At 57.3% G+C, this 57671-nt stretch carries 41 protein-coding genes (1 of these 41 running past the window's edge); 16 read left to right on the forward strand and 25 right to left on the reverse strand.

Annotation, left to right across the window (positions count from 1 at the left end):
- Nucleotides 1–408 precede the first annotated feature (408 nt).
- On the reverse strand, nt 409–633 hold the full coding sequence (locus QSJ36_RS02725) for a hypothetical protein (RefSeq protein ID WP_285466671.1): 225 nt from the start codon (nt 631–633) through the stop codon (nt 409–411).
- Between the two features lie 25 nt (nt 634–658).
- Between QSJ36_RS02725 and QSJ36_RS02730 the strand changes: the two genes are divergently transcribed.
- Nucleotides 659–1411, forward strand: coding sequence for a PEP-CTERM sorting domain-containing protein (locus QSJ36_RS02730; protein WP_285466673.1), 753 nt, complete (start codon nt 659–661; stop codon nt 1409–1411).
- Between the two features lie 151 nt (nt 1412–1562).
- Here QSJ36_RS02730 and clpB read toward each other — a convergent pair whose 3' ends face one another.
- Complete coding sequence (clpB, locus tag QSJ36_RS02735) at nt 1563–4145, reverse strand: ATP-dependent chaperone ClpB (protein ID WP_215442956.1); 2583 nt, start codon at nt 4143–4145, stop codon at nt 1563–1565.
- Nucleotides 4146–4331: 186 nt separating this feature from the next.
- On the opposite strand from clpB, the gene QSJ36_RS02740 reads away from it, so the two are divergent.
- Nucleotides 4332–5936: a putative Ig domain-containing protein gene (locus QSJ36_RS02740; RefSeq protein WP_285466677.1), complete on the forward strand. Its 1605-nt coding sequence runs from the start codon at nt 4332–4334 to the stop codon at nt 5934–5936.
- A 149-nt stretch (nt 5937–6085) separates the two neighbouring features.
- Here the strand turns inward: QSJ36_RS02740 and kdpC are convergent, their stop codons facing one another.
- From kdpC to QSJ36_RS02770, 6 genes are all read right to left on the reverse strand, one after another.
- Complete coding sequence (gene kdpC / locus QSJ36_RS02745) at nt 6086–6652, reverse strand: potassium-transporting ATPase subunit KdpC (RefSeq protein WP_102721304.1); 567 nt, start codon at nt 6650–6652, stop codon at nt 6086–6088.
- A gap of 29 nt (nt 6653–6681) precedes the next feature.
- Nucleotides 6682–8793: a potassium-transporting ATPase subunit KdpB gene (gene kdpB, locus QSJ36_RS02750; protein WP_345783925.1), complete on the reverse strand. Its 2112-nt coding sequence runs from the start codon at nt 8791–8793 to the stop codon at nt 6682–6684.
- A 33-nt stretch (nt 8794–8826) separates the two neighbouring features.
- Nucleotides 8827–10527 carry a potassium-transporting ATPase subunit KdpA gene (kdpA, locus tag QSJ36_RS02755; protein WP_102728522.1) on the reverse strand — a complete coding sequence of 567 codons (1701 nt, stop codon included), beginning with the start codon at nt 10525–10527 and terminating at the stop codon, nt 8827–8829.
- 114 nt (nt 10528–10641) lie between these two features.
- Nucleotides 10642–11421 (reverse strand): TonB-dependent receptor, encoded by a 780-nt coding sequence (locus tag QSJ36_RS02760; protein WP_285466692.1) that lies wholly within the window; start codon nt 11419–11421, stop codon nt 10642–10644.
- Nucleotides 11422–11574: 153 nt separating this feature from the next.
- Nucleotides 11575–12273, reverse strand: a complete 699-nt coding sequence (locus QSJ36_RS02765; protein WP_285466694.1) for a response regulator — start codon at nt 12271–12273, stop codon at nt 11575–11577.
- Nucleotides 12274–12291: 18 nt separating this feature from the next.
- Nucleotides 12292–14970, reverse strand: a complete 2679-nt coding sequence (locus QSJ36_RS02770) for a sensor histidine kinase KdpD (RefSeq protein ID WP_285466696.1) — start codon at nt 14968–14970, stop codon at nt 12292–12294.
- Nucleotides 14971–15166: 196 nt separating this feature from the next.
- Here QSJ36_RS02770 and QSJ36_RS02775 point away from each other — a divergent pair, with 196 nt between their 5' ends.
- The 3 genes from QSJ36_RS02775 (at nt 15167) to QSJ36_RS02785 (ending at nt 20355) form a co-directional block, all read left to right on the forward strand.
- Nucleotides 15167–18304, forward strand: a complete 3138-nt coding sequence (locus QSJ36_RS02775) for an exo-alpha-sialidase (RefSeq protein WP_285466697.1) — start codon at nt 15167–15169, stop codon at nt 18302–18304.
- A 376-nt stretch (nt 18305–18680) separates the two neighbouring features.
- Nucleotides 18681–19664 (forward strand): hypothetical protein, encoded by a 984-nt coding sequence (locus tag QSJ36_RS02780; protein ID WP_285466699.1) that lies wholly within the window; start codon nt 18681–18683, stop codon nt 19662–19664.
- A 22-nt stretch (nt 19665–19686) separates the two neighbouring features.
- Complete coding sequence (locus QSJ36_RS02785) at nt 19687–20355, forward strand: hypothetical protein (RefSeq protein WP_285466701.1); 669 nt, start codon at nt 19687–19689, stop codon at nt 20353–20355.
- A 334-nt stretch (nt 20356–20689) separates the two neighbouring features.
- On the opposite strand, the gene QSJ36_RS02790 is transcribed toward QSJ36_RS02785, so the two are convergent.
- On the reverse strand, nt 20690–24484 hold the full coding sequence (locus tag QSJ36_RS02790; protein WP_285466704.1) for a glycoside hydrolase family 2 TIM barrel-domain containing protein: 3795 nt from the start codon (nt 24482–24484) through the stop codon (nt 20690–20692).
- 139 nt (nt 24485–24623) lie between these two features.
- Entirely contained in the window at nt 24624–25685 is a 1062-nt protein-coding gene (locus tag QSJ36_RS02795) for a lipid A deacylase LpxR family protein (RefSeq protein ID WP_285466706.1), read from the reverse strand.
- A 123-nt stretch (nt 25686–25808) separates the two neighbouring features.
- Between QSJ36_RS02795 and QSJ36_RS02800 the strand changes: the two genes are divergently transcribed.
- The 3 genes from QSJ36_RS02800 to QSJ36_RS02810 all read left to right on the forward strand — a co-directional run bounded on the left by QSJ36_RS02800 (nt 25809) and on the right by QSJ36_RS02810 (nt 27917).
- Nucleotides 25809–26624, forward strand: a complete 816-nt coding sequence (locus tag QSJ36_RS02800) for a TatD family hydrolase (RefSeq protein ID WP_285466707.1) — start codon at nt 25809–25811, stop codon at nt 26622–26624.
- A 69-nt stretch (nt 26625–26693) separates the two neighbouring features.
- The gene (locus QSJ36_RS02805; RefSeq protein WP_022397927.1) at nt 26694–27182 is read left to right on the forward strand and encodes a LysM peptidoglycan-binding domain-containing protein; all 489 of its coding nucleotides are present in this window, start codon (nt 26694–26696) and stop codon (nt 27180–27182) included.
- A 30-nt stretch (nt 27183–27212) separates the two neighbouring features.
- Nucleotides 27213–27917 carry a L,D-transpeptidase family protein gene (locus QSJ36_RS02810; protein ID WP_146018286.1) on the forward strand — a complete coding sequence of 235 codons (705 nt, stop codon included), beginning with the start codon at nt 27213–27215 and terminating at the stop codon, nt 27915–27917.
- Between the two features lie 36 nt (nt 27918–27953).
- Here the strand turns inward: QSJ36_RS02810 and QSJ36_RS02815 are convergent, their stop codons facing one another.
- The 8 genes from QSJ36_RS02815 to QSJ36_RS02850 all read right to left on the reverse strand — a co-directional run bounded on the left by QSJ36_RS02815 (nt 27954) and on the right by QSJ36_RS02850 (nt 38226).
- The gene (locus QSJ36_RS02815; RefSeq protein ID WP_240454367.1) at nt 27954–28088 is read right to left on the reverse strand and encodes a hypothetical protein; all 135 of its coding nucleotides are present in this window, start codon (nt 28086–28088) and stop codon (nt 27954–27956) included.
- Nucleotides 28089–28445: 357 nt separating this feature from the next.
- A complete protein-coding gene (locus QSJ36_RS02820; RefSeq protein ID WP_249298154.1) occupies nt 28446–28724 on the reverse strand; it encodes a hypothetical protein in 279 nt (92 codons plus the stop codon).
- 155 nt (nt 28725–28879) lie between these two features.
- Nucleotides 28880–29155, reverse strand: a complete 276-nt coding sequence (locus tag QSJ36_RS02825) for a hypothetical protein (protein ID WP_285466717.1) — start codon at nt 29153–29155, stop codon at nt 28880–28882.
- A 992-nt stretch (nt 29156–30147) separates the two neighbouring features.
- Nucleotides 30148–30612 (reverse strand): hypothetical protein, encoded by a 465-nt coding sequence (locus QSJ36_RS02830; RefSeq protein ID WP_146021134.1) that lies wholly within the window; start codon nt 30610–30612, stop codon nt 30148–30150.
- Nucleotides 30609–30869, reverse strand: a complete 261-nt coding sequence (locus tag QSJ36_RS02835; protein ID WP_285466718.1) for a hypothetical protein — start codon at nt 30867–30869, stop codon at nt 30609–30611. Before QSJ36_RS02835 ends, QSJ36_RS02830 begins: the two co-directional genes overlap by 4 nt.
- 152 nt (nt 30870–31021) lie before the next feature.
- Nucleotides 31022–31555, reverse strand: a complete 534-nt coding sequence (locus tag QSJ36_RS02840) for an RHS repeat-associated core domain-containing protein (RefSeq protein WP_285466719.1) — start codon at nt 31553–31555, stop codon at nt 31022–31024.
- Between the two features lie 142 nt (nt 31556–31697).
- Complete coding sequence (locus QSJ36_RS02845; RefSeq protein WP_285466720.1) at nt 31698–32417, reverse strand: hypothetical protein; 720 nt, start codon at nt 32415–32417, stop codon at nt 31698–31700.
- A 22-nt stretch (nt 32418–32439) separates the two neighbouring features.
- The gene (locus tag QSJ36_RS02850; protein ID WP_285466721.1) at nt 32440–38226 is read right to left on the reverse strand and encodes an RHS repeat-associated core domain-containing protein; all 5787 of its coding nucleotides are present in this window, start codon (nt 38224–38226) and stop codon (nt 32440–32442) included.
- 449 nt (nt 38227–38675) lie between these two features.
- Here QSJ36_RS02850 and QSJ36_RS02855 point away from each other — a divergent pair, with 449 nt between their 5' ends.
- The 3 genes from QSJ36_RS02855 to QSJ36_RS02865 all read left to right on the forward strand — a co-directional run bounded on the left by QSJ36_RS02855 (nt 38676) and on the right by QSJ36_RS02865 (nt 40276).
- Entirely contained in the window at nt 38676–38873 is a 198-nt protein-coding gene (locus QSJ36_RS02855; protein ID WP_285466722.1) for a hypothetical protein, read from the forward strand.
- 20 nt (nt 38874–38893) lie between these two features.
- Nucleotides 38894–39733, forward strand: coding sequence for a hypothetical protein (locus tag QSJ36_RS02860; protein ID WP_285466723.1), 840 nt, complete (start codon nt 38894–38896; stop codon nt 39731–39733).
- A 102-nt stretch (nt 39734–39835) separates the two neighbouring features.
- Nucleotides 39836–40276 carry a hypothetical protein gene (locus QSJ36_RS02865; protein ID WP_022396128.1) on the forward strand — a complete coding sequence of 147 codons (441 nt, stop codon included), beginning with the start codon at nt 39836–39838 and terminating at the stop codon, nt 40274–40276.
- Between the two features lie 304 nt (nt 40277–40580).
- Here the strand turns inward: QSJ36_RS02865 and dnaN are convergent, their stop codons facing one another.
- On the reverse strand, nt 40581–41681 hold the full coding sequence (gene dnaN, locus QSJ36_RS02870) for a DNA polymerase III subunit beta (protein WP_022396127.1): 1101 nt from the start codon (nt 41679–41681) through the stop codon (nt 40581–40583).
- 480 nt (nt 41682–42161) lie between these two features.
- Between dnaN and QSJ36_RS02875 the strand changes: the two genes are divergently transcribed.
- Nucleotides 42162–42875 carry a LamG-like jellyroll fold domain-containing protein gene (locus tag QSJ36_RS02875; protein WP_102727872.1) on the forward strand — a complete coding sequence of 238 codons (714 nt, stop codon included), beginning with the start codon at nt 42162–42164 and terminating at the stop codon, nt 42873–42875.
- Nucleotides 42876–42966: 91 nt separating this feature from the next.
- Here QSJ36_RS02875 and QSJ36_RS02880 read toward each other — a convergent pair whose 3' ends face one another.
- On the reverse strand, nt 42967–43872 hold the full coding sequence (locus QSJ36_RS02880) for a hypothetical protein (protein ID WP_285466727.1): 906 nt from the start codon (nt 43870–43872) through the stop codon (nt 42967–42969).
- Between the two features lie 330 nt (nt 43873–44202).
- Between QSJ36_RS02880 and ribD the strand changes: the two genes are divergently transcribed.
- A complete protein-coding gene (gene ribD / locus QSJ36_RS02885) occupies nt 44203–45258 on the forward strand; it encodes a bifunctional diaminohydroxyphosphoribosylaminopyrimidine deaminase/5-amino-6-(5-phosphoribosylamino)uracil reductase RibD (protein WP_102727874.1) in 1056 nt (351 codons plus the stop codon).
- Nucleotides 45259–45616: 358 nt separating this feature from the next.
- On the opposite strand, the gene mnmG is transcribed toward ribD, so the two are convergent.
- Nucleotides 45617–47503 carry a tRNA uridine-5-carboxymethylaminomethyl(34) synthesis enzyme MnmG gene (mnmG, locus tag QSJ36_RS02890; protein ID WP_285466731.1) on the reverse strand — a complete coding sequence of 629 codons (1887 nt, stop codon included), beginning with the start codon at nt 47501–47503 and terminating at the stop codon, nt 45617–45619.
- Entirely contained in the window at nt 47503–48609 is a 1107-nt protein-coding gene (gene holA / locus QSJ36_RS02895; RefSeq protein WP_285466732.1) for a DNA polymerase III subunit delta, read from the reverse strand. Before holA ends, mnmG begins: the two co-directional genes overlap by 1 nt.
- 250 nt (nt 48610–48859) lie before the next feature.
- Between holA and QSJ36_RS02900 the strand changes: the two genes are divergently transcribed.
- The 3 genes from QSJ36_RS02900 (at nt 48860) to hrpA (ending at nt 54689) form a co-directional block, all read left to right on the forward strand.
- Nucleotides 48860–50323: a trypsin-like peptidase domain-containing protein gene (locus tag QSJ36_RS02900; protein ID WP_180971559.1), complete on the forward strand. Its 1464-nt coding sequence runs from the start codon at nt 48860–48862 to the stop codon at nt 50321–50323.
- Between the two features lie 124 nt (nt 50324–50447).
- Nucleotides 50448–50930, forward strand: a complete 483-nt coding sequence (ilvN, locus tag QSJ36_RS02905) for an acetolactate synthase small subunit (RefSeq protein ID WP_022396120.1) — start codon at nt 50448–50450, stop codon at nt 50928–50930.
- Nucleotides 50931–50999: 69 nt separating this feature from the next.
- Nucleotides 51000–54689, forward strand: a complete 3690-nt coding sequence (hrpA, locus tag QSJ36_RS02910; protein ID WP_285466736.1) for an ATP-dependent RNA helicase HrpA — start codon at nt 51000–51002, stop codon at nt 54687–54689.
- A gap of 33 nt (nt 54690–54722) precedes the next feature.
- Here the strand turns inward: hrpA and QSJ36_RS02915 are convergent, their stop codons facing one another.
- The 3 genes from QSJ36_RS02915 to QSJ36_RS02925 form a co-directional block, all read right to left on the reverse strand.
- Entirely contained in the window at nt 54723–55427 is a 705-nt protein-coding gene (locus tag QSJ36_RS02915) for a TrkA family potassium uptake protein (RefSeq protein ID WP_022396118.1), read from the reverse strand.
- Between the two features lie 10 nt (nt 55428–55437).
- A complete protein-coding gene (locus QSJ36_RS02920) occupies nt 55438–57186 on the reverse strand; it encodes a potassium transporter TrkG (protein ID WP_102721693.1) in 1749 nt (582 codons plus the stop codon).
- Nucleotides 57187–57420: 234 nt separating this feature from the next.
- Nucleotides 57421–57671, reverse strand: the 3' end of a protein-coding gene (locus QSJ36_RS02925; RefSeq protein WP_285466740.1) for a sialate O-acetylesterase. It continues 2200 nt past the right edge of the window; 251 of the gene's 2451 nt are visible here — the last part of the coding sequence; its start codon lies off the right edge, out of view; the stop codon is at nt 57421–57423.

Here is a 57671-nt window from a genome sequence, read left to right on the forward strand (position 1 = left end):
CCCCAGCTTCATTCAGGCCCTCTTCCGAGTCCCTCCTGCCGCCGGGCTTTTCATCCCGTCGCCGTGTTGGCGTGCCGAGAAGTCTACCATTTTCACCTCCCTTGTCAATTTTTTTCGAGTCGTTTTTTGTGAGAGTCTTTCATCCATTTTGTCACGTCCATTCATAACTTCCAATTTATAAAATAGTTAGGCTTTTGTCATACTTCCCCTCCCTCGTGCCATTTTTTTGAACATTTTCTCCCGTGATGTTTCCGCAATAACTACAGTTCCTCTTTTTTGCCCCCTGCCAGGACGAAAAAAAGGGCTATTGAACGCAGGTGCTTCCTCCGCCCACCTCCATTGCATTCCTTCCCTTGAAAAGGAGGCTGAACCATTTTGTTTTCCCATGGACGGAAAGGATTTTTTCTGCTATCTATAGGAAGTTTTTATTATTTTGCCATCTATGAAAAGATCATTCTGGATTGGAATTATCTGCGCTGCCTGCTGCCTGGGAAACATTCCTTCCTCATCCGCTGTACAAACAGCCAGTATAGGCTCCACTTTTTCCTGCACCTTCCTGGATTCCGGGGACCAGGGATTTTTTGATTCATCAAGCACCCATACATGGAACCAAGGCCAGATAGACGCTGCCATACGGGCGTTGACCACATGGGATAGCTTGATCAATTCCACCCCGGGCAGAACACTTACTGTTGGCCTCACCTGGTACGACGAAGCCAATTCCTCCACTCTGGCCTCCGCCTATTCTCCTTACTTCTACTACCAGTCAAATGAACCGCAACAGGTTTCCACCCTGGTGGAGTCCGTCTGGCGCGATGGGAGCACGAGGACTGCCACGGGATACGATATTTACATCCAGTGCAATACCTCTCATTTGAATTCTCTTTATTACGAGACCGCCTTACCGGTGGAACATACGGGAAAATATGATTTTCAAAGCATCCTGACCCATGAGGTAGGGCATGCCGCAGGGTTTCTTTCCCTGGCGACACAAACCGGTACCTTCCAGGTCCAGTCCGGGAATGCTTCAGCAGCTTACAGCACCATGCTGTACACCAGGTATGATTCCCTGTTAACCAACCAGGAAGGCCAATCCATCGTGAATAAGGCCGGAAACGGGAATACGGCATTTACACTTGGAGAAACCCTGTCCCTGGGCGATACGGGGCTCACCGCCTATAACCCCGCCACCTGGCAGCAAGGGTCCAGCATGGCCCACATCGACAGCGCGAGCGATCCGGACGCCCTCATGCAGTATTCCATTTCGCCGGATACCTACCACCGTACCCTGACGGATGGAGAAATGGAATTGATGCGTTCCATGGGCTGGAAGATGGTTCCGGAGCCCGGCACCTCCACGCTTTCCCTGCTGGGGCTGGCCGTGCTCGCTTTACGAAGACGCCGCTGCTGACGGTTTCCTCTCCCGGATTTTCCTTTCACGCCGGCCAGACGGCAGTTTCCTTTAGCCGCCAGGGAGTGGATTGATAGCAGAAGGGCGTTCCTGCCAGGGAACGCCCTTCATGGTTTTTCCCGGCGGCACACCGGAAAAGCAGCCTTTTCAGTTATTTCTTTTCCTTGGTAAAGTCCAGCTTGCCGCCCTTTTCCCGCACCACGATTTCCGTCCCTTCCGGGAAGTCGCCCTCCAGGAGCTTGAGGCTGAGGGGGTCCAGCAGGTCATGCTGAATGGCCCGCTTGAGGGGACGCGCTCCATAGACGGGGTCAAAGCCATGGTCCGCCACCAGGGCCGTAGCCTCCGGAGTCATGCGCAGGAACAGGCCCTTGGCTTCCAGGCGCTTGCGGACGCGCTGGAGCTGGATGTCCACAATGCCTTTGAGTTCCTCCGCCGTCAGACGGTCAAAGATGATGATTTCATCAATGCGGTTCAGGAATTCCGGGCGGAAGTGGCCGCGCAGGGCTTCCATCGCCTTGGCTTCCCGCTGTTCCGCGTTGGATTCATTGAGGATGTACTGGCTGCCGATGTTGGAGGTCATGATGATGACGGTGTTCCGGAAGTCCACCGTACGCCCCTGGCCGTCCGTGATGCGGCCGTCATCCAATACCTGGAGCAACACGTTGAAGACGTCCGGATGGGCTTTTTCAATTTCATCAAAGAGGACCACGCAGTACGGACGGCGGCGCACGGCTTCAGAGAGCTGGCCGCCTTCTTCATAACCCACATATCCGGGAGGCGCCCCGATGAGGCGCGCCACGGAGTGCTTTTCCATGTATTCGGACATGTCAATGCGCACGATGGCGTTTTCATTGTCAAAGAGGAATTCCGCCAGCGCCTTGCTGAGCTCCGTCTTGCCCACGCCCGTGGGGCCCAGAAACAGGAAGGAGCCGATGGGCCTGTTTTCATCCTGCAATCCCGCGCGGGCGCGCCGCACGGCGTCGGACACGGCCTTGACGGCCTGCTTCTGCCCGATCACGCGGGCGCCCAGGCGTTCTTCCATATGCACCAGCTTGGCGCGCTCCCCTTCCTGCAGGCGCGCGGCGGGAATGCCGGTCCAGGTGGCCACCACCTTGGCGATGTCCCCTTCCGTGACTTCCTCCTTGAGCAGGCCTCCGTCCTCCTTCTGCATTTTGTTGAGCTTTTCCTTGCCTTCCGTCAGGGCGCGTTCCGCTTCCGGAAGTTCACCGTACGTGATTTCGGAAGCGCGGGTCAGATCCCCCATTCTCTTGGCCCTTTCGCTTTCCAGCTTGAGAGCCTCTATTTTTTCCTGTTCCCTGCGGACGGCGTCCAGAACGTCTTTTTCACTTTTCCACTTGGCAATCATGGAGCCGGATTTTTCCTTCAGGTCCGCCAGATCCTTGGTGATTTTTTCCAGACGCGCCTTGCTGTCGGCATCCTCTTCCTTCACCAGGGCCTGCCGTTCCATTTCAAGCTGCATGGCTTCGCGTTCGATCTGGTCGATTTCCGTGGGCATGGAATCCAGCTCAATCTTGAGCCGGGCCGCTGCTTCGTCCACCAGGTCCACCGCCTTGTCAGGCAGGAAACGGTCTGAGATATAACGGTCGGAAAGAGTGGCGGCAGCCACGATGGCGGCGTCCGTAATGCGCACGCCGTGGTGAACTTCATAACGTTCCTTCAGGCCGCGCAGAATGGCGATGGTGTCCTCCACGCTGGGTTCAGACACCATGACAGGCTGAAACCGTCGTTCCAGGGCCGCATCCTTTTCAATGTATTTGCGGTATTCGTCCAGCGTCGTCGCGCCGATGGTCCGCAGTTCGCCACGGGCCAGAGCGGGCTTAAGCAGGTTGGAGGCGTCCACCGCCCCTTCACTGGCGCCCGCGCCCACGATGGTGTGCAGTTCGTCAATGAACAGGATGATTTCACCGTTGGAGTCCGTCACTTCCTTGAGGAAGGATTTCAAGCGTTCTTCAAATTCGCCGCGGTATTTGGCCCCCGCGAGCATGGACCCGATGTTGAGGGACACAATGCGCTTGTTGCGCATGCTTTCCGGCACGTCACCGTTGACAATGCGCCGCGCCAGGCCTTCTGCAATGGCGGTCTTGCCCACGCCGGGCTCCCCGATGAGCACGGGGTTGTTCTTGGTCCGGCGGGAAAGGATCTGGAGGACGCGGCGGATTTCCGTATCACGGCCGATAACGGGGTCAATCTTGCCGGCGCGGGCGCGGGCCGTCAGGTCCGTGCCGTATTTTTCCAGCGTCTGGTATTTGCCTTCCGGGTTGTCGTCCGTCACGCGCTGGTTGCCGCGCACTTCCTTCATGGCGGCCAGATAGTTGTCCTTGGACAGTCCAAAGGTGTCCGTCAACTGGTGCACCTTGTTCTGCGTGTCCAGAGCCCCCAGCATGAAGTGCTCCACGCTGAGGTAGTCATCCTTGAGCTTTTTGCGTTCATCCTCGGCAGCGTGCATCACCGTAGCCAGGTCACGGCCCATCTGGGGCTGCGTGGTAGCACCGCTCTGGGTGGGTTCATGGGATACTTCCCTCTGGGCGGCCTGCAACAGCAGGCCCGGATCACAAGAGGCCTTCCGGAGAATAGGGGAAAGAATTCCGCCGTCCTGCTCCAGCAACGCCACCAGAACGTCCAGGGAGGAAATTTCCGGCTTTCCGAGCCGCCCTGCCGTCTGCTGCGCCTGCATCAGCGCTTCCTGAAATTTTGTTGTTAGATTGTTAAGCATGGTATGTTGGTAATTTAGACATAAGAATATCTCCAACCGTTGAATGGGAAAGCAGGATTTTTGCCGTTATCCAAATTTTTTTGACCCTCCGAATTCCTTGTAATATTGTAGTGCATCCGGCGTATTTTACAGAACCAGCATTTTACCGGCCTTTTCTTTTTTCCTGTCTCCAGTTTTTTTACCAAAATGATCCGTCTTTCTTTTCTTCCGTTCCTATGCTCCGCCCTGCTCCTGGTTCAAACGGGAGCCTCCGGCAAGGAGATGCCTTCCCCCTATCCCGCTCCGGAACCCGGCGTCCGCCTGACACCGCCGGAATCGCCGGCTCCCGTGCTGAACGAACCGCGGCTTTTCGGCGCACGTCCCGGCTCCCCCATCCAGTTCGCCATCTGCGCCAGCGGAGAACGCCCCATGAGCTTTGCCGCCGCCAAATTGCCCCCCGGCGTGAAGCTGGACAGGGAAACCGGCGTCATCACCGGTAAAATCAGCCGTCCGGGAACTTATGCTTTTCCCGTGCAGATAAGCAACAGCCACGGCAAAGCGAACGGGACCATCACTGTCCGCATCGGGCAGGAGATGTGCCTGACTCCCCCCATGGGCTGGAGCAGCTGGTATTCCTACAGCGGCGGCGTGAGCCAGGAAAATATCCTGAAAACCGCCCGGCTGCTCATCACTTCCGGGCTGGCCCAATACGGCTACCGCTATGTCAACATTGACGATTGCTGGCAAGGCGCCAGAGGCGGCAAGTACCGCGCCATCCAGCCCAACAAGCGTTTTCCGGATATGAAGTCCATGTGCCGTGAAATCCACAGCCTGGGACTGAAAGCGGGGATTTACTCAACCCCGTGGATGGGAACTTACGCCGGCTACATGGGAGGCACTTCCCCCAATCCGCAGGGAGATTATTCCTCCCTGGCCCTTCCTGAAAGCAAACGCCCGCAGCCCGATCAATTGTTCGGGAGCTGTCCGGGTTCCCAGCGGCTGGGAGCCGCCAAAACAGGCCCCGTATGGATGATTACCCAGGATGCCAGGCAGTGGGCGGAATGGGGGTTTGACTACGTCAAGATGGACTGGTACCTGATCGACGTGCCCAGCACGGAAAGAATCGCGGCGGATTTGAAAAAAAGCGGCAGGGATATTGTGCTGAGCGTTTCCAATTCCACCCCGTTTGAGATTGCCGGCCCCATCAGCAAAACGGCCAACGTCTGGCGCACGACGGGAGATATCGAAGACCACTGGGGCAGTTTGAAGAAGATCGCTTCCTCCCAGGAGAAATGGCAGCCCTATGCCGAACCGGGACACTGGAATGATCCGGACATGCTTCAAATCGGCCGCCTGGGCAAGGTCGGAAAGGCGAATACCACATTCTCCCCCACCCGGCTGACTCCGGACGAGCAGTATTTCCAGATGTCCTTCTGGGCCATAATATCCGCCCCCCTGATTATTTCATGCGATCTGGAGCATCTGGACGATTTCACGCGGGGCATCCTGTGCAACCGGGAAGTGATCGCCGTCAACCAGACGTTTCACGGCCCTTCGGAAAAAGTCCTGTCCCAAGATGATGGAGAAGTATGGATCAAACCGCTGGGGGAAGGCCGTACCGCCGTCGGCTTTTTCAATAAAAGCAATAAAGGCCAGATCATTCATGTCCCCCTTTCCCGCCTCAAGCTGAAGTCTCCGCAAAACGCGCGCGACCTGTGGAAGCAGGAAAACGCCGGAACGGCAAGCCGGGAAATGAAGGTGCGGCTCAATCCCCACGGAGCGGCCCTGTTTCTTCTGGAAGGCAAAAGATAGCCCCATGGTTCTGGAGGAGAGTTCCTCCCTTTCATTCATAAAATCCGCCCCGGCGACCGGAGAAAGATGCGGAACCAAGGCACCGGACAACTGCCGGACGATTTTTCCGCCAGGGTATTCCCCGGACCGGGACGGTCAACTATATACCACTAACTGGGGGGCAATGTATCCAGGGCGGCGTTCAGCGTCATCACGTTGATTACGTTTTCCCCCAGGATGCCGCCCGGAATGAGGTGTTCCGCCACCAATCGCCTTACTTTTTCCAGTGGCAGCTTGCGGGCCGCCGCCACGCGGGCCGCCTGGAATTCCGCCGCTTCCGGGGAAATGCAGGATTCCAGACCGCTTCCGGAAGCGAACAGGAGATCTGCCGGAACAGGCGTTTCCTGCGGCAGGTTGTGGGCTTTCAGCAGGGCCGCCTTGCGCTCCGCCACCGTCCTGACCAGTTCTCCGGAGGTCCAGGAGAGGTTGCTGGCACCGGAAGGCATGGTGGCGTAGTCCCCGGCGGAGGGCCTGGGCCAGAAGTACCTGGCGGAAGTGAAGGGCTGGGCGATGAGCTCCGAGGCGATGACTTCCCCCCGTTCATTCCGGATCAGGGAGCCGTGCGCCTGATGGGGGAACAGAATCAGGCTGACAAGCGTGACAGCCAGGGGATAAATGCCGCCGGTGACGACGGCCAGCGCCAGAAACAGGCGCAGATTGGGAAATGTCCATTTCATAATGATTCAGCAGGTTGATTTTTAATTGTTCAGACGAGGTGCAGGGCGGTGACGGCCATGTCAATGAGCTTGATGCCGATGAACGGCGCAATCAGGCCGCCTACCCCGTAAATGAGGATGTTGCGCTTCAGCAGGGAGGCTGCTCCCGCCGGTCGGTAGGAAACCCCCTTCAAGGCCAGTGGAATAAGCGCCACGATAATGAGGGCGTTGAAGATCACCGCGCTGAGGATGGCGCTCTGCGGGGAGTGCAGTCCCATCACGTTCAGGGCGGAAAGCGGCCCCCGGGCCATGCCGTCAGCCACAAAGAGGCCCGCAAACATGGCGGGGATGATGGCGAAGTACTTGGCCACGTCATTGGCGAAGGAGAAGGTGGTCAGCGCGCCGCGGGTGATCAGCATTTGCTTGCCGATTTCCACGATTTCAATCAGCTTGGTCGGGTTGCTGTCCAGGTCTACCATGTTGCCCGCCTCCCGGGCGGCCTGCGTGCCGGTGTTCATCGCCACGCCCACATCGGCCTGGGCCAGGGCGGGAGCGTCGTTGGTGCCGTCCCCGGTCATGGCCACCAGATGGCCTTCCGCCTGTTCTTTACGGATGCGCGCCAGCTTCATTTCCGGCGTGGCTTCCGCAATGAAGTCATCCACTCCGGCCTCCGCCGCAATGGATGCGGCAGTCAGGGCATTGTCCCCTGTCACCATGACGGTGCGGATGCCCATGGCCCGGAGCCGGGCGAAGCGTTCCTTAATGCCGCCCTTGACGATGTCTTTCAGGTAAATGACGCCCAGCACGTCCCTTCCCCGTGCCACTACCAGCGGCGTGCCGCCGGCACGCGCGACGTTCTGCACGGTCATTTCCACCTCCTGCGGGAAAGCTCCGCCCTGGTCCTTCACCCACTGCGCCACGCTTTCCGCAGCGCCCTTCCGGATGGAAACGGCCGGCTGGCCGCCGTGCGCCGCAATGTCCACGCCGCTCATGCGGGTGGAAGCGGAGAACGGAACAAAGGTGATGTGGTCCGCGTCCATGTGGCGGCCCCGGATTCCAAATTGCTTTTTGGCCAGTACTACGATGCTGCGCCCTTCCGGCGTTTCATCGGACAGGGAGGCGAGCTGGGCGGCTTCCGCCAGCTGCTGGTCCTCCACGCCGGGTGCAGGCAGGAATTCATTCGCCATGCGGTTGCCGAAGGTGATGGTTCCGGTCTTGTCCAGCATCAGCACATCAATGTCCCCGGCCGCTTCCACGGCACGGCCGGACGTAGCCAGCACGTTCCGGCGCACCAGCCGGTCAATGCCGCTGATGCCGATGGCGCTCAGCAGGCCGCCGATCGTCGTCGGAATCAGACACACCAGCAGGGAGACCAGAACGGGCAGGGAAATATGGCCATCCGCCCTGAAGCCCAGCGCCCGGGCGGAATCTTCAATGTATCCGGCCATGGCTGGGAGGGAAAGCACTACGGCAATGAAGACGATGGTCAGCGCCACGAGCAGGATGCCCAGCGCGATTTCATTGGGCGTCTTCTGCCGGCTGGCGCCCTCCACCATGGCGATCATGCGGTCCAGGAAGGTATTGCCCGGTTCCGCCGTGATGCGGATGACGATGCCGTCGCTGATCACGCGGGTGCCCCCCGTTACGGCGCTGCGGTCTCCCCCGCTTTCACGGATGACCGGGGCGGATTCCCCGGTAATAGCGGATTCGTCCACGCTGGCGATGCCTTCAATCACCTCGCCGTCAAGAGGAATGATGTCCCCGGCCTCGCACAGCACTTTTTGCCCCTTGCGCAGCTCGGAAACGGAGACTATTTCCTCCGTCCCCTTGTCCGTCAGCAGACGGGCGTTCACATAGACGCGCATTTTTTTCAGAGCGTCCGCCTGGGCCTTTCCACGGCCTTCCGCCAATGCTTCCGCAAAGTTGGCGAACAGGACGGTGAACCAGAGCCAGAGCGTGACTTGCAGGGTAAAGCCGAAAGGCTGCCCGGCGGCGGCATCCCGGATAAGGACGACCGTAGCAACCAGGGCACCGATGGCCGTGACGAATATCACGAAGTTTTTGGATAAAGCACGCGGGTCAAATTTGCGCAGCGCGTCCCGGAAGGCCGTTTTCAGCATGGCCCCGTTGCACCAGGATTGATTCTTTTTTTCTTCTTTCATCATCGTAAAATCTGGTTTGTTGGTGAATGCTCCTTACAGCATGGTTCCCGAATACAGGAGCAGATGCTCCAGAATGGGCCCCAGGGCCAGGGCCGGGAAGAAGGTGAGGGCGCCTACAATCAGCACCACGGCCACCAGCAGAACCATGAACATCAGGTTGTCCGTCGCCATGGTGCCCTGGGCCGGAGGTGCGGTTTTCTTGGATACCATGCTGCCCGCAATGATCATCACCGGAATGATGGCTCCGAAGCGGGCCAGCAGCATCGCCAGGCCGCCCAGCACGGAATAGAAAGGCGTATCCCCCACAGCCAGGCCGGCAAAGGCGCTGCCGTTGTTCCCGGCCTGGGAACCGAAGCAGTACAGGATTTCCGTCAGCCCGTGGGGTCCGGCATTGCAGATGGATTCACGCCCCACTTCCGTAGCGGCGGCCAGTCCGCTCATAAGCAGGACGGTTATGCCGGGCAGCAGAACGCCCACCATGGACCAGCGCACTTCCCGCGCTTCAATTTTTTTGCCCAGGAATTCGGGAGTACGTCCCACCATCAGCCCGCACAGGAAGACAGTGATCATGGCGAACATCAGCATGCCGTACAGGCCGCAGCCCAGACCGCCGAAGATCACTTCACCCAGCAGCATGTTGAACAGGGCAATGCCGCCGCCCAGCGGGGACATGCTGCAGTGCATGCAGTTCACGGAGCCGTTGGAGGAGGCCGTCGTAGCCACGGACCAGAGGGAGCTGTTCGTCACGCCCAGGCGCACTTCCTTGCCTTCCAGCATTTCCATGCCGGGGAACAGCGGGTTCCCCGTGTGTTCCGCCCACTGGGAAAGCCCGATGGTCGTCACAAGCAGAAGCATCATGGCGCCGAAGATGATCCAGCCTTGCCTTTTTTTCCCGATCATCACGCCGTAGGCATACGGGCAGGCGCAGCCAATCAGGAGCAGGGAGAGCATTTCAATCATGTTGCTGAACGGCGTGGGGTTTTCAAAGGGGTGCGTGCTGTTGTTCCCGAAGAAGCCGCCGCCGTTCGTCCCAAGCTGCTTGATGGCCACCTGGGAGGCCGCCGGACCGTTGGGAATCACCTGCTCCACGCCGTCCATGCCCGGTACGGTGGCGGGTCCGTCAAAGGACTGCACCACCCCCTGGGAGACCAGCAGAAGCGCGACGACCACGGAAATCGGAATCAGAAAGTACAAGGTACTGCGCGTCAGGTCCGCCCAGAAGTTGCCCAGAGTGGAGGCGCATTTCCTTTTCAGACCGCGGATCAGGGCGGCCATGACGGCAATCCCCGTGGCGGCGCTGACGAAGTTCTGCACGCCCAGCCCGGTCATCTGGACAAAGTAGCTGATGCCTTCCGGCCCTTCGCCGGAGTAGAACTGCCAGTTCGTGTTGGTCATGAAGCTGATGGCCGTATTCAGGGCAATGTCCCACCGCATGTTTTCCGTGCCGGCGGGATTCAGCGGCAGCCATTTCTGGCACAGCAGGGAAAGGAACAGGATGAGGAATCCGGCGGCGTTGAACAGAAGAACGGCCGTCAGATACTTTTTCCAGTCCATTTCGCGGGAGGGGTCCACGCCGGCCACACGGTAGGTGCAGCGCTCCACGGGACCAAGAACCGGGGAAAGCCAGCTCCGCTTTCCCTGTAAAACATTCGCCAGCCACTTCCCGAGCAACGGAGTGAAGGCGACCAGTATGCCTATGAATAGGACAATGATTAACAAGTCGTGTGAGGACATAACGCAACTTTATACATGTTCCGGAAATTCCGGGTAGTTAACAAGGGGCTGCCGGACATTAAGAAATTGTTAATTTCCCTCTGGAAGCCCGTTTTTCATGACGCCAGTACGCCGTTAGAATTCCACGCCCAGGCGGAAGCCCACCCAGAACTCGTCCCCGGCGTCCCTGCGGCGCAGCACCGTAGCCGCCTGGGAATAATTGACGGAGCCGGAAAGGGAATAATGTTCCGCAAACCGCCACGTCACGCCCAGGCTCCAGTCAATGCAGTTGGAGCCGTCGTCATAGTCCACGTTATAACCGCCGTTGTACCCGTACCTGGCCATGGGCGTTACCGTCACGTTCTCCACGGGGGACCATTCCAGTTGCACAAAGGCGCTGTAATAGGCTTCAAAATCCTGGTGTTCCACCTTCACCTGGGTTTCCGCCCCCACGGTCAGCCAGTCCGTCACGGCATAGGAGACGGTCAGGGCCGGATTGGCTACGTTGTAGTCCTGCGTGAAATAGAACTGGTGCTCATACCAGGGATTGACGGTCCACTTCCCCAGCTTCCAGGCGTAACCCAGAACCAGGTCCAGCTCGTCATAATTGGAGGAATCCCCCCCGGCGTACCAGGCGCTGAGCGTAAGGTCTTTCCAGGAGATGCTCGGAGCCACTTCCCAGATGCCGCTGCCCGGCAGGCAGTCCAGCCCTTCCGTCACGTATTTGCTGGACCAGCCCGCGGAAAGGGAGAAAGCCCAGTCCGTGTCCGTAGAAGGGATGGCGGCCTCCTGCGCGTTGGCCAGGGAGGGAGAGGAGGGAGAGGCCGTTTCCCCGCCCATGCAGACGGTTTCTGCCATCATGGCGCAGCCCAGAACTGCGGCCCCTATGTTTTTTGCGGTGTGTGTAATCTTCATAAAGACGTATCGAATACGTCCTGAATCCTACACAGCATATTGACCTTCGTGAAGTTAAGCCATGCCCTGCAACCGTTATGAAAAAATATATTTCCCGGCTTCCACGGGTGGAAGGCCACAGCCTTTCCCGGCTCGCGGAAATGGGAAAAAGATTTATTCAGCTCCGTCCGCCGCAATCCTGTATCCCAGGCCGGATTCCGCGCGGATGATGCGGTTTTCCGGATCGGAATCCCTCAGCTTCTGGCGCAGGTGGGCGATGTGCACCCGCAGGTAGTGCGTATCTTCCTCATGCTGGGGGCCCCAGATTTCACGGAGAAGCTGGCGGTGGGTCATCACCTTGCCCTGATGGAGCAGCAGAAGGCGCAGAATGCCGTATTCCTTGGAGGTCAGATGGATTTCCTCCTTCCCCTTCTCCACGCGCCGGGAGCTCAGGTCCACAATGATGGATCCCAGCCGGAATACGGAGGGCTCCCTGTCCGGCCGGTTGCGCCGCAGCATCACGCGCAGGCGCGCCAGCAGTTCCCGGCCGCTGAACGGCTTGGTCAGGTAATCGTCCGCCCCGGCGTCCAGGGCGTCCACCTTCTCATCCTCCCTGTCCCAGGCCGTCAGGATCAGAATGGGAACCTGCGTCCATTCCCGGAGCTGTTTGAGCACTTCCAGTCCGTTGATGTCCGGAAGGCCCAGGTCCAGAATAATGGCGTCCGGCCGTTTCAGAGCGGTCTCGCTCAGGCCGAGCTGCCCGTTTTCACACTCGCGGACATGGTAGCCTGCGCCGGTCAGCGTCAGGTTCAGGAGACGGCGTATCTGCCGTTCGTCATCAATAACCAGGATATCTGCGGGAAGGTCGCTCATAACACGGGGAAGGAAGGTTTATTCTTCAGGAACATGATCATGCTCCACCAGGGGAAGGACAAGACGGAAACAGGTTCCGGCGGGAACGGCAACCAGGGTAACGGCTCCCCGCTGCGCCTCCATGAAACCGCGCACGATGGAAAGCCCCAGGCCCAGGCCGCCGGGCCGCGTCGTCCGGAAACGCTCAAAAATGGTTTCCGCCCGTTCGGGGGAAATGCCCGGCCCCAGGTCATGGACATCCAGCCAGACCTGGCCGCGCACGGGATCGGCGCCGCCCTTCAGCGTAATGGGGGTTCCCGCAGGAGTATGCACGCAGGCATTCAGCAGCAGATTGACCAGCACCTGCTCCATCAGGGAGAAATCCGCCTTCACCAGCGGATAATCCGGCGGCAGGGCGACAGACACGGGATGGTCCCGGCGCGCCTCCCTGGTGGCGGCCAGAGCCCCTTCAATCACATCCCCCAGGTCGCACCAGTCCAGTTTGGGCTTCAGGGCGCCGGATTCCAGGCGGCTCACGTCCAGCAAATTTTTCACCAGGCGGCGCAGGCGGCGTGCGGCCAGCAGGATTTCCCCATACTCCTCCCGTTCCTCCGGCGCGGACGCGGCGCGCCCGGCCAGCTTCTCACAGCCGCCCTCAATCACGGCCAGAGGCGTCTTGAACTCATGGGAAACGCTGTCCAGCAAGGAGCGGTGCAGTTTTTCGGATTCCTCCATGAGCCGCGTACGCGCCCGTTCCGCCCGCAGTTCTTCACGTTCCAGCGCCATGGCCAGCTGCGCGCCCATGCTTTCCAGCAAATCCTTCTGCCCTGCCGTAAGGCGCTCCCCTTCCTCCGGCCTCACGCCCAGCACGCCCATGCAGCGTTCCCCGGACATCATGGGGAGGTAAAACCCTTCCGCCACCGGGAGCGTATCCGTAAACCTGCCTGCGGGCCGGCGGTGCTCCAGGCACCAGGCAGCCACGCCCCATTCCTTGTCATCCATGGAAAAAGCCCCCCCGGATTCCCAAAGCTTCAGCCTGCGGCCGCTGCCTTCCGGCGTCATGACCGCCAGGCGCACCCCCATAATCTGGCTGATCTGCCCTGCGGCGACGGAAATCAGGGAAGGCACGTCCGAGGCGGACCCAATGGCCCGCGAATACAGGAACAGGGCATTCGTCTTTTTTTCCCGTTCCCGCTCCTCCTGCTCGCGGACCCTCAGGCGGGAAGTGAGCCGCCCCGTGGAGAGAGCCACCAGAAAGAAGAAAAGGCACATCAGGGCATCCTCCAGCCGTTCTATCTTGAACGTCATCACCGGGGGAATGAACAGCAGGTTCCACAGCAGGGCGCTCAGCGCAGCGGCCATCAGCATGGCCCAGCGGGAACGGATGAAAAAGCCCAGGCCCACTACTCCCGCCAGATACAGGAAGCCGGGAGCGAAATAACCGGTAAACGCGGAAATCAACAGGCCGATTCCCGTAACGGCCGCCGTCACGCCTGCGGCCAGCCAGTAGTCCCGGCCATATTTTTCCGTTTCCCGGTGCCAGCTCTTCCACCGGTTCCGGACCGGACCGGGAGCGGCGGGAACTACGTAAATGTCAATCTGGTCGCTCCCCTTTACCAGTTTGTCCACCAGGGACATGGGCCGCACCAGCCCCCACAGGTAAGCCTCCTGCGGCTTGCCCACCACAATCTGGCTGACATTTCTCAAAAAGGCCATGCGGAGCAGCGTCTCCGCCAGGTCGGAACCGGGCATCACGATCACTTCCGCACCCAGCCGCCGCGCCAGCTCCAGGTTGGCGTCCAGCCGCTGCTGCTGTTCGGGGGACAGCGGCACGCCCGTATCCACGGAAAGGGCAATCCACGGAGCGTTCAGGGCGTAAGCCATGCGCCGCGTCCAGCGCACCAGCCGGGCGGAAAACGGGCTGGGCCCCACGGCTACCATCAGCCGTTCCCCGCTGCGCCAGATGGAGCGGTCCCCGGAGATGGTGCGCACCTCCGTCAGCTCATGGTCCACCTTCTCCGCCATGATGCGCAGGGCCAGTTCCCGGAGGGCCGTAAGGTTGGACTCCTTGAAAAAATGGTCCAGCGCGGCGGAAGCCTGGGGAGCGCTGTATACCTTCCCTTCCTGAAGACGCGTCCGCAACTGCTCCGGCGTGATGTCCACCAACTGGATGCAGTCCGCCTCCGCCAGCACGGAATCCGGCACGGTTTCCTGTACGGGAGCGGCGGTAATGTCATGAACGGTATCGGAACGGCTTTCCAGATGCTGCACGTTCAGCGTGGTGTAAACGTCTATCCCTGCGGCCAGCAAATCCTCCACATCCTGGTAGCGCTTCCTGTGACGCATTCCGGGAACATTCGTATGCGCCAGCTCGTCCACCAGAATGAGCTGGGGCTTTACGCGCAGCGCCTCCTCCAGGTCGAACTCCTCCATCTGCACGCCCCGGTAAGCCATTTTCTTCATGGGAAGGCGCGGCAGCCTGCCGATAAGGCGCATCGTATCCTCCCGGCCATGGGATTCCGCCACCCCGATCATGACCTGCACGCCCTTGCCCGCCGCCTGGATGGCGGCCTCCAGCATGGCGTACGTCTTGCCCACTCCCGGCGCCATGCCGAAGAAGATTTTCAGCAGGCCGCGGCCGGGGCGGGATTCCTCCCTCCGGATGGAGGCCAGAATCCTGTCTGCCCGCTGGCTGTCCGAATGCGTTTCTGAAAACATGAAAAAAGGGAACCGTAATGGTATCCGGCTTGAATGTTAGAATTAACCTAATGGAAGACCGTTCAGGGTGCAAATAAAACAGACCAGAAAAAACGTTAAAATTTTATTAAATTCCACCCCCCTTCCCCATTTTTGTTTCCATTCTTCCCTCTTTTCGTTATCAAGCATTTTTAAATTTTCCCCTTTCCTTTTCACGATGAACGCCTTCCAGACCATTCTCCGCACCGTCGCCTCTTCCGCAGTCCTGTTTCTCCTGCTCCTGGGAACCGCCCTGGCGCGGGGAGCGGAGGAAGCCGCTTCTGAAAACTTCGACTCCTTTCCGACGGGCAGCTTCACCTCCCTGGAAACCGCTCTGGGGACCATGACGGCGGAAAGCGGGCATGCCGCCATCGCCAGCAACCGCTGTTCCTCCCAGCCCAACTGCATGCGGCTCATCGGCCTGGGCGCCGGGACGAAAAGCACGGCCACGCTGACGCTGCCCGCTCCCCTCGCCGTCAAAAAGACGCTTGCCCTGACCGGGGAACGCTGGACGTCCGACAGCCCCTTTTCCTTCACCATCCACGCCGTGGACGGGGAAGGGAATGAAACACTGGTCGCGGACGGCTCCTCCCTGAAAACGGGCAGCAATCCCATGACCCAGCAGGTGAGGGGCACCATCCCTTCCGGCACCGCGCGCCTCATCTTCCGCTGCGAGGCTCCCGCCAATAAGGGCGTTCTTTTCGACGATCTGGTCTTTTCCGAATTCAACCCCCTCTCCAGCACCGCGGAAGCATGGCCGGCCATGATCCGCATGGAGGCCAACGGCATCCTCCGCTTTTCCCTGACGGAACTCCCCGCTGCGTATGACGGCATGGCCGTCACGGTGGACATGAGCCCGTCCGACGACCTGGGTGACATTGAAAGCGTTTCCCTTTACACCGGTGACGCGGACGGGATCTATTCCGCGCCCGCCTACGGCAGCAGCGGCCACGGCGCCATGAGCACCACGGGCGTCCTTGCCAGCCCGGCCCAGCCGCCGGCTCCCGTCATGACGTTCCCCGTCACTCCGGGGGCTCTCACGAACGGACGGCAATACTACTTTTGGGTCAGCGTCAAGCTCAAGAACTCCGCCAGCATGGACCACAAGGTGGGCGCCAGAATCACCTCCGTCACCGTGGACGGGCAAACGACTGATGTTGCCGATGGAGTGACGGCCAGGCAGCGGATAGGCTATGCCGTCGCCAAGGCGAACGATCCGGTTTACGGAGGCCCCTTGGAAGGAAAGGCCTCCAGGAAATTCCGCATTCCGGGCATCGTGCGCGCCAGGAACGGGGATCTGGTCTCCGTTTTCGACATCCGCTACGACGGCCGGAACGACATGCAGGCCAACATCGATACGGGATGCAGCCGTTCCACGGACAACGGACGCACCTGGACGCCCGTCAACGTGGCCGTCAACTTCAACCCCACGGGCGATTCCGCCAACGACTACCATTCCGGCTACGGCGTCAGCGACCCCTGCATCCTTCTGGATGAAGTCAACGGTACCCTGTGGGTGGCAGGCATCGCCAGGCACGGGCTGGCCTCCTCCAAGGCCAACGTGGACGTGGAAAGCCTGGAAACCGCCCAGTATGTGGTAGCGTACAGCACGGACAACGGCCGGACATGGGGTTCCGCGGACCCCGGCACGGGGGAGTTCGTAAAAATGAAACCCCGGAGCATCAACAAGGACATCAAGAACAGGGCCTGGAAATCCTTTTTCCAGGGTCCGGGCCACGGCATTACGATGAAGAAGACGGTCAACGGCGTGCGCCCCATTGTCTTTCCTTCCCAGATATGGACAGGCGCCAGCGGCGCGGGAACTCCCCAGTCCTGCATCATTTATTCTCTGGACCGCGGCCAGACCTGGATCAGCGAGGACACCGGCAAATCCGGCACGCCCGGCATCGGAGCCGGCTCCAGCGAATGCGCAGTCACGGAGCTCAGCGACGGGCGCCTGATGCTCAACGCCCGCAATGAAAGCAGGAGCGGGTACCGTAAGGTCTTCACGACGGACGACATGGGGAAGACGTGGACGGCTCATGCCACCAACCTGAAAGCCCTGCCGGAGCCCGCCGCCTGCCAGGCCAGCCAGCTCGCCGTGGAAAACTCCGCGAACATCAGCAGGGCCCTCCTTTTCTCCAACCCTGATAAAACTTCCGCCCCCCGCGCCCGAATGACCCTCAAAGCCTCCTTTGACGAAGGTGCCACATGGCCCTCCAGCCGCCAGGTTCTTTACGATTCCCGCCCCTGCTGCGGCTATTCCGACATCTGTGAAACGGGAGACGGCCACATCGGCGTGCTGTATGAAGGGCTCAACGGGGACGAAAATATCTTCTTCCTGCGCATTCCGTATGATGAATTCCTTCCTTCCCTGGACGTTCCCGCCGCCGGGGCGCCCGTCCGCGTGGGACCGGAAGGCGTGACGGCAGCCACGTTCACCGTCTCCAGCGACGATTCCTGGACGGCGTCCTCTTCCGCTGGCTGGATCACCGTCTCTCCCTCTTCCGGCTCCGGAAACGGCTCCGTCACCTACAGCGTGGACCGCTGGGAAGGCGCGGGCGAACGCACCGGAACCATCACGGTTGCCGTTCCTGGCGTCCAGCCGGTCTCCGTCACTGTCATCCAGTCCGGGAGGGCCCCTGCGCTGGCGGTTTCCCCCGCTGCGCTGGTGCTTCCCAAAAACGGGGGAACGGCGGTCTTCTCCGTCACCTGCGACGCCGCCTGGAATGTCTCCAAAACGGCGGACTGGATAAACATCACCGGCATGCAGGGAGCGGATACAGGCAATGGAACCGTATCCATTGCCGCAGGGGCCAATGCCGCGGAAGGCTCCCGTACGGCGCAGCTTTCCTTTTCCTCCTTTGGAACCGTCCGCTCCGCCACCGTGACTCAGCGGGGGCAGAAACGCACGTGGAATGAATGGAAGGAGGATGAAATCACCTCCCGGGACCCGGACACGGACCAGACAGGCCCCAATGATTCCCCGGCCGGGGACGGCATCCCCAACCTGTTGAAATACGCCACAGGACTGGATCCCCTCAAACCCTGCGGTAGCGTCGTGCGGGTCACCGCGGAGGAAGCGGGCGGAGACGCCTGCCTGGTACTGGGCTGGCCCGTCAATCCGGACGCCACCGGAATCAGGCACGCAGTGGAAGCCTCGGAAGACCTCCAGACCTGGACGGAGACGGCGGAAGTGGAAACGGAAGGCAAAAGCTCCGCCACTTTCCGGGATGCCGTGCCCATGAACGCGGAAAGTCCCCGGCGGAGATTCCTGCGCCTGAAAATTTCCCGTGAAGGGGAAAGCCCGCTTTAAGGGCAAAACAAGCACGCGGCACCGGGAATCTTCCGGCAAGGGGAAAAAAGCCTTTTTCCCTCAGCCCATCCTTTTCCGATATTGGAGAAGGAACCGGATGCCATGCCGCCATTTTTTCCGGATGGACTGCACTCCGCACTAAAAACGGAAAATGCCGGAAACGCACTTGACCCCGGTAAATTCCACTCTTGCCGTGTCCGCGGCCAACCGCAGGAATCCCCTTGTTTTTCTGCGTTCGCAAAAGACCGTCTAACAAATAAAATTAAAAAATCGGAACGTTTTTTCCTTTCTTAATTGACAAACCATGCCCTTTCCTCTTAATGATTTAATGTTTATGAATCCGGTATATTGTCTGCCAGCGGCCCTCTTCACATGCGTGTTGTTGTCGGCAACAGCCGCCTCCCTGCATGCGGAAACAGCGTACAGCACGCCCTGCGGCTACATCCAGACGGATCTGAATGCCAAAACAACGGGCTATCTGGGCCTGGGAGTGCATCCGGAAGCCCTGATGCAGCATACGCTTGAGGAAAACAACATCACCGTTTCCGGCAGCAAAATCACCATCACGGATCCGGACGTCAATTTTACCGACCTGATGGAGACGGATTCCGCCTATGTTCTGGAACTCATTTTCGGAGACGAGGCGATGGCCCTTCCCCTCAACAGGGACGCGTGGAAAAAGGCCGCCCCTTCCTGGACGGCGAATAAAATAACGGTGGATGACAAAAGCGCAGCGGACCTGATTAAAAACAGCAAGCCGGTTTCCTACGTGCTGCGCAAGGCGCGCACCCTGAACGATGTTCTGGGAGGCGACAATACGTTCAGCCTGAAAAGCGGCACTTCCGGCACGGCGGATGCCGTTTATATCTCCACCTCCCCCTCCATCCAGATTCCGGTTTACCACTCCGCTACGGAAAACAAATGGATGCGCCGCGGTTCCCGGGACGACATGGGCCTTCTCCCCGTCTTCAATCATGAACCCCTTAAAATCGTCCGGAAAGCCGGCAATGGCGTGCAGGCCTTCGTTATCGGGGAAGTGGCGCAGAAGCACCAGAGGCTCCAGCTCTCCCAGGAAAGCACGCTCCTTCATACGGGGCTGCCTGTTCCCCAGACGCTTCTCAGCACCTCCCTCCACACCGCCCTGCCCGATCCTTCCAGTGACGTGGTTTACGTGCCTCTCACACCCGGCGGCCCTCTGGAGCCCTGTTATTATGATTCTTCCTCCGGACAGTGGAAAAACAGGGACACGGGTGAAAACGTATCCTCCACGGCGGTGGAAGGCATCCTGAACATCCTTTCCGTCACCAGGCTTCCCGCTTACACAACTGTCCAGACCAATACATTACCTACTCCTCAATAACAACTTAACAAGTAGTGATACCATGATGAAACATTCCTTCCTGCTGTACGCAGCCGCCGGACTGATGATCGCGGGAGCAGCCTCTGCCACGACGCTCACCGTTTACAATGAAGACGAATATGGGACTGCCCCTATTACGTCCATTCTTGACGCTTCCGGCCATTCCCTGCAAAACGGCTCCGCCATGCTCGGATACCTTCAAGACAGTACCTGGTCTTTCGACCTGGTTGACGGCAAGATTGAATGGTCCAAAAACAGCACGCCCGCAGGCCAGTTGAGCTACAGCCAAATGGCGGAAATCAGGCAGAGCTTCACCACCAGCCTTTCCGCCGTTTCTCCGGAATATCCCGGCGCCATCACCAATGGCGGCCAGTTTTCACTTTCCGGCACGCTGGCCTCCGGTCTGGAAGGAAAGCCCATTGTCCTCCTGGTCAACAACGACGATTCCCCCGGCGAATTCTCCATGTTTACGTTCCGGAACGTGGATACGGGCGAGCTGGCCAAGTACCCGGGAGTGGTGGGGAACGACATGACGTTTTTCTTCGGGTCGCAGGCGGATGCCATTACCGAGGGTTATGAGTGGTATGCCATCCCTCTCTTTAACGACAACTTCAATCTGGTTCCCGAACCTGGCGGCGCTACGCTGAGCCTCCTCGGCCTGGCGGCGCTGATGATGCGCAGACGGCGCTAAAAGAGCTAGCTTTCACCACCGTTAAAGCCTCCGCACGGGAATGCCTGTGCGGAGGCTTTTTTGCAGGCGGACGGCAGCCGCTCTCCAGGCCCTCCTTCATCACATCCTGCCGCCGGAGGAGCGCCGCGAGCCTCTGCGGCAACCGATTCATCATGCGGCTGGCAGCCGCACTGGTTTTCAGAAAACGCGCCCGCTGGCGCCCAGGTTCATCTTTAGTTGGCGCAAGGGCTTGCGGCGCTCCAACCAGGCTCCAAACGGCATTGCGGCAAATAAAACGCCCCGCGCACTCCGAAGAGCGGCGGGGCGTCTGTTCAAGCGGTGGAAACCGCAGGAGTTACTTTTTAACGGGGATGATGTCCAGCTCCGCTACGGCGGCGTAATCCCGTCCCTGCGTCTCACTGAGGGCGGAGAAGCGGAAATAGCGCGCCTTGACGGGTGCCTGGAACTTCACTTCCTGAAGGTCCGCGCTGTCCGGGAAGGCGCCCTTGGCGGCAGGCTGCCACTTCTCTCCGTCCGCGCTCACTTCCACGGAATAATCCTTCACGCGGCCGTTGCTGCTTCCGTCCTGGCGGGGCAGGTAGGTAATGCCGGAGAACTCCCGCTCCTTGCCCAGGTCCACGGCCAGCACGTGCGGGTGCTTGGTCACGGTCTTGTTGTACTCGGAGTGCCAGAAGGTGCCGGGATCCCCGTCAATGGCGAACTCGGCATCCGCCTCGCCCTGCTCCTGGCTGGTCACGCTCTTGACCGTGTATTTGTCCGTACGGGTCAGCATGGTCATGTCCAGCTGGGCCGCGGGCACGCGGATTTCACCCTTGTAGGACTTGGAGGTGACGGGTCGCATGAAGAAGGACAGCGGGTAGGGCTTGTTGGCCTTGATGATGTCCCTGCTCATGGGGCCGGGGCCGCAGGAGGCGCCCCCCAGGCCGCGCGTGGCGGAGGAGAGGACCAGCACGGTCTTGTCCGTCGTCTTCGGCAGCTCCACGGGGTGGTTCGCCAGAATCAGGTCCGTGGTGGTGTACGGAAGGGCGGAGAAGGCAAACGGGGCGCCCACGGAGCCGAAGAGCAGGCCCTGCCCCTTGTCATCCGTGACGGCCACCCAGCGGGTGTCTTCATGGTTGCCGCAATCCTGCGGCCTGCCGTACGGGAAGAAGGAATCTCGGGCCGTCGTCTTGTACACGCCCAGAGGCATGCCGCTCTTGCGGTCCGCATAGTTTTCCTCCGGCCCGCGGCCGTAATAGGTCACGTTGCCCATGTTCGCCGGCAGCTGGAGCTCATACCCCAGGCGCAGCAGCTCCAGGGGATTGCCGCGCGGCAGCAGCACGGACTGGCAGACGACGGTTCCATCCGGGTAGATGGTCCATTCCAGATTGTTGATGAAATGGGTGTTCGTGTCGTTCAGGGGCTGCTTTTTGGGCGTGATGGAGGTCTTGGTGTCGCCATAGCCGCTGATGTTTTCAGCCTGCTTGCCGCTGACCTTGACGGACTGCTTGACGGTGACGCTGCTGCCGTTGTCCACGGCTTCATAGCTGAGCAGTTCATGCTTCAGTTCACGGAGACCGTTGGCCATGCTCTTGGCCATGACGCCCGGCTCGTTGCTGGAAGCGGCGCGCAGGGCGTTCACCGCCATGGGCGTCTTGAACAGGGGCTTGCCGTTCACGGTGAACTGGGCCAGTTCTCCGGTAGCCGCGTCAAACTGCACGGAGAAATCCTTGCCGGACACGGTGTGCTTGTCCGCGCTGAGGGTTACCTTGCCGGCAGGAGCCTTGAACATGGGCAGGTCTCCCTGCACGGGAAGCTGGAGCTGGTCAAAAGCCAGTTCATAGCCCTTCCCGGCCCAGTCCTTGTCCTTCTTCAGCTTGTAGCCGATGCGCAGGGCGTATTCCGCTCCCGGCTTCCGGTTCTTCAGCTGCGGGATGTCCGGCACGGGCACCACGATCTTTTCCCGGGGCCCGGCTGGCGGCGTATCCAACTTGCCTTCCGCGACCACGTTCCCGTTCTCCGTCAGGGTCCAGGTGATGTCATACGGGGTCAGGTCCGTGAAGAAGTTCTTGTTGAAGATGGAAATCCTGCCATCGTCCGTCAGAGACGTGGAGATGTTCTGATAAACGTGCTTCACTTCAAAGTAACCCGGTTCCGGCGTGCGGTCCGCCAGGATGGTGCCATTGAACACGAACTGGCCGCTGTTGGGATGGTCGTTGAAGTCGCCGCCGTAGGCGAGCATCTTCTCCCCGTTCGGCAGGGTCTTGTACAGGCCCTGGTCCACCCAGTCCCAGATGGCGCCGCCCATGATGCGGTCGGAGGACTCGATGGCCTCCCAGTAATCCGCCAGGTTGCCCATGGCGTTCATCATGTTGTGCGCGTACTCTGAAATGTAGTAGGGCTTCGGGAAGTTCTTGTTGGCCGCCATGGAGCGCGTCCAGTCCACGGAGGGGTACTGGTTGGAACCCAGGTCCACGATGTCGTTGTTGCGCTCATAGTGGGTGGGGCGGGACATGTCCCTGGCCTTCACGATCTTTTCCGCGCTGCGGAAATTCTGGCCGGGCCCTGCCTCATTCCCCAGGGACCACATGATCACGCTGGGGTGGTTCTTGTTGCGCTCCACCATCGCCATGATGCGGTCCACGTGGGCCGGCATCCATTCGATGGGATGGGAAAGGGACTCCTTGCCGTAATAGTAGCCGTGAGACTCGATGTTGGCCTCGTCCTGCACGTAAATGCCGTACTTGTCGCAGAGGTAGTAGAAATAGGGGTCCGCGGGATAATGGGAGCAGCGCACATGGTTGATGTTGGCGCGCTTCATCATCTGCACTTCCTCCTCCATCTGCTCCGGAGTCACGTAGTGCCCGGTTTCCGGATGGCTTTCATGGCGGTTCACGCCCTTCACCTTCACCGGCTGGCCGTTCACCAGGAACACGCTGTCCTTGATCACCACATTGCGGAAGCCCACGCGGGAGGAAACCATTTCCTCCGTCTTGCCGTCACGCTTCAGCGTCAGCACCAGGGTGTACAGGTTGGGATCCTCCGCGGACCACAGGCGGGGCTTGGCGTAAATGCCCAGCAGGGAAGTCTTGAAATCCTTCATGCCGGTGATGCGCAGGGATTTTTCCAGCACGCCGTCATACGGCGCGTCCTTGGGCTTGACGGGCTCCACCAGCTTGCCGGCGGCGTCATACAGGGCCATGGATACGGTGCACCCTTCCAGCTTCTCGGTCGCCGGGAACAGGTTGCGCACGTCCACGTCCACCTGGAGACGCCAGTCCCCGTTCATGGTGCCGGGCTTGGCATGGTCAATATTCAGGGCCCAGTCCCTCTGGTCCACCGGATTGGTCTGCGCGAAAAAGTCGCGGATATGGACCTTCGGCAGCGCAAAAATGGAAACGTTGCGGAAAATGCCGGACAGGCGGAACATGTCCTGGCATTCCAGGTACGCGCCGTCTGAATGGCGGTACACCTCCGCGGCCACCACGTTTTCACCTTTCTTGAGATAGGGGCTGATGTCAAAGCGGGCCGGATTGCGGGAATCCTTGGAAAAGCCCACATATTGCCCGTTGATCCAAAGGTAGAAGAAGGAATCCACGCCGTCGAACTGCATGTACACCTCCCTGCCGTCCCAGTCTGCGGGCACTTCAAAGGTGCGGCGGTAGGAGCCTACGGGGTTCCGCTCCTTGTAGGACGTGTAATTCTTGTTGGAGGGCTCCTTCATCACATACGGCCAGGAGCGTTCAAAAGGATACGGCTGGTTGGAATAAATGGGGGTGCCGTAGCCCTGCGTCTGCCAGGAGGCGGGCACCTTGATTTCCTTCCAGTCCTTCACGTCGTAATCCGGCTTGTAAAAATCGGCCGGGCGGCTCTGGGGATCCTTGGCCCAGTGGAACTTCCACTGTCCGTTCAGGGACTTGCGCCACTTGCTGTTTTCAGGCAGCACTTTCAGGGCGGACTGCAAATCGCTGAAAGACGCAAAAAAGGCCGTGGGGGCCTCCTTGTTCAAATGCAGGTTCTGTTCCTGCTCCCATTCCAGCCCGGTGGGGGCGGGCGCGGGGGAGGAATCGCCCGGGGCTCCCAGGCCGCACATGGCGGAGCCTACCGCCAGCGCGGTACAGGATAAAAGCCAGGATCTGGTCGTTCTCATGAAGTAAGTATGTGTCAACGTTGGTATGCAAAAACGGATTGTCCTGTTACATACGAATCCGCAATTCTAATTCTAACAGCAAACTTCACCTTTGCAAGCTGCCGTTGCGTTTATGGACCGCCTGCGGAGAACGCAGCCGTTAAAAAGTATGCTTTAACTGGAGGACGCCCACGCACTGCATGGATTCCTGCTGCGTGTACTCCTTCGTGATGTAGTGCAGGCCGAACAGCAGTTCCGTGCGCTTGTACCGGAGGCCGAAGCCGTAACCCCATTCCCCCACCACGGGATACTTGTTCACGTACTCCGGAGAAGAGCGGAACACCGTGCCGTCCAGGTACAGGTCATGGGCTACGGCGCGCACGGCGGCGTGAAGATAGCCGTAATACCCCCAGTTGGCGACGTTCGTCCTGTTGTAAACGAAGGGCGGCGCGGCGCTGGTGGCCCCGCGGATGCTGTTTTCCGGAGACGTATTGCCCAGATTATAGCCGAAGCGGAAGGACATGCCGCCGCCCGCCTGCACCTTCACCGTGCCGGCGTCCGCATGCCAGTAGGCCAGGGCGTCCGTTTCAAAGCCGGAACTGTAGCGCTTTTCCAGTCCGCGCAGGCGGTAGTAGCGCTTGAAAAACAGATTGGCAGTCATCTCTCCGGGGAGCTGGTTGGACCAGCCGGGCCATTGTTCCATGCCCCACAGCTTATGGATGAAATGCTGGGAGCCTTTCGCCAGGGAATTCGTGCCCGTGGTGCCCAGCTGCAATTCCAGGGAATTGGCCCTGTCTTCATTCTTCACCAGGGAGGTGAGGCCCAGCGTCAGGTTGCCCACGTAGGGATGCTGGTTATAAATGGGGTAGGTAGCCTTCTGCTCCGGGGTGTACATGAGCTGGGTCAGGTCCAGCCCCCACTGCTGGCGGAGGTTGGGAGAACCGTTCATGCCCATGAACCGCCGCCAGGAAGAGGAAGCGTTCGTGCCCCCCAGCACCGTTCCCAGCATGCCGGAAAAGGTGTGGCTCCGGGACGTGGTGCCGGACATCCAGGCAAAGCGGACGCCGTTGGTATAATTATCGTCATCCCCCACGAACATGTCGTTTTCCAGATGGAAACTGATGACAGGGCCCTCCTGCGGCGCCTCTATCTGCTGGGTTCCTGCCTGAAGGGAAGCCACCGACAACAGGCCGGCGCACATGCACAAAGCCGTACAATTCATGCGCGGCAGTTTGTGCGTTTCACTTCCGCGTGGCAAGGAAAAATCAGGCATGCCCTGTGTTTGCACTTTTCAAAACCGGGAAATATCCACAGACTTCCCCTGCCCTGCCAGGGTTTTTACGCCATGATTATTGACACGCACTGCCATCTGGCTTCCGCGCAATTCGACCAGTCCCGCCGGGAAGCCTATGTGGAGCATGCCCTCCGGGAAGGCATCGACCGCATGATTACGCTGGGAGCCCGCCCGGATGACTGGGAGGCGAACACGGCGTGGGCGCGCCAATTCCCGGGCGTGGTCTTTTGCGCGCTGGGAATCCATCCGGACGACGCCCATGACGCGCCGGAGGGCTGGGCGGACCGCCTTTTCCGGATGGCGCAGGACGTTCCCCTGGCCGCCATCGGGGAAACGGGGCTGGACTACTTTCACGGAGCCCCCCGCGGCTGGGAGCCTGACAGCTTCCGACGCCTTCAGCAGAACCTGCTGGAACAGCACTTTGACCTGGCGGCGCGCCTGAACCTCAACATCGTCCTGCACACGCGGGACCGGAAAGGCTCCGGAAGCTTTGAAGACGCCCTGGCGATTGCCCGGAACCACGCGGGCCGCGTGCGCCCCGTGTTCCACTGCTTCATCGGAGACACGGCCCAGGCCGCTCGAATTTTTGACGAACTGGACGGCATGGTCTCCTTCACCGGGGTGGCCACCTTTAAAAACGCCCCCGTGGTGGCGGAAACCGCGCGATGGTGCCCGGAAGACCGCATCATGCTGGAAACGGACTCCCCCTACCTCAGCCCCGAACCCCTCCGGGGCCGCATGAACGAACCCGCCCACCTCATCCATACGGCCCGTTTCATCGCCGCTTCCAGAGGCATGGAACTGGATGAGCTGGCCCGCGTAACGACGCAAAATGCGGAAACCTTTTATAATCTGGACAAGGGCTGAAAAAAAATCCCGGCAATCCGCGCTAGCGCCTTGAAACCGAAATCATAAATTAGTATGAACAGGGCACACATGAAAGCGCCATTCATTTTTACCTGCGCCTGCGCTGCCGCGCTGGTGCTCCCCTTCTCTTCCTGCTCCACCCAGAATTCCTCCACGGCCGGCTATGACACTGCGGAACCGGCCAGCGGCGAAATCCCGCCGTGGATTGCGGAAAGCTCTGATCCCGCTTATGAATCCGGCCATTACAGCCCGGTGAAGAGCTCCTCCAGCTCTTCCAGTTACGCCTATAATCCGCCCGCCAAGCCTTCCGTCAGCAAGAAATCCCCCACGCGGAAAACCACGGCCAGCAGCAAATCCTCCCGCAGCACGAGCGCCAGAAAGAGCACCACGCGCAAGCCCGCTCCCAAGGCACGCACCTACACCGTGAAAAAGGGCGATACGCTGGGAGCCATCGCCCGCAGGAACGGCACCTCCGTCAAGGCGCTGAAGAGAGCCAACGGCCTCAAGTCCGACATGATTCACATCAACCAGAAGCTCACGATTCCGCGTTCCAAGTAATCCGGGGGGCCCTTCCCGGTTTCACCGCTTATGAAGCATCTCTTTCTTCTGGCCGTCCTCCCCGTGGTTCTCATGGGGTGGTCGTCCTGCACCCACTCCGGCAAGGGCCATACGGCCCTGCCGGATCCGCGCGCTGTGGACAAATCCGTCCCGGAATACAAAAACCCCTTCCATCCCTCCACGTATGCCCACTTCGTAGCCCGCAAGGACTACCGGAAAACGTATGACGTGTACAAGGATGACACCCTCCTGAACCGCAAGCCGAAGAAATCCCGCAAAATCTTCGTCTGCCTGGACGAACAGCGGGGCCAGTACCTGGTGGACGGCCTGGTTGCCATGGACTTTCCCCTCTCCTCCGGCGTCAAGGCCTACCCGACCAAGACGGGAGACTACACCGTCATCTCCAAAAAGGAAGACCACGCCTCCAACCTTTACGGCAAGATGTATGATGCGGAAGGCAAATGCATCAACTACAACGCCGAATCTACGGACCCCGTTCCGGAAGGCGGCCGCTTTGACGGTTCCCCCATGCCCTACTGGCAGCGGCTTACCAACGCGGGCCTGGGCCTGCACGTGGGGAAGGTGCGGCGCCATCCCATCTCCCACGGCTGCGTCCGCCTGCCCCGGAACGTTGCGGAAATTCTCTACAAGCAAACCAGCGTAGGAACGCCCGTCACCATCCAGAGAACGCCCCTGCCCGTGCCGGAAGCTCAGAAAGCTCCTGCTGTACAGTAACAAACAGACAGAATCCTGCTACAGCAAAAACAACTTTTACCGGACAGTCTTTTTCAAATATATTTCTAAAAAATTCGCTTCCTTTAGCGAATCCCTGTTAATCCACCTGCCGTCTGTAGGATGGTAATAGCGATAGTTGTAATAGACCAGAACCAATTTGTCATCGTTCATTTCGCTGAACCACTGCACCAGCTGGACGAGGTTGCCTGTACTTCCGAATGTCCCATAGGAGAGTAGTCATAGGCTATTTCCATAGTTCCCTGTCCATTGAATCTCCGTGACGTTCTTGGCAAAGTCCGTTCCGTAGCAGTAGAGGGCATTGTTCTGCACCAGGGCCAGAGGACGCGTGGCCATTGGTTCTAGAGGCCCTACAAAAGGGTCCGAAGTATGTTCCGATTGTTGAACATATCCAATGCCGCTAATTGCAATAACCACGGTACAGATAACGTTCATGGCTAATGACCATTCCGTCTCTGGTCACTTTCTTCATGTAGCGGCGTCCCATGGAGTTGTACCCGCATTCCACTACTATGCGTCACCCTCGCTGGTGAAACTCACCGCACGGTTGGCTGCGTTGTACACAGCTGTCCACACCCCCGTTGCAGTCTTGATCAATGTTTTTTGGTTGCCTGAAGCGTCATATTGCAGCACAAAGGGCGTTTCCTCACTTTCTTCAATGCGGGTGTACGGTTGAGTTCGTTGACCACGTAAGTGAGTTCTTCCGCTATTTCCCGCGCCGCCTTGCGATTGCCGATGTTGACGTGACTGTTCCCAAGGCGGCTCTAGTGAGTTCACTTCTGGCATCATAAGTGAAGCTGTCGGCGCGGACGCTTCCGTTCCATGTAGTTAACTATACATTCCTCGATGGCAGTAGTTTCTTCTTTCGACTTCTTAATTTAATGGAAAGGATATTCTGTTTATCCGCACAATACCCCTTAATTTGGATGGCGAGTGTAATAGAACTATTCCTCTATTTCATCATTATATAATTTAAATAGATAAAATTCAATATATCCTACCATTATTCCAACCGCTCCTGATAATATAAAAAAATAATGATGTTCATCGCATAAGATACGGTCCAGCATAGCGCCCATAATGAGTCCGATAATCAGTCCTAAAAAACAAGTTACCAGTTGATTTATTTCACTAGAGAAAATACGCCAGATTATCCAGCCAATTACAGCCAATATAAATGTTACTGGAAATGAAAATACAATCATTGAAAATCCAGCCATGACGGCATGGTGAAAATTAGATAAACACATGGAATGTCCGGCGCCAATAAGCCAAGGAGCAACCCCGCAAATTAATATGATATGAATTATGTTGTATATTAGTTGCATTGAGAATCATTAAGTAACATATTCCAACCAATATCATAACCTCCTTCCCGAAGTCCCAAAAAAGGAATAAAGCCTCGGCTAGCATAACAAGTCACATGGGCTTTTAGCCTACAGTTGTTTCTTTCTGAATAACACGAGCCGTCTTGACACTGCTTTTCAGCATTTACCAAGCAAAGGGCTGTCGAAATGACTGCAATTGAAAATTGGTATCTCTTCAAAAAATTAATACATATGGACTTTGCCTTGGCCGAATAAGGATCAAAAACCTTTGATGAATTTTGGCATGTGCATTTTGGTGCAGGTATAGAATAGTTACAAAATACTGATGCCAACTCATCTGGAGTAAGGGACTTATTAGGGTAGGAAATTCCGGATGAGAAATAGTCAGGTCAAATCCTAAGCCATTCTTGTCCCCGTTATTTATTGCGTTATTACTAATAAACCCATATAAATTCCATCCCCCTTCTTCGGCGATGGGATCGCGATTGATCCATCTGCCGTCTGCGGAATTGTAATAACGGTAGTTGTAATAGACCAGAACCAATTTGCCATCGTTCATTTCTCTAGACCACTACACCAGATGGAGAAGACTTCCTGTACTGCTGACTATTCCACACGGCGAATAGTCCTAAACTGCCGCAATAGCTACCGCCCATCGAAAACATCTGTGACGTTCTTGTTGAAGTTGTAAAGGACATTGTCCTGCACCAAAGCCAGGGAACGCGTGACTTCTGGTTCCAAAGGATTCCACAGCAACGAGTGGAGCATGTTCCGGTTGTCCAGCGTGTTCGATGCCGTTATTTGCCAATACCATAGTATTAAAACAAAATATTCCATCCATTATTAAAAAACGGTTTAGTTTAAACTAAATATTTATTTAACGCTTATTCTCTTTTAAGAAAATCTCGTATATTTTCGATGATGTATACTGTATCACTATCAGGAAAAACAAGTTCTTTTTTGTTTTTCCTTTCAAAATATCCTATGCCGCCGAATGTACCTTTTGGAGTATTGGTTGCACAATAGCTCAATTTTCCAAGATCATCTTTTTTTATAGGGAAAGATATTTGGATCTCATGTTTGCTTGTAACATTTATGATGGTTGTAATTTTTTGAGATTTATCATCGTACCGATAGACAAGAAAATTAATTTTATCTCCCTTGTTCATTGGTTTTACAACTGTATAAAATTCAAATAAATTTTCTCTTTCGATTATTTCTAATTCCACGTATGGACTCTTTTTAGAAAGAACCAATGATTTCGTTGTGTCAACCAATATAGGAGAGGCTTTTATATTAGGAACAATAAGTATTATGGATAATAAAATAATTCTTGCAATCATAGTCATTTTAACTTGTTCTCGTATGCTTTTAAACGTTGAGATAAAAAATTAATTCTTGTAGCAATTCTCTTTCTGCATGTCTTACTTATTTTCGGTTTTGTGAGAGATTCTCGTAAACACTTTATTTCTATTCCATGCGCTTTTATCTCAGATTCTATCAATTCTCGTCCATGAGTCGGGCTGACAATTCCTCTTCCTGCTGGATAAGGTTTTCCTTTGTCATCAAATGCTATTCTTGGGTTGGCAGCAAGGATGTCGCTCAAATGGCTTTGCTCATGTTTCATTAAGCAATCCAGACAACACTTCCTATCTATACTCCCTTCCGGAGCTTGACCCAGATAAACTTCCAGCCCACCTTTACCATCAGTAACTACGGTATTTATTTTAGGTGGCCTCGGACCTACTTCCCAAAGTCCTAATACATCCGCCCCTGTAACAGGTGAGTTATGGCAAAAAACATACAGATTGGGTAATTCAAAAGAAATATTCTGTTTTTTAACTCACTCTTCAAATATATTTCTAAAAAATTCTCTTCTTTTAATGGATCCTTGTTAATCCACCTGCCGTCAGCGGGATTGTAATAACGGTAATTGTAGTAGACCAGGGCGAGTTCTTCGTCATTCATCTCGCTGGACCATTGGACGGGCTGGGCTAGGTTGCCTGTGCTGCCAACTATCCCATAGGGCGAGTAGTCGTAAGTTGCCGCAACAGCTCCCTCTCTATCAAAAACTTCCGTCACATTCTTGTTGAAGTCCCATCCATAGCAGTAAAGAGAGGCGGCCTGCATCAGGGCCAGGGGACGCGTGGCCACCGGTTCCAGTGGATCCCACAACAGTGTCCGAAGCACGTTCCGGGTGTCCAGCATGTCCAACGCCGCTAGTTGCAGGTAGCCGCGGTACAGGTAGCGTTCATAGCTGACGACCGTTCCGTTCACCGTCACCTTCTTCATGTAGCGGCGTCCCTAGTAGTCGTAGTCGCATTCCACCACCGTACTGCCGTCCCGGCTGGTGAAGCTCATCGACCTATTAATATATTACACATGATCATTGAACTTATACAATTATCCAAGAATTGTAAATAAAATCATACTTTTACTTACTCAAAATAGGCAGATTAATAAATAAAGGAATATGGAGGCATTTTATTTCAATCCATTTATAAGGCGTAATAATTAACTTTAATTGTTCACTTTCTTTTGTAGTAAATACATGATATGAAGATACTTGTGTTCCGCCTAATCCAAAACTTATCAAACGTTCTTGTTTTGATTTGAGTTGCACGCCATCTAATGTTTTAAATTCAAATTTAGAAATTCCGATTAAATCTTTAAAAGAAAAAGAAATTTTATAACCGTCCTTTAACTCTTTTACTGATGTTATTTTTACTAAAGTTTCATCTAAATTAAATTCTTCATTATTTTTTATTTTTATTATTTTTTCTTTTAATGGAACTGTCTTTTGCGATGTTAATACAGTCAAAGTCCCATTTAATACTTTTTCCAATCCTGTTTTAAAAAATAACTTCACTTGAGCTATACTGCCATCTTCAGAAAATAGAAAAGAAAATGAACCAATAGCATTACATGGAACTGGCTCTTGATGATCATAAAGTGTTATTTTTTTTCCAAGACTAAACATTTTCCGATTTTTTTCTGAATCTGTAATATCTATTGTAATTTCTAATGTATCTTGATAAAATTTTAGGCCACTATATTTCACTTGGACTTCAGGAACACTTTTTGTTTCTTGGATATTTCCTAAAGAATAATTTATACATACAACACTAATTAATAAATATAATATATAATTCATGATTTCATCTATTTTATGCTAATTATTTTTCAAAAGAAAATGAATCACGTTTCGGGAACCATGCTTCCCCTTTCATGGTGATAGGATAACCAGAGACAGGAATCTCAGCTTCCTCACATTCACATGCTAATGTCAATTTTATTTTAATTTGTTTCGAAAATATCTCATCTTTAGGTCCAAAAATTCCAAGAGCTGTTACACCTCCACCAATTATATTCAGAGCAATAGTAATTGCTTTCCCCCCTGGTCCCGCAAAGAAACTTGCTACAGTGATAACTACTCCTGCAACCTTGAGAGGAGCATTCAAAATAGACTCTTTTAATCCCACTGCTGTGAGTACTATAATATAATCCACTTTATGATCATTATCATGATATTTTTCTTGGGAATCTAAATAATATTTAGAATGTTTAGAAAAAATCCCCGTGAAACCAATTCTAAAACTTTCTCGATCCATAGTTGGTTTTCCATTATCACTACATTGCGCCTTGTATGATCCCACAAAAGTATCAGCAATGCTTTCTTCAAAAATAATATTACCACCTATATTGAATTCTCCTTTACTTCCAAATATTAAACCCAATGAATCAATATTTTTTTCAGAATTATTCCCAACAAACCCATACAAATTCCATCCTCCTTCTGCAGCGATTGGATCGCGATTGATCCACCTGCCGTCTGCAGGATTGTAATAACGGTAATTGTAGTAGACCAGGGCGAGTTCTTCGTCATTCATCTCGCTGGACCATTGGACGGGCTGGGCTAGGTTGCCTGTGCTGCCAACTATCCCATAGGGCGAGTAGTCGTAAGCCGCCGCGATCGTTCCCTGCCCATCAAAAACTTCCGTCACATTCTTGTTGAAGTCCCATCCATAGCAGTAAAGAGAGGCGGCCTGCACCAGGGCCAGGGGACGCGTGGCCACCGGTTCCAGTGGATCCCACAACAGTGTCCGAAGCACGTTCCGGTTGTCCAGCATGTCCAACGCCGCTAGTTGCAGGTAGCCGCGGTACAGGTAGCGTTCATGGCTGGCGACCGTCCCGTTGACGGTGACTTTCTTCATGTAGCGGCGCCCCTGGTAGTCGTAGCCGCATTCCACCACCGTACTGCCGTCCCGGCTGGTGAAGCTCACCGCGCAGTTGGCCGCGTTGTAGACTACTGTCCAAATGCCCGTCGAGGTTTTGATGAGGGTCTGGTTGCCCGAGGCGTCGTACGTCGGCACGAAAGGCGCCTCCGCTTTTTCTTCGATGCTGGTGTACTGGTTAAGCTCGTTGGCCACGTAGGTGAGTTCCTCGGCCAGTTCCCGCGCCGTCTTGCGGTTGCCGATGTTGTCGTAGCTGTAACCGTAGGGGTCTGTTCCCAGAGTAGCCCCGGTGAGTTCGTTTCTGCCGTTGTAGCTGAAGCTGTCAGTACGAGTTGCTTCGGTTCCCCGCTGCTGGGTGCGGGTGACCGGGCGTCCCAATGCGTCGTAGCTCTGGCTGCGGGAGACCAGCGCGGTTCCCCCCAGACGGCAGCTTATGGCCACTGCCAGGTCACGGTGTTCTTCATAGGCAAGTTCCCGGACGATGCCGTTGGGCATCGCGAGGCTGGAGGGCAGGCTGCTTCCCGCCAGGTAGCCGTAGGCGAAGGTTTGTTCTTCTCCTCCGTGCACGATTCCGGCGCCGGCAAGCCTCCCGTTGGCTTCATAGCCCTGGCTTGCTTCCTGGAGGACGTCGGTTCCCTGTTTCAGGGTATAGCCGGAGGACCGGCCGTAGGCATCGTAGTTTTCCTGGAGCTGGCAGGAGGCGCCTCCTATGGTGATGCTATCGGTGTCCGGTTCGTTGTAGGGAGTGTAAGTGATGGTGCGAGAGCCTGAGGCGTCCGTCACCTGGGTCAGCTGGTTGAGGCAGTTGTAGGCGTACTGGATGCCGGGCGTGGAGTCGCTGTAGGAGACGGAGGTGTTGACCCCTTTCTTCAGATTGTAGCCCCAGGTGGTGACCACCCCCCGCGCGTCTGTGAGCGTGGATCTGAGGTTCAGGGCATTGTAGGCGGTGTCCTCATGCGTTCCGTCCGCGTAGGTTTTACGCGCCAACAGCCCCGTGGCTTCATCATAGCTCCAGGTGGTGACGTCTCCGTCCGTGCGTCCCGTGGGGTCGGTGGTGATGTCGCCCGCGTCCTCCCGGAAGGTGGTAAGGCTGACCATTCTGTCGGCTTCGTCGTAGCCGAAGAGCAGGGGCTGGGCGCCCGTTCCCCATTGCGCCGTATTGCGGCCCCGGAGATCGTAGTTGTAGCATGTCGTTTTCCCGAGGGCGTTGGTGACGGCGGAAGGCTGGTCAAACCAGGGATCGTAGGCGGTAGAAGCCGTGTTGCCCGCCGCGTCGGTAACGGAAACAGTGCGCCCGGCGATGTCGGTACGTGTCGTAATGGTGTTGCCCCGTCCGTCCGTGTTAGTGTAGATGATGCCGGTTTCCGCATAGGCTCGGGTCTGCGTGGAAGTAATGCCCGCGTGGTCCGTCTGCGTGGTAGTAAAGTCGTCGATGACCGTCGCGGTGGCCGTGACATTGGAAGTGGGGATGCTGCTTTTTTGCGTCCGCAGGGCGCCTGTTCCGTATTCGCTCCACTGTGTGGATATATTTCCTCTGGGACCGATGAAGACGGTTTTGCTTTCCAGCGTGGACGAGAGGGAGGAAACCAGCGTCTTCTGCGTTTCGCCATAGGTAGTCCCTTGGCCGTTGTTCCTAGTCGCCGTGACGACGCGGTAGACGCCGTCCTGCGCCTGTTCCACGCCGTAACTCCACGTGGTGATGCGCGAGTTGGACACGGTGGCCGGATCGGCAAGCTTCCAGGTTTCCTTGACCTTATTGCCGAAGTCGTCGTATTCCCACAGGGTCGGCGCCATCGTCGTAGCTGCGGTTTCCGCATCTGTCTGTTCCTTGGTCAGCTGTCCCTTGGCGTTATAGGTGTTCCTCGTGTAAATGACTCCCCCGATGGTGTTGGGCCGGCCCGTGCGCAGAATTTCCCCGGCACCGTTGGCGACGCTGCGCTGCAGTTCGGTTTCCGTTTCCCCGGAGACGGCTTTCGTGAAGGTCCGAACGCCGTCGGCAACCAAGTCGAGGGAATAGATGATATGCCGCTGTCCCGTGCCGGATTCTTCCAGGACCGTTCCGTCCGGCGCGTTGCGCGTGACGAACGTGGCTCCGGAGGGAGTGGTTTGCGTCGTCGTCAGACCGTCTTCGCTGTAGGCGTAGGTGGTGACTCGTCCCAGGACGTCCGTAGAGGAAGTTATCCTCCCCAGCAAGTCGTACTCCGAGCTTTCGCTGGTCGTCATGGCCCCCGTATCCCGGCGCGTAGAGAGGATGCGCCCCGCCGCATCCAGGGTGTAGGTGGTGATGGTTTCCGGCGTGATGACGGTTTCCCCGTCCATTACGGCGGAACGCGTGGTTTCCACCAGTTGGCGCGCCGTGTCGTAGGCATAGTCCATTCTTACACCATTTTCATCAATGTCCCACAACAGGCGCCCGTCGCACATCAGCTCGCGCTCCGTTATTCGGCCATTGCCCGCCGTCCGCTTCACCCACCTGTTCTGCGTGTCAAATTCATAGGAGGCGCTGTCCGTGAGCGCCCATTCCCCGCCGGTGAGCAGGGCGTAGCTTTCTTCCCTGACGCGCTGCCCTTCCGCCGTGATCCAGGTCGTGGTGCGCGTGCTCTGTCCCGGCACGGTTTCCCCGTTGACGCGCGTTTCCAACGTTTCCGTGTAGAGGGCGCCGTGCTCCGTCGTTGCCGCGTAGTCGTGCCAGGTTTGCACGCCGGTGAGGTCCCGGGTCATCCGGGTGCGTCCGCGGGCATAGACGTCGGGCGCGCCGGCCAGCCATTGTTCCGTGGCCGTCAGGCGCGTGCCCGTTACTCCCAGTCCGGTGACCCGCTTTTCCGTCCTTTTGACGTGATTGGCCGTCGTGTACTTGTAGGCAATGGTGGTCAGCGTCTTGACGTGTCCTTCCAGCGGAAGCAGGTCTACCGTTTCCGTGGCGGGTTCGTCGTTGAAGTCGGCTTCTCCCGAATAGGCATAGGTGTAGCGCGTGATGCGCCTGCCGCTTTCCGCCCACGGTTCGTCGCGGGAGAGCAGGCGTCCGTAGAGGTCATACGCGTAATGAATTTGGCTGCCGTCCGGGGCAGTTTCCGTCTTGAGCCGTCCGCACTGGTCGTAGGCGTATTGCGTGGTCTGGGCTTCCGGGCTTTGATAGCCTTCCACTTGAGTGAGCAGCAGATCGCCTACGTCCGTCGTTTGATATATGGAGCAGGTGCGCTCTGCCACGATACCTCCTTTGGAGATTTCCGTCACCAGCTGCCAGACCGAGTCTTCCGGTTCCAGCTCCGTGCGCGTGCGGATGGTCGTGACGGCGTCTTCCCCCGTGCCCTGCCGCATGTTCCACGCCAGGCCGTCGTTCCACCAGGTGACGGCGTAGGGCTGCCTAGCCGGCGCCTGTTCCGTGACGGTGAAGTGGCCGTCCGCGGAAAGGGAAAGGTTGAATGTTTTAAAGGGTGTCCCGGTGACCGTATAAAATCCCTGTTCGTCCGTTCCGGTGATTTGCCCAGGCGTGTAGAGCGCGATGATGTAGCCCGTGGCCGTGACGTTTTCCACGTTGAGCAGGCCGTCCCACAGGTTCCAGATTTGCCTCAGCGAGCCGTCTTCGGCATGCTTGACGTCCAGGTAGGATGACGCGTTGGAGATGACCTGCTTGTCGGTGGTGGTGTAGGAGAGGAGCGTTCCTGTTTCCGCCGAGAAGAGGTATTGGCTGCCGTCTTCCACGATCCAGCGAAGGCAGGATTGTCCTTCCACCGTGTCCAGCGTTGCCCGTCCTCCGCCCGACGTGTCCACGCCAACGGGCAGCACGGACCCGTTCATATAGCAGCGCATGGCAATCACCCGGTCTCCCTGCACCAGATCAAAACGCACTCCGGGTACAATTCCCCCTTCAGGCACGTCCAGGCGGCTGTTCAACGGATGGTTGTAGGCCAGTGAGGAGGGGCTTTCCAGGCCGGAGACACTTTCCTCACTCCTCAATTCCACCCGGCCCGCAGGAATCCCTCCCAGCCCCCTGAATGTTCCGAAGTTGCAGGACCAGTACATCAGGGTGGCCGTGCTTTCCGCACTCACACTGCACCCTGCGGAGGAATAGTTTCCCAGCGTGCTGTTGCTCACTCCCGCCGCGGAGCCCGACCGGGCCAGCGACGGGGAAGGCGGCGTTCCGCCGCTGTTATCACACGTGTCTCCCTCGCACGGGCACTTCTCGGGCTCCTCCTTGCCTCCCGGCTCCGTCGGCACTACGTCGATGCTGTAGTTGCAGATGGAGACGTTGTCTTTTTCAGGCTTGTAGTCGATGTTGGTCTGGTTGACTTCCCAAATGTAGGAGCCGGAGGGCAGCTGCGCCCCGCCGGTCCCCGTGTGGTATTTATGGCCGCCCTGCTTGCCTGCCGTCTGCGAGTCTTTCTTCAGGTTCACCTGCGCCACCACGCTGCCGCTGGAATCCTTCACTTCCAGGCTTCCCCAGTCGTCCACCCCCAGGAAGAGCGAACAGGTGCCGTAGAGCTTTTTACCGTCCGCTCCTTCCGGAATGGTAAAGTAACCGTGAGCACTGTGTCCATCCGCCGACGTACTAGGCGGTCCCACGGTAATTTCATCGTGTTCGTGGATTTCCTCGAACGGTAGCGGATCGGGCTCCGGAACGGCGCGCATGCCACGCGGCATGGGTTTGGCCGTAGAGCCGAAGTACCATTTGCGGTAAGCGGGGATGGAAGAAGGAGTGCCGGCAGAAGAAGTAGTTGGAGTATTCATAAGGCATTAAAGAACTGGGATTGATGATGAAATTAGAGGAGAGCAATCCTCCATGATCATTTTCCCAGTAGCATGATCCAGAGCCAGTGTCAATAAAGTTTATTTGAGAATTTTTGTTTCCCTATGAAACATAACGAATTTTTTCCCATCAAAAAATAATATAATAATTCTTACGCTCAGTACCTTCCTTTTACAGACATCAATATTATCTATTTGTTAGAAAAAAAATCCACAATAGGATGTCATTCCTGCTTGGCGCCAGTCAAATTCCTGTAAAAAATGTCTCTCCCATGGAGAAAGAATGGTTGATGATTCAGTAGTTTGTCTTTTCGAATTTGTCGCAACTTCTGAAAACCCTTAAACAAAAAATACATCTTTTCCGAAGTTTTTCTATGAAAACGGGAGGAGAAAGATTGCCCTCCATCCGTAGAACCCTTACAATTTTTGCCATGCCTGTATCTCCGGCGCGCATTCTGGAAGATTTGTCCCCCTTCTACCGGCAGGAGGAATTTCCCGTGCTTCTGCACCAGTGTGAAACGTGGGCGGAAAGCCGCCCGTTGGAGGGATGCCGTGTGATTGACGCCTCCCCGTATTCCGGAATACCTGCGCCAAATACGCCGCCCTGCTGGCGGCGGGAGCGGAGTTGACGGCAGCAGTCTCTCCGGTGATGCCCCACGATCCGGAAACGGTCGCGCTGCTGGGCAGGTATGGAATACCCGTGGTGGAGGCGGAACGGGCGGACGGACTCTATGATGTGGTGATGGACTGCGCCGGGGTGCTCAGCCATGTTCCTAGCCGCTGCGGGTATGTGGAACTGACCCGGTCCGGAGCGCAGCATTATACGCGCTGCACACAGCCCGTGTGGATGGTGGACGCCGGAAAAATCAAGCAGATAGAGACTTGCCTGGGAACCGGGGAAAGCTTTTTCCGCGCGCTGGAAGCGCTGGGAATTGAGAGTGGCCCGGGGCGGACCCTGGTAGTCATCGGGTACGGAAAAGTGGGCCGCGGAATCGTTCTGCACGCGCTCAGGCGGGGCTTGAACGTTATCGTGGCGGATGTGGAGGAAAAACCTCTTCCTCTGTCCTCCGCCTCATTCGTGCGCGCAACGGATGGAGAAGCTCTTACCAATACAGTCAGTCATGCCTTTTGCACCGTCACGGCCACAGGGCGGCGGCATGCCCTGTCAGGAGTGATTGACCCCGCTGTGACCCGCTCCTCCGGCGTTCTGCTGGCCAATATGGGCGTGGAGGACGAATGGGGGCCGGAGATCCCGAAGAACCGCCTGCTGAACGGAGGCCGCCCCCTTAATTTCATTCTGCCAGACCCTACGCAAATGTGCTACATAGACCCTCCCCTGGCGCTCCATAACCTGGGCGTCGTGGAGCTTGCCGCAGGCCGCGCCATGCCGGGCATTTTTCCGCCGCCTCCGGAAATGGAGGAAGCTTTCCTTTCCCTGATCCGCTCCCGCGGTTCCCTGCCGCCGGACATGCTGGACTGGATTTCCTGACTTATCATCTTGTCTTTGCAGGAATGAAGGAGTATCGTACAGAGTACGGCTGGGGGCTTCGCGTTCCCTGGCCGGCCTGACGTTTCATTGACTTCGCAATTCATGAACACTTATTATTCCTACCGCAGCTACCGGCTGGGAGGGAGACTCCTCGGCACCCTGGGGTGCGGCCTGGCCTGGGCATTCTTCGGGTCCGGATGGTGGAGCTTTCTCCTCGGCGCTCTTCTCTTGTTCCTGTGGCTTCCCGTCATTCTGGGGAGACCTTATTTTCTCACAATCACTTCCTCCTCCATCTCCTGGGGCAACAGCATTTCACGCAAGGAAATTCCATGGGAACTGATTGAGCGCATAGGATGTACGCCCGATCATGAATCTGAACCCGGACTGATGATTGAACTGAAAGACGGCCGTATTCTGGATGTGGAATCCTCCTGCTTCGGTTCCCTGCCTCCCGTACGGGAAGCCATTCTGCAAGCCTCCGGTTCCTATCCTTTCCATCTTGCTCCGGATTTGTTCGCCGATCCGGGGTTGTTGAGCGAATGACGCGGCGGAGCCTCCTTAGACCCGCTGCGGCACTCCGTGCCTTCCCTTGCGCCTGAACCGCACGTTCCCGGCGCCGGAAGGTGTTTATACGCGTTTTTTCCGGTGCCATGCCGGCACGCCTGTTTTTTATCCCTCCCCCGGAAACCACCGTCCGGTTTATTGACGACGGTGGAAAATGAAAAATGTTCCACGTAGAACATTCATGTGAATAACCCAGTCATCACTTTCATTTTCAATCAATAAAAAACAGGCGCCGTGACAGCACGGCGCCTGTTCTCGTATGAATGATTTTGTACCATCAAAATCAGTTGGGAGATCTCATTGGCATGAGCACGTACAGGAACTCATCACCTATCTTCAATACGCCCGGGCTCATTTCATCAATGAGGTTTAACGTGATGATCGTATCCCCGGCCATCGTCTTCAGGGGAGCCATGAAGAAATCCGGGTTGAAGGAAATGGAAAGCGGCCTTCCGGCATAAGTGATCGTCATGGATTCATGAGCTTCACCCACGCCTTCCGCGCTGGAAGCCACTTCGAGTTCGTTTTCACGGAAGTTCAGCTTGATGTTCGTGCTTTTGTCCACGGAAAGGAGGGACACGCGGCGCACCGTTTCCAGCAGTTCCCCGCAGGGCAGTTCAATGCTTTCCTTGCAGTCCGTCGGGATTACCTGGCGATAGTTCGGGTAATTGCCGTCAATCAGCTTGCTGATCAGCAGCGTGTCATTGATTTCAAAAGCGGCCTGGTTGCGGGTGAACCGTACGGTGACGGTCCCTACTTCATCCAGAAGGCGGCGGAGTTCACCAACGGCCTTGGTGGGCAGAATGGCGTCCAGTTGCTGTTCTTCCGGGAATTCCAGGGCGGTTTCCGCCAGGGCCAGGCGGCGGCCGTCCGTAGCCACCAGAGTCATCTTGCCGTTGCGGAAGGAAAGGGAAATGCCGTTCAGCACGTAGCGGGTCGTATCCGTAGAGATGGCGTATTCCGTGCGGCGGATGCAGTCGCGCAGCAAATTCTGGTCCACCTGGTACACGGTCGCCTGTTCAAAGGACGGCAGTTCAGGGAATTCGTCCGCCGGAAGGCCATTCAGCTTGAACTGGGAGCGGCCGCATTCCACAGTCGCCTGGTTGCGCTGGTTGACGTCCACCTGGACTTCTGCTTCAGGAAGCTCGCTGATGATGCTCACCAGCTTTTTGGCGGGAAGAGTCACGGTGCCCTCGCGCAACACGTTCGCGGGAACTACGCCGGTGATGCATACGTCAAGATCCGTAGCCGTAAAACGTACCTGGCCGTTTTCAGCTTCAATCTTGACGTTGGAAAGAATGGGCAGCGTCGTCTTGGAAGACACCACGCTGGCAACCTGTCTCAGACCGTCGAGAAATACTTGCTTGGAAATGGTAAACTTCATGTGTCTGTGCTTTTATCTGCCTCGCATCCTCTCACAAGTGCCTCCTGTGATTCAAGCCATTTCTCCGTCAAACCCTAATATTTGGCAGTATTTTTTTAAAAGCATACCATATGTAGTAATATGCTATTTCTCCGGGCATATCTTGCATGAAACGGTTTTTCAAATTATTTAAGTATTCTTAAAAGTCCGTTCTCCGGCGAACAATTCCCGGTTGACGCGCACGCGGATTTCGAATCCGGGGTCAAATTATTTTTTTAAGAACAAGCCGGTTAACAAAAAGAAAGATCACGGAAAAATAAAAGCATGAAAGGAAACATAAACAGCGTTTCTTCCGGATCGTGTATATGTTCAATGAATTTGCCGCTTTCCAGAGGAAAAAGAACGGCATCCGGATTCGAAATCCGCTACTTTTCAGCCAAGCTTCGGCGATTTTAAACAACAAAGACTTTCAGAATTTCTGTGAAACGTTCATTCATTATTTTGTCTTTACTGGTTGCGGGAGGCATGGCCCATGCGGCTTCTCCCATTTATTCCTGGGAGTGGACCACTGAAGGAACGCAAATAACTGCTCCCGGCTGGAACGGTTCATTCAATTATACAACCGGCAACGATTATGCCACTTTCGGCAGCGGCTCCGGCGGAGGCACGCCCTACAACTCTGGCATAGCGGGAATTTCAGGCAGTTTCACCGTCAGCTTCGACCTGAAAAACCTGAGTTCCACCAACAACGCCTGGAAAGACGTTTTCAGCTTGTATTCCAATGGAACGGTTTCCGGAGAATCCAACAGCATGGTACTGGAATTCAATGCTTCCGGGGAACTTTATTTTTACAACAAGGGATTTGGAGGCCAATCCGGCGGAAACATCAATACAGGCCTGACCTGGACGGACCTCCAGCAGGACAACTGGAACAATCTGAGCATCGTTTCCGATCTTTCCTCCCAGACTCTCTCCGTGTACGTCAACGGCACCCTGGCAGGTACGATCACCGGCTGGAATCCGTCCTCCCCTGCCCTGACAGGCTCCCAATTTGGAGCTTCCTTTGGAAACACCCGTCCCATGAACGGAACCATAGATGTCAACAACATCAAATTTTACGACGGCGTTGTGCTTCCTGTTCCGGAAGCGGCCACTGCTTCCCTGGGGCTGCTGGGCCTGGCCGCCCTGCTGATGCGCCGCCGCCGGAGCTGCTAAGCATTTGCCGTTATCCAGCAAGAGGCCGCATGCCGGGAAGGGTTCCCCCGCATGCGGCCTTTTCCGTATTCCGGCACTTCCGTCCCGGAATTCATGTTCCCGTGAATGTTTCCCCCGGCATGGTCCAGGCGCCGGGCGGAACCACCCTGCCCGGCAAAACAACGGTATTGGCGCCCAGGCGCACATGATCCCCAATGACGGCTCCCAGCTTGTTCCTTCCGGTAATTTCCAGCCTCCCGGCCGCCATCATCCTGTGCTCCCCGCCGTCATGGCGGAAATTGGAACACACCGTTCCAGCCCCGAAATTAACGTCGCTGCCAATGATGGAATCACCCGCATAGCTCAGATGGGGAATAAACGTCCCGTCTCCGATGATGCAGTTCTTCAGTTCCACCCCCTGCCCCGCTACACAGCCGTTTCCCATGGACACATATCCTCTCAAATGGCAGTTGGGCCCAAGACGGCAGCCATCCCCCACCCATGCGGAGCCCTCAACCACCACGCCGGGCATCACCACGGTGCCCTTTCCCACACGGAGACTGCCCAGGACGTAAACGCCCGGCCGCCCGGAAAAATCGTCTCCCTCCATTCCCTCCATCACTCTCTTCTGCCAGTCCAGCAGGTCCCAGGGATAGACGAGGCGCTCCACAGCCGCCTCCCGCCCGGAAAAAACACGTGACAGTCCGTTTCCCGGCCCTTTCCGGGCCAGCAGCCGCCCTTCTTCATTCCGTACTTCCCCTGTCCCGCAGGAAGCAAGCCATGCGGCAGCTTCCGGGGAAAAATCATGCATGGACACCTCTACCACTTCCGCCGCACTTTCCGTAACGGCGGCTTCCGGATTAAAAACCGCCTCAAAGCCCGCTTCCCGGAGCCGGGAGGCACAATAGGCGGCTACGCTCACCCCGGCCACGGAAAAGCCGCGGAAGGGCCTCTCAGGGCTCGTTGCGGGAAAGGTATGGTCCCTTTCCGGAATGTAAATCAATCTGGCAACCCTCATGGAGGAATGGTATGCTTTCTTACGGCGCTTCCGCAAGACGGAACGTGCGGCTCCGTTTCACGGTTCCACTTGCCAATAACCCTGTGAAAGGATAAGTTAATTAACTGTGAGTATGGTGTGAATAAGTTATTCAGATGTTATCCACATTTTTATGAACCGAATTTATTCACACTGGCGGATGATTTCAATCCATTCATTCCCAGGCGGTAAAAACGTTGTTCACACTGGGCACAGGGTAGAAGAAGAAGAAATTTAATATTGTTAAATCTAATATTCTTCAATCACACAACGTGATTGTCCTTTCTCGCGCATTCGTGCTACAAGGTCGGCATGAACACGGAAGACCAGGATACGCGCTGGATGAACATGGCCGTAAAACTGGCCGAAAAAGGGGTCGGGCTGACAAGCCCTAATCCCTGCGTGGGAGCGGTCATCGTGCATGAAAACCAAGTGATCGGCTCCGGTTTTCATGAAAAAGCCGGCCTGCCCCATGCGGAAAGGAAGGCTATTGCCGATGGAACGGCCAGAGGCAACGCGGCCCTGTTTGCGGATTCCACTCTGTACGTTACTCTGGAACCGTGCAGCACCACCGGAAAAACGCCACCCTGTACGGAAGCCATTCTGGAACACCATTTCAAACGGGTGGTTTATGGCTCTCAAGACCCCAATCCCAGACACCGCGGCGCCGCGGCTGATATTCTTGGGAGAGCAGGCATCCAGGTCACCCGCGGAATTCTGGAAAAGGAATGCGATCATTTAATCCGGGGATTCAGGCTGAACATGCTGGAGGGGCGCCCATGGGTGATCGCAAAGAGCGCCATGTCCCTGGACGGCCGCATTTCACGCAGTCCGGAACGGTCCCAGTGGCTGACGAATGAAAAATCCAGGTCTTTCGTACATACCCTGCGGGCTGAGTGCGATGCGATTCTTACCGGAGGAAATACCATGCGCCTGGACAATCCGTCCCTGACCATCAGAAAACCGGACCGTCCCGTTTCTTCCCTTAAGGAACAGCCCTGGCGCATTATCCTGACTCACAACGCCGCATCCATTCCTGCGGATTCCGTTTGCCTGACGGATGAATTCCGTGACCGGACCCTGATTGTAGAGAACGTTTCAAGTTATTTGGAATTATTAAAAAATCTGTATAATGAAAGAAAAACAGGGACTGTCCTGCTGGAAGCGGGAGGCTGCCTGGTCCGGGAATTCCTGAAAGCCGGCCTGGTGGATGAATGGGTGGGATTTTACGCGCCCATCATAACGGGCGGCGGCGCAGACGGCGTAACGGGTGGTTCATTCCTGGAACGTGAAGCCTTTCTTGAGCAGCCGGTTGTGAGCATCTTTGGAAGCGATGTGTGCATCCGGGGCGACGTAAGCTACCGGTAACGGGCACAGTCAATTATTCATTCGCCTTCCGGATTGTTTTTAAACCGGGAAAGCATCTTTAATTACCGGTGAGCCTGCCATTCGGCGGTTTTTCTCATCATTGTGCATCCTCTCTGTTCGTGTCCCTTTTTTAAGACAAGCCGGATGGCATGAACCGAGCCGGAAGCATATCGGTCATACAGGGGAAAATATTCAGGAAAAAGCCCCCCCCTCGTTTATAAACCGGAGCCTGCAGGGAGTGGAAAACGGGTCATAGGGAGAGCATGAGGCTTTTACCTTGCATGCATGCAAGTTTTCAGCATTCAGGAGCCGGGCCATATTCAAATTTAAAGCCCCGGCATGAAAACGGCGCAGGCTTTCATGCCTGCTGCCTGCCGCGCTTTTGCAAATGAACAAGCAGCAGGGCAATGTCCGCCGGAGTAATGCCCGGAATGCGGGAAGCCTGCCCGATAGTGGCAGGACGTATGCTGCCCAGCTTGATGACCGCTTCTTTTTTCAGGGCGTGAACGCGTTCGTAATCAATGTCGGCAGGAATGATTTTACTTTCCATCCGGGTGATTTTTTCCGCCTGTTTTTTCTGTCTTTCAATGTGGCCTTCATACTGGATATCCGTGGCAATGGCATCCAAATGTTCCACGTGGAACATTTTTTTCAGTTCTTCAGGCAGCAGGGTCCAGTCATTGCCTGGCCTCTTGAGCCAGGTGGAAAGGGAAATGCCTTCATGTTTAAGCAGAGCTGCTTTTGCTATTCCTTCCTCAATGGCGTTTTGCCTGTCTTCCGTTTTCCTGAACGTTTCGCGGGTGATGAGGCCCGTTTCAAAAGCCAGGGGGGCCAGGCGCAGGTCCGCGTTGTCCTGGCGCAGCAGCAGCCGGAATTCCGCCCGGCTGGTGAACATGCGGTACGGTTCGTCCGTTCCCTTGGTGACAAGGTCGTCTATCATGACGCCGATGTAGGCCTGGTCGCGGCGCAGCACCAGGGAGGGCTTGCCCAGAGTTTTCAGAGCGGCGTTTGTTCCCGCCATCAGACCTTGCGCGGCGGCTTCTTCATAGCCGGAGGTACCGTTGATTTGTCCTGCAAAGTACAGGTTTTCCACCAGCTTGGTTTCCAGAGTAGGGTGCAGCTGCGTGGGAGGGCAGAAATCATATTCCACCGCATACCCCGGACGAATCAGTTGGGCGTTTTCCAGGCCGGGAATGGTGTGGATGAAATCGCATTGCGCGGAGTAGGGCAGGGAGGTGGAAACGCCATTGAGGTAGAATTCCTCCGTACTGCGGCCTTCCGGCTCCAGGAAGACCTGGTGGCTGGTTTTTTCCGCAAAGCGCACGATTTTGTCTTCAATGGAAGGACAGTACCGGGGGCCTATGCCCTCAATGATGCCGCTATAGAGAGGGCTGAATTTTAAATTGTCCCGGATAATGTCGTGGGTGGTCTGATTGGTGTAGGTAATCCAGCACGGCATTTGCTTCATGCGGAAGTCTTCGTCTCCCCATGTGTTCAGGGTGCAGAAAGGTTCGGAAGCGCGTTTCAGTACGTCGCGGGAACGGTAACTGAACAGAGCCTCCGGCGCGTCTCCGGGCTGCATTTCACAAACGGAAAAGTCAATGGATCTTCCATTGACGCGCGGGGAGGTGCCCGTTTTAAGCCGTTCCACTTGAAAGCCAAGCGCGGCGAGGTCGGTGGAAAGGCTGGAAGGAGCGCAGCCCATGCGGCCGCCCGTTATGTGCTGAAGACCCACGTGCAGCAGCCCCTGCATGAATGTACCGGAGCAGATGACCACGCTGCGCGCGCAGATGGTGTAGTCCAGGGAAGTGACGGCTCCCGTCACCTGCTGCTCCCCGTTGACGAGCAGTTTGACCACGTCACCCTGGAACAGGCGTATGCCCGGGGCGGTTTCCAGAACCATTTTCATTCGTGCTCGGTAGGCCGTTTTGTCGCATTGGGCGCGGGGTGCGCGCACGCTGGGCCCCTTGGAGGCGTTCAGCATCCGGAACTGGATGGCGGTGGCATCCGTATTCAGTCCCATGGCCCCTCCCAGGGCGTCTATTTCCCGGACAATGTGGCCTTTGGCAAGCCCCCCGATGGCCGGGTTGCAGGACATTTGCCCGATGGTATCCAGGTTGTGGGTCAGAACGGCGACGGAGCACCCCAGGCGGGAGGCGGCCAACGCCGCTTCAATGCCTGCGTGCCCGGCGCCGACGACGAGGACGTCGAACAGGGAGGAGGCGGGGGAAGGAGAGGAATTCATCAGGATGCGGAGCAAATGGCAAGACGGTGCAGAATCAGCCGCGGATCAAGCGAAGAAGATACCAGGGCCTTGTCCGCCTTCATGCATTCCTTTAAAGTCTGCTTCAACCGTTCCGTCTTGAATTTGGAAGCGTTCTGCGCCGCCAGGAAAAGCGGGTACGCATTGGGAGTGCCGTCTTTTTTCAGGGGAATCAGCGCCGCGGCATAGGAGGGCAGGGAGGAGATGCGGGCCGTAAATTCCTTGAAGTTGGTGGGCTTCAGATTGAACGCGTCACATAAAAGCCTGGCGGCCAGCAGATTTCTCAACGTGGGGATGAACGCTGCGCGCATGATCGTGACGGCGTTTTCACCGCGTTCCAGTTGAAAGTCAATCAGGGAGATGGCCGCGTCGCTCTTCTTGTTTTCCAGAGCACGTGAAATTTCAAAAATAACGCCCGTGCGCGTCAGCGGAACCATGCGCTCCACATCCTCCGGCATCACGGTGCGCCTGTCCGCGCCCAGATAAAGATCCAGTTTTTCAATTTCGGAAATAATCTGGCGGGAGGATTCGCTGACGCGGTGAATGAATAACTCCAGAGCGGCGGAATCGAAGTTCATGCCCCGCGCGCCTGCCTCCTTGTTGATAAGGGGCATCAGGCTGCCTTCCCAGCCGGCCTTGGTGATGTCCGGCTTGTTCAGTTCCTCCGCGGCGGAGGATTGGAGCAGGAATTTGTTAAAGGAACGGCGCTTGTCAAATTCAGAGGCGGAGATGAGCAGCAGGACGTCCGGTCCCAGTCCCCCTTCCAGCAGATGCCTGAGAGAGTCCAGAGCCGCTTCCGTGGTGGAGGAACGCCCCGTGACGGAATCCCCCAGAAAATTGCAGTTCTTCATCCAGACCACCTTGCGGCCCGGAAAAAACGGCAGCGTGCGCAGGGCTTCCATGACTTGGCGCGTCACCTGGTCCGCTTCATCGGAATCGCCGCAGGCCGCTTCCAGGATTTCATGGGAAAATTCATTCGTGCCTTCCGTCAGGGCGGCAAAGATGCCGGAAGCCTTTTCACGCACCATTCCTTCGTCCGTACCGAAAACGAGGTGAATGGCTTGTTGTTGTAAAGTGCTGGTACCCATAAAACCGTACCCATACGGTATCATAAAATATGCCTCGTTAAAAGACGTATTTGTCATTTGAAAGTTTTTTCATTTGAAGAGAATAGGCTTAAATAGTATCAATAGAACCGGAATGTCAAAAAGCGGCTGGAGTCTTCCAGGTCCATTTTTCAGGCATCTCCTCGTGATCAAGCCGCAAACCGTTTGATCGTTACTACGGCAGGGCATTTCCATGAGATCGACTATATGGACACGGGCTTTACTTGTCATCATGATGACGGTTATGATGACCGTCGTCGCCGTTGCCTATTGGAGGTGGAACAGCCGCGTTACGGAGAAGAACGTTTCCTTCCGGTCTGAGGTGTTTACGATGGCGCAGCAGTCCGAACTCAAGGAGGAGGACGTTCCCATCCTGCACCAGCTCAATGAAGAATATTCACGCGTCGCCCGGCTGGTGGAACGGGTGCTGGTCAGCATAGACACTACGGGCGTGACCAGCGTGCCGCAGCCTTCCGAAGACGGTGAATCCATGATTGAAAAAAGGCTGGCGGTCCATGGCCTGGGTTCCGGCGTCATCGTCACGGAAGAGGGGCATATCATTACCGCCTACCATGTCATTCAAAACAAGCATGCGCTGCGCGTCACGCTGAGCAACGGGAAAAGCGTTTCCGTGCGCCTGGTTGGGGTGGATCCGGAGCTGGACATCGCCGTGCTGCAGGTGGAAAACCCGATGGCCTTCACGCCTCTTCCGTTCGGCAACAGTGACGAGATTGCACCCGGCATGATCGTCCTGGCCTGCGGCAACCCCTATGGACTGGGGACGACGGTTTCCCGCGGCATCATCAGCGCCCGTGAACGCAAGCTGGTGGATTCCGGCCTGGACCTGATCCAGACGGATGCCAGCATCTTTCCCGGCAATTCCGGAGGGCCTCTCATCAACATCCGCGGTGAAATCATCGGCATCAACAAATCGGTGCTTCCCAATGTGGAGAAAAACTACGCTGGCATTGGCTTTGCCATTCCCTCCAATCTGGTGGTGCACAGCTTTGAGCAGATTTGCAGGCATGGACGCCCCATGAGAGGATACCTGGGGCTGGACATTGTGCGCAATACTCCCCCTCTCCGCAGTTTCCTGGACTACCATGAAGCAGGCGGCGCAGTAGTCAACATCGTGAAGCCCGGTTCCCCGGCGGAGCAGGCGGGCCTTCAGACGGGAGACGTGATGCTGAGCTTCAATGAAGTTCCCATCCAGACCGACAAGGATGTGAAGGACCACATTGAAAATCTTTCCATCGGCGACAAATTCCGGCTGAAAATCTGGCGCAAGGGACAAAAAATGAACGTCACCCTGAAAGTGGGGGACAGCATTTTAAAGAACGTTCCTTCTCCGTGGGAGGACTTTATGGAAGGAGTGGGCATGCATCTGCGTGAACTCACCGCTGAGGAACAGTCCATCGGCGCGCGGGGATTGCTGGTCATCCAGGTGAATCCGAAGAAATCCGTGGGGCAGATCCTCCAGGCCGGGGACATGGTCTTTGCCGTGAATCATCAGAGCGTCAGCACCATGGATGCACTGGTCAGGGCTTTGAGAGAGGGGCCGGCCCTGCTGACCGTTTCCCGTGACGGGCAGCAGTTCAACGTGAAAGTGGATGCCCGCCCGGTTTCCGAAAAGACGCTGCTGCCCCGCATTCCCACGGCGACGAAGAGCAACGCCATCATGCCGCGGGAGCTTTGAATTCCGCCTGTGCGGCGTCTGCGGAAGACCGCATCCGGAGAAGCGTTTTCCGGCATCCTTATGCCGCGGGCTTGACTGGCAGTCAAAAGCGCCTATAATGCATCACCTTTAAGAAATTAAACTTATGACTCGTCATACTATCTCCGTACTTGTTGAAAACAAATTTGGCGTGCTTGCCCGCATTGCCGGTTTGTTCAGTGGACGGGGCTACAATATTCATTCGTTGAACGTTGCCCCTAGCCAGGACCCGCGCTTTTCACGGATGACCATCGTCGTACGCGAAAAGGAGGATGTTCTGGACCAGATCATCAAGCATCTGGAAAAACTCGTCAACACGGTGGAAGTAGTGGATTTCCGCAACACGGACAACGTGTACCGGGAAACGGTATTGACCCGCATCGGCGTGGATTCCGCTTCGCGGCATGAAGTCATTGAATTCTGCCAGATCCTGGGCGCCAGCATCGTGGACGTCACGCGGGACGCCCTGACCATTGAAGTGACGGGCGGTGAGCACAAGATTGACCGCTTCCTGTCTCTCATTGAGGATTACGACGTGCAGATGCTGACCCGGAGCGGCCGCATCGCCCTTCCCAAACCCCGGCAGTAAAGAAATCCTTTCCGGCTTTTCCATCAACCCTGCAGGACGTTCTTGCAGGGTTTTTTTCTCCCCTCCATCATGAACATCACCTATCCGGACCTCCCCATTTCCCGCCGCCGGGACGACATTCTGGCGGCGATGCGGGAGCATCAGGTCATTGTGGTGGTGGGTGAAACCGGGTCCGGCAAGACCACCCAGCTTCCCAAAATGGCCATGGAGCTTGCCGGGGAGGCGCGGGGCAGGGTGGGGTGCACCCAGCCCAGAAGGCTGGCCGCGGCTTCCGTTTCCCGCCGTGTGGCGGAGGAACTGAATTGCGAATTGGGCGGCCTGGTGGGCTACCAGGTGCGCTTTGAGGAAAAAGCCGGGCCGGATACGCGGTTGAAGTTCATGACGGACGGCATTCTGCTGGCGGAAACGCAGCATGATCCGGACCTGCGCCAGTATCATACCCTGATTCTGGATGAAGCCCATGAACGCAGCCTCAACATCGACTTTCTGCTGGGCTACCTGAAGCTTCTGCTGGACAGGCGGAAGGATCTGCGGCTGGTCATCAGCTCCGCTACGCTGGATGCGGGGGGCTTTTCCGAGTTCTTCGGGGGCGCCCCCATCGTCCAGGTGGAAGGCCGTACCTATCCGGTGGACCTTCATTACCTGCCGCCTCTGCGTGATGATGAAGAGCTCCCCGCCCATGTGGCGCGCGCCGTGGACTGGCTGGACACCCTGGACGACCGCGGGGACGTGCTCGTCTTCCTCCCCGGAGAGCGTGAAATACGTGAAGTGGCGGAAAAGCTGGAAGGCCGGAATTTGAGGAACACGCGCATCCTCCCCCTCTTTGCCAGGCTGGGCCTTGGAGACCAGCAAAGGATTTTTCATCCGGAACGCGGCTGCCGCCGCATCGTGCTGGCGACCAACGTGGCGGAAACGTCCCTGACCATTCCCGGCATCATTTACGTCATTGACTCCGGCTTGGCGCGACTCAGCCGCTACAGCCCGGCGCGCCAGGTGCAGCGGCTTCAGATAGAACCCGTCTCCAAGGCCAGCGCGCGCCAGCGTGCTGGCCGCTGCGGCCGCGTGTGCGAGGGCGTCTGCATCCGCCTGTACAGTGAGGAGGACTGGGAGGACAGGCCGGACTTCACGGACCCGGAAATCAGGCGCAGCGCGCTGGCCGGGGCGCTTCTCCGGATGAAAGACCTGGGTCTTCCGGAAATGCCGGAATTCCCCCTTCCGGACCCTCCTTCCTCCAAGCTGGTCATGGAGGGCTACCGCACCCTGCGGGAAATCGGCGCCCTGGACAAGGCCCGGCAGCTCACGCCCGTGGGCATGAAGCTGGCGCGGCTGCCCATTGACCCGCGGCTGGGCCGCATGCTGCTGGAAGCGCAGCATGAACAGGCCCTGCCGGAGATGCTGGTGATTGTGGCCGGCCTGGGGATCATGGACCCCCGGGAACGTCCGGCGGATGCCGCGCAGAAGGCGGACCAGGCCCACGCGCAGTGGAAGGATGAAGACAGCGATTTCCTGTCCCTGCTCAAACTGTGGAAGGCTGCGTGGCAGTTCCGGGAAGGCCGGCGCTGGCACAAAAACCAGCTCCGGAAATGGTGCGGGAAAAACTTCCTCAATTTCAACCGCATGATGGAATGGTTCAACCTGTGGGAAGACCTTTCCCGGCTGCTGAAGGAGACCTTGAAATGCAGGATCCCCCCCCTGGAGGCGGAAGTGGAACGGCAGGCTTCCTTCGCCATGATTCACCGGAGCATCCTGGCGGGCGTTCCGCGCCAGTTCGGCCTCTGGGATGCGGACAACCGGGAATACCGCGGCGCCGGGGGACGCTCCTTCGGCATCTTTCCCGGTTCCGGCCTGTTCCGCCGCAAGAAGCGGAGCGAATGGGTGATGGGCGTGGAGCTGGTGGACACCACGCGCCTGTGGATGCGCCGCGCCGCCCGGCTGGAGCCGGAATGGGTGGAACAGGTGGCTCCCCATCTCTGTGAATCCCACTATTCCGGAGCCCGGTGGGACAAAGAGCAGGGCGCGGTTTACGCCGTGGAGCGCGTGGTGTGCGGAGGCCTGCGCATCATTGACAACAGGCGTGTGCACTATGGCCGCATTAATCCCGCCCATGCGCGGGAAATCATGATCCGTGAAGGACTGCTGGGCGGCGGCTTCCGTACGAAACCCGGATGCATCAGGCATCTGGAAACGCTCCGGGAGGAAGTGCGGCAGATAGAACTGAAGCTGCGCCGCCCGGATCAGGTCTGGTGCGAGGAAGGCGTTTTTGAATTCTTTGACAGGCTCATTCCGCAGGACTGCTGCACGGCCAGGGCCTTTCTGCGCTGGGCCGGAAGCATGGAAAAAGACAACCCGGAAGCCCTGCACGTTCCGCCGCAGGAGGCCATGTATGATTTCTGGGGCAGGGACCTTCTGGACGGCTTTCCGGATGAAATTTCCTGCGGCGGCGCGGAATACGCCGTGTATTACCAGAATGACCCCGGCGCGGAAGATGACGGCGTGACGCTGGGCGTCCATATTGACCAGTTGCCGGACGTGCCGGAATGGCTGCCGGAATGGGGCGTGCCGGGCCATCTGGCCCAGCGGGCGGAATGCCTGCTGCGTACCCTTCCCAAGGACTTGCGCGTCTTTCTCCAGCCCATCAGCCAAAAGGCCGCCTACTTTGCGGAACTCCGGCATGGCCTGGAGCCGGACGGGCCGCTGGCGCAGAAGCTGGCGGAATTCGTGGAAGCGGAAACCGGACGTTTCTGCGCTCCCTCCTTCTTTGACATGAACCGCATTCCGGCGGAGCTGGTCACGAAAATCTGGGTCTGCGACGACGAAGGAGAAGAACTTGCCATGGGTACGGACGTTGCGGAGCTGAATGCGCGGCTGGGCAAAAAGCTCTCCCGCCGGTTCCGGGAAACAGCGGCGGACATCGTATCCGTAACCGGAATGAAGGAATGGACCTGCGGAGATTTGGAGCGCACGGTGGACGTGGCGGGAAGGCCGGGTTACGTAGCCCTGGTGGATGAAGGCCCGTCTGTAGGCGTCCGCGTTTTTGAGGATGAACTGCGCGCGGAAGAAGCCCACCGGAGAGGCTGCCTGCGCTTCATGCGCCTGCGCCAGACAGACCAGCTCAACCACCTCCGCAAGAAATTCCCGCTGAAACTGGAAGGGAAGCTCTCCCTGCACATGCTTGGCCGGGACCCGTCCACCAATGCGGACGACCTGGTGGACGTTTCCGCGGAGATCGCCATGGGCCGTCCCCTGCCGCGCACGGCGGAACAATTCGCCGCTGCGGAAATGAACCTGCGCCAGAACCTCTTTGACGCGGCGCACAGCGTGGCGGACGTCTGGGAGTTGATAGCGGCCACGGAGCATGCCGCCAGGGACTTTATGGCCGCGCAGCAGGGCGTGCGCCATACGGAGCGCATCACGGCTGACCTCCGGCGCCAGCTTGACTGGCTGCTCCGGCCCCGCTTCCTGTGGGCGCATGGGGCGGAACGCCTGCCGGACCTGAAACGGTACATGCAGGGCATCGCGGAACGCATCAGGCGCATCGGCCAGCAGCCCCTGGCCAGGGAGCTGGAACGCCTGGACCTCTTTGAACGCGTGTACCTCCCCTGGCATCAGGGCCTGCCGGAACATGACGGCGACCCGCGCTGGACGCAGTACGGCTACCTGCTGGAAGAATACCGCCTGGCCGTCTTCGCCCCCGCCATCTCCGTCAAGGGCCGTATCTCTGAAAAGCGCTTGATGACCGCTTTTGAAGAGCTGTCCTGAAAGCCCGGTTTCCGGAATGGGACTGGTCCGGGTTTACAGGCCCTTGGACAACTGGGCGAATTCAATCAGGTTTGTCTCCTTGCCGAACAGGATTAGGATGTCGTGGTCTTCAAAGACGAGATCCGGGGAAGGGGTGCCAATGACGGGAATGCGCGGGATGGAAAGAATTTCCCGGCGCCCCTGCGGGGTCTGGGCTTCTCCGCGGCGGATGGTGAGCAGGTTGAGATGGTGCTCCGTGCGCAGGCCCACGTCCCGGAGGCGCTTGCCCACCCAGATGCGCGGCACGGCTATTTCCACGATGCTGTGGTTCTCATCCATGGGGGAGACGCGCAGGAATTCCGGGGATTCCAGCTGGCTGGCGAGCTGCTTGGAGGCCACGCGCGACAGGTTGATGAGCGCGTACACGTTCATTTGGCTTAAAATGTGCTCGTGCACCGGGCTCATCACGCGGGCGTAGATGTAGCGCACGCCCATTTTCTGGAGGTGCGTGACGACGAGGAGGTTTTCTTCAAAGCTGTCCCCGATGGCGACGATCACGGCGGACTGGTCGTCCAGCTCCAGTTCCCGCAGGGCGGCCGGATTGGTATAATCCGTCACCACGGCGTAAGTCACCAGGTCCTTGATCTGCTCCAGTTCTTCATCCGTGGAGGCGACGGCCACTACTTCAATGTTGCGGGCGGAAAGCTCCGTGCAGAGCTCCTGTCCAAACTGGCCCAGGCCGATAACGGTATATCTCATGATGGTATGTTCAGGTTAACGGAATTTTGACGGATGGATAGCGGTAATGCCGCGGGGTAGGGGTGCCGGCCAGCGCGATGAGGAAGGCGAAAAGCCCCACGCGGCCGGCGAGCATGTTGATGATGAGAAGATACTTGGAAGGGTCGCTCAGATTGGGCGTGATTCCCCGCGACACGCCTACCGTAGCAAAAGCGCTGCAGTTTTCAAAGAAGATATCCAGTGAGCTCATGGCGGGCTCCAGGCTGCAAATAAGAATGGTGAAACAGCCGATCCAGGCGCAGGAGACCACCACCGTGATCACGCACCGCGCCACGGTGCGCTGGTCAATGCGGCGGTGGAAGAATTCCACGTGGTCCCGGCCGCGGAGGATGCGCAGGATTTCCGCGCCCGCAATGGCGCAGGTGGTGGTTCTCATGCCGCCCGCCGTGCCGCCGGGGCTGCCGCCCACCACCATCAGGCCGCACATGATGAGGCTGGCCGCGGGCAGGTAGCGGCTGTAGTCGCTGATATTGAATCCCGCCGTGCGGGCCGTGACGCTGTCAAAAAGGCAGCTCCAGAGGTGCTGCCCCAGCGGTTCGGAAGTGTGGGGGGCGGAAACGGCAAAAATGGACAGGGCGCCCCCAGCCAGCAGAATGCCCGTGGCGATCATCACCAGTTTGAAATACGGGGTCCACTGCATGCGCAGGCGGCGATGCTTGGCCAGAAAGCGGTTGACCAGGCGGGAGTTGATTTCCTTGTAAATGCCGAATCCCAGGCCGCCGCATACGATCAGCGCCATGATGACGGCCTGCCCGCTGTAGCACAGGCGGATGCCCGGCTCCATCAGATTCATCGGGAACGTGGAAAAACCCGCGTTGCAGAAGGCGGAAACGGAGTGGAAGAGGGAGTGCCACCACAGGGGTTCCCCCATCAGGTTGATATCCTTTCCTTCCCAGGAAAAGTACAGGAGGACGGCCCCGCACAGTTCAATGAACAGCGTGCTGACTACGATGGTGGTGATGAAGGAGACCACGGACCCCAGGTTCCCTTCGTCCAGCAGGTCCGTCAGCAGCACGCGGTCACGCAGGGAAAAGCCCTGGCCCGCCACCATGGCCACGAAGTAGGCGAACGTCATGATGCCGAACCCGCCGATCTGGATGAGGGCAAGCGTGAACATTTCCCCCAGCGGGGTGAAAGTGCTGGCGAAGTCCACGGCGTTCAGCCCGGTGACGCACACGGCGCTGGTGCTGGTGAACAGGGCGTCCGTAAAGCTCAGCGTGATGCCGGGATACGTGGAATTGGGGAGCAGAAGCAGCCCGGTGCCCGCCAGGATGACCACCCCCAGGGAGGTCACGAACTGCATGGCGGGAGCCATCAGCGGGCGCCCTTTTTTCTGCTTGCCCAGCAGCCATTCAAAAATCCTGGTCAGGGACATCAGCGTGGGGATGGCGATCAGCCCTGCCGTAATCACCAGGCGGGAAAGCTCCGTAAACCTCATGTAACTGTCCTCCTGCTGCTCCCTGGCGATCAGCAGGAAGATCAGCAGGCAGCAGATAATCTGGAAAATCAGCAGCCTCAGGGAAGGGCGGTTGATCTCCTTCCGGAAGAAGGAGCCCAGCACGCCCGTCAAATGGCCCAGCGTGGCGACGGCCGCAATCAGGCGCGACCATTCATGCTCCGCATGCGTCAGGGGCCACCCCAGCTCCCAGATGACGGCCCCCAGAAGGATGGCAATGCAGATAGCTGCAAGTTTGGTAAATCCCGAGCGTGTGGTTGTCATGGGTGGAGATGCCTTGCGCGGAGTCTAGCACCTGGACATGGAAAGAAAAGCTATTAAGCCGTTTGCCCCATTTCGCCCTGTTTACTCCGGTTATTTCCAACGCGCGCAGAGGAAAGGCGGCTGGGGGGAGGAAGGCATAACTTCCAGTTAAATCCCCGGGCTGTTCAGGTCCGGTCACGGAGCGCCGCAAAGGCTGGCGGCGCTCCTGCCGGCTTCGGGAGCAGGGGGAAAAAGTCAGGCCCTGCGGCGCATTGCCAGCAGAGCCGCCATGCCCAGGAGCCCCAGCAGGGCACAGGACGGTTCGGGCACGGAAAGCGTCACGATTCCCGTGGAAGCGTCGTAATCCAGCACATTCCAGCCATGGGCGGCCTCTGCCAGGGAAAAATCTTCCGCGGAGGAAAGCCCTTCCAGGGTACCCCCTGAAATATCCGTAATCCTGAAGGACATGGTGCCGGAGCGAGCAAGGATGCCGCTGACGTCCAGAG

Source organism: Akkermansia sp. NBRC 115031 (assembly GCF_030268505.1).
GTDB classification, from domain to species: Bacteria; Verrucomicrobiota; Verrucomicrobiia; order Verrucomicrobiales; family Akkermansiaceae; genus Akkermansia; species Akkermansia massiliensis.

Coding starts and splice junctions, on each gene's coding strand:
- QSJ36_RS02860 (WP_285466723.1), top strand. CDS start 38,894: ATGCCCCACGATCCGGAAACGGTCGCGCTGCTGGGCAGGTATGGAATA.
- QSJ36_RS02775 (WP_285466697.1), top strand. CDS start 15,167: ATGAACGCCTTCCAGACCATTCTCCGCACCGTCGCCTCTTCCGCAGTC.
- QSJ36_RS02820 (WP_249298154.1), bottom strand. CDS start 28,724: ATGATGCCAGAAGTGAACTCACTAGAGCCGCCTTGGGAACAGTCACGT.
- QSJ36_RS02765 (WP_285466694.1), bottom strand. CDS start 12,273: ATGAGCGACCTTCCCGCAGATATCCTGGTTATTGATGACGAACGGCAG.
- QSJ36_RS02840 (WP_285466719.1), bottom strand. CDS start 31,555: ATGAAGAAGGTGACGGTGAACGGAACGGTCGTCAGCTATGAACGCTAC.
- QSJ36_RS02725 (WP_285466671.1), bottom strand. CDS start 633: ATGGCAGCGTCTATCTGGCCTTGGTTCCATGTATGGGTGCTTGATGAA.
- QSJ36_RS02810 (WP_146018286.1), top strand. CDS start 27,213: ATGAAGCATCTCTTTCTTCTGGCCGTCCTCCCCGTGGTTCTCATGGGG.
- QSJ36_RS02825 (WP_285466717.1), bottom strand. CDS start 29,155: ATGGCTGGATTTTCAATGATTGTATTTTCATTTCCAGTAACATTTATA.
- QSJ36_RS02880 (WP_285466727.1), bottom strand. CDS start 43,872: ATGAGGGTTGCCAGATTGATTTACATTCCGGAAAGGGACCATACCTTT.
- kdpB (WP_345783925.1), bottom strand. CDS start 8,793: ATGAAAGAAGAAAAAAAGAATCAATCCTGGTGCAACGGGGCCATGCTG.
- hrpA (WP_285466736.1), top strand. CDS start 51,000: ATGAACATCACCTATCCGGACCTCCCCATTTCCCGCCGCCGGGACGAC.
- QSJ36_RS02740 (WP_285466677.1), top strand. CDS start 4,332: ATGATCCGTCTTTCTTTTCTTCCGTTCCTATGCTCCGCCCTGCTCCTG.
- QSJ36_RS02900 (WP_180971559.1), top strand. CDS start 48,860: ATGATGACGGTTATGATGACCGTCGTCGCCGTTGCCTATTGGAGGTGG.
- kdpA (WP_102728522.1), bottom strand. CDS start 10,527: ATGTCCTCACACGACTTGTTAATCATTGTCCTATTCATAGGCATACTG.
- ilvN (WP_022396120.1), top strand. CDS start 50,448: ATGACTCGTCATACTATCTCCGTACTTGTTGAAAACAAATTTGGCGTG.
- QSJ36_RS02795 (WP_285466706.1), bottom strand. CDS start 25,685: ATGAATTGTACGGCTTTGTGCATGTGCGCCGGCCTGTTGTCGGTGGCT.
- QSJ36_RS02830 (WP_146021134.1), bottom strand. CDS start 30,612: ATGACTATGATTGCAAGAATTATTTTATTATCCATAATACTTATTGTT.
- QSJ36_RS02760 (WP_285466692.1), bottom strand. CDS start 11,421: ATGAAGATTACACACACCGCAAAAAACATAGGGGCCGCAGTTCTGGGC.
- QSJ36_RS02850 (WP_285466721.1), bottom strand. CDS start 38,226: ATGAATACTCCAACTACTTCTTCTGCCGGCACTCCTTCTTCCATCCCC.
- QSJ36_RS02805 (WP_022397927.1), top strand. CDS start 26,694: ATGAAAGCGCCATTCATTTTTACCTGCGCCTGCGCTGCCGCGCTGGTG.
- clpB (WP_215442956.1), bottom strand. CDS start 4,145: ATGCTTAACAATCTAACAACAAAATTTCAGGAAGCGCTGATGCAGGCG.
- QSJ36_RS02815 (WP_240454367.1), bottom strand. CDS start 28,088: ATGAACGATGACAAATTGGTTCTGGTCTATTACAACTATCGCTATTAC.
- QSJ36_RS02845 (WP_285466720.1), bottom strand. CDS start 32,417: ATGAATTATATATTATATTTATTAATTAGTGTTGTATGTATAAATTAT.
- QSJ36_RS02800 (WP_285466707.1), top strand. CDS start 25,809: ATGATTATTGACACGCACTGCCATCTGGCTTCCGCGCAATTCGACCAG.
- QSJ36_RS02785 (WP_285466701.1), top strand. CDS start 19,687: ATGATGAAACATTCCTTCCTGCTGTACGCAGCCGCCGGACTGATGATC.
- dnaN (WP_022396127.1), bottom strand. CDS start 41,681: ATGAAGTTTACCATTTCCAAGCAAGTATTTCTCGACGGTCTGAGACAG.
- QSJ36_RS02920 (WP_102721693.1), bottom strand. CDS start 57,186: ATGACAACCACACGCTCGGGATTTACCAAACTTGCAGCTATCTGCATT.
- QSJ36_RS02770 (WP_285466696.1), bottom strand. CDS start 14,970: ATGTTTTCAGAAACGCATTCGGACAGCCAGCGGGCAGACAGGATTCTG.
- QSJ36_RS02790 (WP_285466704.1), bottom strand. CDS start 24,484: ATGAGAACGACCAGATCCTGGCTTTTATCCTGTACCGCGCTGGCGGTA.
- QSJ36_RS02865 (WP_022396128.1), top strand. CDS start 39,836: ATGAACACTTATTATTCCTACCGCAGCTACCGGCTGGGAGGGAGACTC.
- ribD (WP_102727874.1), top strand. CDS start 44,203: ATGAACACGGAAGACCAGGATACGCGCTGGATGAACATGGCCGTAAAA.
- kdpC (WP_102721304.1), bottom strand. CDS start 6,652: ATGAAATGGACATTTCCCAATCTGCGCCTGTTTCTGGCGCTGGCCGTC.
- holA (WP_285466732.1), bottom strand. CDS start 48,609: ATGGGTACCAGCACTTTACAACAACAAGCCATTCACCTCGTTTTCGGT.
- mnmG (WP_285466731.1), bottom strand. CDS start 47,503: ATGAATTCCTCTCCTTCCCCCGCCTCCTCCCTGTTCGACGTCCTCGTC.
- QSJ36_RS02915 (WP_022396118.1), bottom strand. CDS start 55,427: ATGAGATATACCGTTATCGGCCTGGGCCAGTTTGGACAGGAGCTCTGC.
- QSJ36_RS02855 (WP_285466722.1), top strand. CDS start 38,676: ATGCCTGTATCTCCGGCGCGCATTCTGGAAGATTTGTCCCCCTTCTAC.